This window comes from Paraburkholderia sp. RL17-347-BIC-D (genome assembly GCF_046027915.1).
Taxonomy (GTDB): domain Bacteria; phylum Pseudomonadota; class Gammaproteobacteria; order Burkholderiales; family Burkholderiaceae; genus Paraburkholderia.
This window is the reverse complement of sequence record NZ_JARESS010000065.1, coordinates 1-41,424: the sequence shown is the minus strand read 5'-3', so window position 1 is coordinate 41,424 and position 41,424 is coordinate 1. Positions and strand designations below refer to the sequence as shown.

41 protein-coding genes are annotated in these 41,424 nt (G+C 63.4%); 12 read left to right on the top strand and 29 right to left on the bottom strand.

The window, feature by feature from the left end:
• Window positions 1–50 precede the first annotated feature (50 nt).
• From P0D96_RS42235 to P0D96_RS42205, 7 genes are all read right to left on the bottom strand, one after another.
• Complete coding sequence (locus P0D96_RS42235; protein WP_132376770.1) at window positions 51–836, bottom strand: DODA-type extradiol aromatic ring-opening family dioxygenase; 786 nt, start codon at window positions 834–836, stop codon at window positions 51–53.
• A gap of 158 nt (window positions 837–994) precedes the next feature.
• Complete coding sequence (locus P0D96_RS42230) at window positions 995–1,594, bottom strand: UbiX family flavin prenyltransferase (RefSeq protein WP_408179088.1); 600 nt, start codon at window positions 1,592–1,594, stop codon at window positions 995–997.
• Window positions 1,595–1,638: 44 nt separating this feature from the next.
• Window positions 1,639–1,950 (bottom strand): Grx4 family monothiol glutaredoxin, encoded by a 312-nt coding sequence (grxD, locus tag P0D96_RS42225; protein WP_408286971.1) that lies wholly within the window; start codon window positions 1,948–1,950, stop codon window positions 1,639–1,641.
• Between the two features lie 118 nt (window positions 1,951–2,068).
• Complete coding sequence (gene prmC / locus P0D96_RS42220) at window positions 2,069–2,920, bottom strand: peptide chain release factor N(5)-glutamine methyltransferase (RefSeq protein ID WP_408179089.1); 852 nt, start codon at window positions 2,918–2,920, stop codon at window positions 2,069–2,071.
• 7 nt (window positions 2,921–2,927) lie between these two features.
• A complete protein-coding gene (prfA, locus tag P0D96_RS42215) occupies window positions 2,928–4,010 on the bottom strand; it encodes a peptide chain release factor 1 (protein ID WP_408179090.1) in 1,083 nt (360 codons plus the stop codon).
• 123 nt (window positions 4,011–4,133) lie between these two features.
• The gene (hemA, locus tag P0D96_RS42210; RefSeq protein WP_132376774.1) at window positions 4,134–5,420 is read right to left on the bottom strand and encodes a glutamyl-tRNA reductase; all 1,287 of its coding nucleotides are present in this window, start codon (window positions 5,418–5,420) and stop codon (window positions 4,134–4,136) included.
• Window positions 5,421–5,483: 63 nt separating this feature from the next.
• Window positions 5,484–6,194 (bottom strand): response regulator transcription factor, encoded by a 711-nt coding sequence (locus P0D96_RS42205; RefSeq protein ID WP_132376775.1) that lies wholly within the window; start codon window positions 6,192–6,194, stop codon window positions 5,484–5,486.
• 204 nt (window positions 6,195–6,398) lie between these two features.
• On the opposite strand from P0D96_RS42205, the gene P0D96_RS42200 reads away from it, so the two are divergent.
• Genes P0D96_RS42200 through P0D96_RS42190 form a run of 3 tightly spaced genes read left to right on the top strand, consistent with a single transcriptional unit; the run spans window position 6,399 to window position 9,142 of the window.
• Window positions 6,399–6,653, top strand: coding sequence for a hypothetical protein (locus tag P0D96_RS42200; protein WP_408179091.1), 255 nt, complete (start codon window positions 6,399–6,401; stop codon window positions 6,651–6,653).
• Window positions 6,654–6,672: 19 nt separating this feature from the next.
• Window positions 6,673–8,487 carry an aminopeptidase P family protein gene (locus P0D96_RS42195; protein ID WP_408319773.1) on the top strand — a complete coding sequence of 605 codons (1,815 nt, stop codon included), beginning with the start codon at window positions 6,673–6,675 and terminating at the stop codon, window positions 8,485–8,487.
• A gap of 31 nt (window positions 8,488–8,518) precedes the next feature.
• A complete protein-coding gene (locus P0D96_RS42190) occupies window positions 8,519–9,142 on the top strand; it encodes an HAD family hydrolase (protein WP_408286976.1) in 624 nt (207 codons plus the stop codon).
• A gap of 191 nt (window positions 9,143–9,333) precedes the next feature.
• On the opposite strand, the gene P0D96_RS42185 is transcribed toward P0D96_RS42190, so the two are convergent.
• From P0D96_RS42185 to ugpB, 7 genes are all read right to left on the bottom strand, one after another.
• Window positions 9,334–10,455 carry a DUF748 domain-containing protein gene (locus P0D96_RS42185; RefSeq protein ID WP_408286978.1) on the bottom strand — a complete coding sequence of 374 codons (1,122 nt, stop codon included), beginning with the start codon at window positions 10,453–10,455 and terminating at the stop codon, window positions 9,334–9,336.
• A 283-nt stretch (window positions 10,456–10,738) separates the two neighbouring features.
• Window positions 10,739–12,406: an energy-dependent translational throttle protein EttA gene (gene ettA, locus P0D96_RS42180; RefSeq protein WP_408179095.1), complete on the bottom strand. Its 1,668-nt coding sequence runs from the start codon at window positions 12,404–12,406 to the stop codon at window positions 10,739–10,741.
• Between the two features lie 234 nt (window positions 12,407–12,640).
• On the bottom strand, window positions 12,641–12,940 hold the full coding sequence (locus P0D96_RS42175; protein ID WP_408286980.1) for a DUF3761 domain-containing protein: 300 nt from the start codon (window positions 12,938–12,940) through the stop codon (window positions 12,641–12,643).
• Window positions 12,941–12,990: 50 nt separating this feature from the next.
• A complete protein-coding gene (locus P0D96_RS42170) occupies window positions 12,991–14,079 on the bottom strand; it encodes a sn-glycerol-3-phosphate import ATP-binding protein UgpC (protein ID WP_408286981.1) in 1,089 nt (362 codons plus the stop codon).
• Between the two features lie 85 nt (window positions 14,080–14,164).
• Entirely contained in the window at window positions 14,165–15,010 is an 846-nt protein-coding gene (gene ugpE, locus P0D96_RS42165; protein WP_007180267.1) for a sn-glycerol-3-phosphate ABC transporter permease UgpE, read from the bottom strand.
• Window positions 15,007–15,891 (bottom strand): sn-glycerol-3-phosphate ABC transporter permease UgpA, encoded by an 885-nt coding sequence (gene ugpA / locus P0D96_RS42160; RefSeq protein ID WP_408179098.1) that lies wholly within the window; start codon window positions 15,889–15,891, stop codon window positions 15,007–15,009. Before ugpA ends, ugpE begins: the two co-directional genes overlap by 4 nt.
• 71 nt (window positions 15,892–15,962) lie before the next feature.
• Window positions 15,963–17,288: a sn-glycerol-3-phosphate ABC transporter substrate-binding protein UgpB gene (gene ugpB, locus P0D96_RS42155; protein ID WP_132376782.1), complete on the bottom strand. Its 1,326-nt coding sequence runs from the start codon at window positions 17,286–17,288 to the stop codon at window positions 15,963–15,965.
• A gap of 270 nt (window positions 17,289–17,558) precedes the next feature.
• Here ugpB and P0D96_RS42150 point away from each other — a divergent pair, with 270 nt between their 5' ends.
• Window positions 17,559–18,527 carry a glycerophosphodiester phosphodiesterase family protein gene (locus P0D96_RS42150; protein ID WP_408179099.1) on the top strand — a complete coding sequence of 323 codons (969 nt, stop codon included), beginning with the start codon at window positions 17,559–17,561 and terminating at the stop codon, window positions 18,525–18,527.
• 121 nt (window positions 18,528–18,648) lie between these two features.
• On the opposite strand, the gene ychF is transcribed toward P0D96_RS42150, so the two are convergent.
• On the bottom strand, window positions 18,649–19,743 hold the full coding sequence (ychF, locus tag P0D96_RS42145) for a redox-regulated ATPase YchF (protein ID WP_408179100.1): 1,095 nt from the start codon (window positions 19,741–19,743) through the stop codon (window positions 18,649–18,651).
• Between the two features lie 315 nt (window positions 19,744–20,058).
• Here ychF and P0D96_RS42140 point away from each other — a divergent pair, with 315 nt between their 5' ends.
• The 5 genes from P0D96_RS42140 (at window position 20,059) to P0D96_RS42120 (ending at window position 25,168) form a co-directional block, all read left to right on the top strand.
• On the top strand, window positions 20,059–20,424 hold the full coding sequence (locus tag P0D96_RS42140) for a hypothetical protein (protein WP_408179101.1): 366 nt from the start codon (window positions 20,059–20,061) through the stop codon (window positions 20,422–20,424).
• Between the two features lie 78 nt (window positions 20,425–20,502).
• Window positions 20,503–21,675: a UbiH/UbiF family hydroxylase gene (locus P0D96_RS42135; RefSeq protein ID WP_408179102.1), complete on the top strand. Its 1,173-nt coding sequence runs from the start codon at window positions 20,503–20,505 to the stop codon at window positions 21,673–21,675.
• 132 nt (window positions 21,676–21,807) lie between these two features.
• The gene (locus P0D96_RS42130; RefSeq protein ID WP_408179103.1) at window positions 21,808–22,533 is read left to right on the top strand and encodes a DsbC family protein; all 726 of its coding nucleotides are present in this window, start codon (window positions 21,808–21,810) and stop codon (window positions 22,531–22,533) included.
• 94 nt (window positions 22,534–22,627) lie between these two features.
• Window positions 22,628–24,418, top strand: coding sequence for a M61 family metallopeptidase (locus P0D96_RS42125; protein WP_408179104.1), 1,791 nt, complete (start codon window positions 22,628–22,630; stop codon window positions 24,416–24,418).
• Window positions 24,419–24,571: 153 nt separating this feature from the next.
• Window positions 24,572–25,168, top strand: a complete 597-nt coding sequence (locus tag P0D96_RS42120) for an FMN-dependent NADH-azoreductase (RefSeq protein WP_408319769.1) — start codon at window positions 24,572–24,574, stop codon at window positions 25,166–25,168.
• Window positions 25,169–25,278: 110 nt separating this feature from the next.
• Here P0D96_RS42120 and P0D96_RS42115 read toward each other — a convergent pair whose 3' ends face one another.
• From P0D96_RS42115 to rpe, 8 genes are all read right to left on the bottom strand, one after another.
• Window positions 25,279–26,127, bottom strand: coding sequence for a uracil-DNA glycosylase (locus tag P0D96_RS42115; protein WP_408319767.1), 849 nt, complete (start codon window positions 26,125–26,127; stop codon window positions 25,279–25,281).
• Window positions 26,128–26,173: 46 nt separating this feature from the next.
• A complete protein-coding gene (locus tag P0D96_RS42110) occupies window positions 26,174–26,800 on the bottom strand; it encodes a CYTH domain-containing protein (protein WP_408319766.1) in 627 nt (208 codons plus the stop codon).
• Window positions 26,801–26,846: 46 nt separating this feature from the next.
• The gene (gene trpC / locus P0D96_RS42105) at window positions 26,847–27,632 is read right to left on the bottom strand and encodes an indole-3-glycerol phosphate synthase TrpC (RefSeq protein WP_408286991.1); all 786 of its coding nucleotides are present in this window, start codon (window positions 27,630–27,632) and stop codon (window positions 26,847–26,849) included.
• 18 nt (window positions 27,633–27,650) lie between these two features.
• A complete protein-coding gene (gene trpD, locus P0D96_RS42100; RefSeq protein ID WP_408319776.1) occupies window positions 27,651–28,682 on the bottom strand; it encodes an anthranilate phosphoribosyltransferase in 1,032 nt (343 codons plus the stop codon).
• 17 nt (window positions 28,683–28,699) lie between these two features.
• The gene (locus P0D96_RS42095; protein ID WP_132376792.1) at window positions 28,700–29,302 is read right to left on the bottom strand and encodes an aminodeoxychorismate/anthranilate synthase component II; all 603 of its coding nucleotides are present in this window, start codon (window positions 29,300–29,302) and stop codon (window positions 28,700–28,702) included.
• Between the two features lie 13 nt (window positions 29,303–29,315).
• Window positions 29,316–30,809, bottom strand: coding sequence for an anthranilate synthase component I (gene trpE / locus P0D96_RS42090; RefSeq protein ID WP_408319764.1), 1,494 nt, complete (start codon window positions 30,807–30,809; stop codon window positions 29,316–29,318).
• A gap of 370 nt (window positions 30,810–31,179) precedes the next feature.
• Window positions 31,180–31,896 carry a phosphoglycolate phosphatase gene (locus P0D96_RS42085; RefSeq protein ID WP_132376794.1) on the bottom strand — a complete coding sequence of 239 codons (717 nt, stop codon included), beginning with the start codon at window positions 31,894–31,896 and terminating at the stop codon, window positions 31,180–31,182.
• 15 nt (window positions 31,897–31,911) lie between these two features.
• Window positions 31,912–32,595: a ribulose-phosphate 3-epimerase gene (gene rpe, locus P0D96_RS42080; RefSeq protein WP_310813776.1), complete on the bottom strand. Its 684-nt coding sequence runs from the start codon at window positions 32,593–32,595 to the stop codon at window positions 31,912–31,914.
• Window positions 32,596–32,874: 279 nt separating this feature from the next.
• On the opposite strand from rpe, the gene apaG reads away from it, so the two are divergent.
• Window positions 32,875–33,249, top strand: coding sequence for a Co2+/Mg2+ efflux facilitator ApaG/CorD (gene apaG, locus P0D96_RS42075; RefSeq protein ID WP_132376796.1), 375 nt, complete (start codon window positions 32,875–32,877; stop codon window positions 33,247–33,249).
• Between the two features lie 57 nt (window positions 33,250–33,306).
• On the opposite strand, the gene P0D96_RS42070 is transcribed toward apaG, so the two are convergent.
• A complete protein-coding gene (locus P0D96_RS42070) occupies window positions 33,307–33,468 on the bottom strand; it encodes a hypothetical protein (protein ID WP_012434443.1) in 162 nt (53 codons plus the stop codon).
• Window positions 33,469–33,496: 28 nt separating this feature from the next.
• Between P0D96_RS42070 and mltA the strand changes: the two genes are divergently transcribed.
• Window positions 33,497–34,621: a murein transglycosylase A gene (gene mltA / locus P0D96_RS42065; RefSeq protein WP_408179110.1), complete on the top strand. Its 1,125-nt coding sequence runs from the start codon at window positions 33,497–33,499 to the stop codon at window positions 34,619–34,621.
• A 59-nt stretch (window positions 34,622–34,680) separates the two neighbouring features.
• Here the strand turns inward: mltA and paaK are convergent, their stop codons facing one another.
• The 5 genes from paaK to paaN all read right to left on the bottom strand — a co-directional run bounded on the left by paaK (window position 34,681) and on the right by paaN (window position 40,498).
• Window positions 34,681–35,985 (bottom strand): phenylacetate--CoA ligase PaaK, encoded by a 1,305-nt coding sequence (paaK, locus tag P0D96_RS42060; protein ID WP_408286996.1) that lies wholly within the window; start codon window positions 35,983–35,985, stop codon window positions 34,681–34,683.
• Window positions 35,986–36,165: 180 nt separating this feature from the next.
• The gene (gene paaI, locus P0D96_RS42055) at window positions 36,166–36,627 is read right to left on the bottom strand and encodes a hydroxyphenylacetyl-CoA thioesterase PaaI (protein ID WP_408286998.1); all 462 of its coding nucleotides are present in this window, start codon (window positions 36,625–36,627) and stop codon (window positions 36,166–36,168) included.
• A gap of 1 nt (window position 36,628) precedes the next feature.
• Window positions 36,629–37,420 (bottom strand): 2-(1,2-epoxy-1,2-dihydrophenyl)acetyl-CoA isomerase PaaG, encoded by a 792-nt coding sequence (gene paaG / locus P0D96_RS42050; protein ID WP_408287000.1) that lies wholly within the window; start codon window positions 37,418–37,420, stop codon window positions 36,629–36,631.
• A 50-nt stretch (window positions 37,421–37,470) separates the two neighbouring features.
• Window positions 37,471–38,673: a 3-oxoadipyl-CoA thiolase gene (gene pcaF / locus P0D96_RS42045; RefSeq protein ID WP_408179115.1), complete on the bottom strand. Its 1,203-nt coding sequence runs from the start codon at window positions 38,671–38,673 to the stop codon at window positions 37,471–37,473.
• Window positions 38,674–38,797: 124 nt separating this feature from the next.
• Entirely contained in the window at window positions 38,798–40,498 is a 1,701-nt protein-coding gene (gene paaN, locus P0D96_RS42040; RefSeq protein ID WP_408319762.1) for a phenylacetic acid degradation protein PaaN, read from the bottom strand.
• Window positions 40,499–40,634: 136 nt separating this feature from the next.
• On the opposite strand from paaN, the gene P0D96_RS42035 reads away from it, so the two are divergent.
• Entirely contained in the window at window positions 40,635–41,411 is a 777-nt protein-coding gene (locus tag P0D96_RS42035; RefSeq protein WP_408287003.1) for an enoyl-CoA hydratase, read from the top strand.
• Window positions 41,412–41,424: the final 13 nt, after the last annotated feature.

The window sequence follows — 41,424 nt, the reverse complement described above, 5'->3', positions numbered from 1 at the left end:
AGTTGCTCAGGCGGGGGTTTTTCTTTTCTGCCGCGCTTATTGACTCTGCGTCAGGCGGTGCCGAACACGTAGTTCGTCATGGCCAGCGAGCGCTGGTAGGTCCCAAGCGACTGGATGGCCAGCGAGTAATCGTCGTCCGCCGCGCCCAACGCGGCGAAGACCGGCAGCAGATGCTCGTCGGTGGGATGCATCAGCACGGCGTGCGGCGCCTGGCGGCGGTAGTCGAGCAGTGCGTCGATATCGTGCGCGGCGAGCTTTTCCTCGAACCAGTCGGTGAATTCGGCGACGCGCGGATCGGCGTCTTCAGGGCGCGCGGAAAAGTCGGCGGCGCGCAGGTTGTGCGTGATCTGGCCGGAGCCGATCACCATCACGCCGTCGTCTTTCAACGACCGCAGCGCCCGGCCGACGCGGAAGTGATGCGCCGCGTCCATGTGCGGCTGGATCGACAACTGGGCGACGGGTACGTCTGCATCCGGAAACATGAGCAGCATCGGCACCCATGCGCCGTGGTCGAGTCCGTGCGGCTGCGCGCCCGTGAGGATGCCGTTTTCGCCAAGCAGCACCGCCGCGCGGCGCGCCACATCGGGCGCGCCAGGAGCCGGATACTGAATTTCGTACAGCTGACGCGGAAAGCCGTAGAAATCGTGGATTGTCTCCGGCGCCGTGGACGTGCTCGCCACCGGCTGCGCCGTGCCCCAATGGGCCGACAGCATCAGCACGGCTTGCGGACGCGGTAACTGGGCGCTCAGCGCGCCGAATTCGGCGGACGGCAGCGACGGGTCGATCGGCAGCGTGGGCGCGCCGTGGGACAGGAAAAGCGACGGTAAGCGGTTCATGGCGGCAGCGCAGCCGCGAGAGCGCGGCGCAGAGATTGGGTTGCTACCAATATAGGGCTGCACCGCGATTTGATAAACGGGTGAAAACAGAATTGATTGTGTCGCAGATGTTGTGAATCCGTGCTTATGCACGGTCATCGCACGCTGCGGCTAAGGCGCTATTCCTGTACGCCGCGCAGTCCGGCCCACGCCGGCGACAAAGCCGGTCCGAGCGCGAATAGATCCAGCACGCGCGCCACGGTGTGATCGACCATTTCGTCGATGGAAGCGGGTTGGTTGTAGAAAGCAGGCAAGGGCGGGAAGATCACGCCGCCCATTTCAGTGACGGCCGTCATATTGCGCAGATGCGCAAGATTGAACGGCGTCTCGCGCACGAGCAGCACGAGGCGGCGGCGCTCCTTGAGGGTGACGTCGGCGGCGCGCGTGATCAGGTTGTCCGAGAAACCGTGCGCGACGCTGGCGAGCGTCTTCATCGAGCAAGGGGCGACGACCATGCCGTCGGTGGCGAACGAGCCGGACGCGATGCTCGCGCCGACGTCGCGCACCGAATGAACGACATCCGCGAGCGGATGCACGTCTTCTTTGCTCAACCGGAGTTCGTGCTGAATATTGAGCCAGCCCGCGCTCGAAATCAGCAGATGGCTCTCGACGCCGCCCAGCCTGCGCAGCGTTTCGAGTATCCGGATGCCGTAGATGGCACCCGTCGCGCCGGTAATCGCGACGATCAGCCGGCGTGGCGCCGCAGCGCGTGTTTCCATGGCTCGCGGCGCCTTGGGGATAGAAGCGTGTGGACCGTGGCCGCTCAGGCCGCGGCGAACAGTTGCTGCAGTTCGCCCGATTCGTACATTTCCATCATGATGTCCGAGCCGCCGACGAATTCGCCCTTCACGTAGAGCTGCGGAATAGTCGGCCAGTTCGAGAACTGCTTGATGCCCTGGCGGACTTCGTCGTCTTCCAGGACGTTGACGGTCTTGAGCTCGCCGACGCCGCACGCCTTCAGGATCTGGATGGCGCGGCCCGAGAAGCCGCACATCGGGAACTGAGCAGTGCCCTTCATGAAGAGGACGACGTTGTTCTCGTCGACGATTTGCTTGATGCGTTGTTGCGTATCCATGACTGACCTTGCGGTTCCGTTATGTGTAGGGAATAGGCTGAAATGATAGCGGATTTCGATACGGCCGGCCGAGCGCCGCTTTGTCCGTGCAGCGTTTGTGGATATTAGGCGATGCGCGTCAGCCGTCCAACCGCCCGCCGCTGATCCGCTCGATGCCGGCCAGGTCCCGCTCCGAGCGGACTTGCGCGAAACCTTGCGCCGTCAGCAGCGCGCGCACGGCTTCGGCCTGATCGTAGCCGTGCTCGATCCACAATACGCTATCGGCGGCGAGCCGTGTGGGCGCACCGGCGATGATGGCGCGGATCGCGCTGAGCCCGTCGGCTTCGTCGGTGAGCGCGCCGCGCGGTTCGAAGCGCAGATCGCCTTCGTCCAGATGCGGATCGCCGCTCGCGATATACGGTGGATTACTGACGATCAGGTCAAAGCGCAAGGTGGCGTCGAGCGAGTCGTACCAGTCGCTTTGCGTCAATGCCAAGGCGCCGCCGGGCCGTTTCGCGTCGAGCAGCCGGGCGGCGTTGCGTGTGGCGATCGCCAGCGCTTCGGCGGAACGGTCGAGTGCCCAGACTTGCGCGTCGGGTCGCATCGATGCGATCGCGACGGCAATGGCGCCGGTGCCCGTGCCGAGATCGAGCACGCGAGGCCGCGAGAGGTTTTCCAGCGCCGTCAGCGCAGTTTCGACCAGCAGTTCGGTTTCGGGGCGCGGAATCAGCACGTGTGGTGTGACTTCGAAATCCAGCCCGAAAAATTCCCGGGCGCCGACCAGTTGCGCTACCGGCTCGCCCGCTACGCGCCGTGCTTCCAGCGCCTGGTAACGCTCGACAAACTCGTCGCTGAGCGCTTCGTCGCTGCGCGTAATCAGCTGCGTGGGCCGCCAGTCGAGCACATGCGTGAGCAGGATGCGCGCTTCGAGCAGCGGCAGCGGCGAGGCGCGCAACAAAGCGGCGGGCGTGTTGGGCGTGGTCGAACTCATGCGCGCTTTAGTCCGCGTCGCCCAGCGAGGCCAGCAACTCGGCCTGATGCTCGCTGACGAGCGCCGCGATCAGTTCGTCGAGATCGCCGTCCATGATTGCGTCGAGGCGGTAGAGCGTCAGGTTGATGCGGTGATCCGTCAGACGCCCTTGCGGGAAGTTGTACGTGCGAATCCGCTCCGAGCGGTCGCCCGAGCCGATCAGGCTCTTGCGCGTGGCGGCTTCCTTCGCCTGCTGCTCGTGCGATTGCTTGTCCTTGATGCGCGCGGCCAGCACCTTCAGCGCGCGGTCCTTGTTCTTGTGCTGCGAACGGTCGTCCTGACATTCGACGACGATACCCGTCGGCAAGTGCGTGACGCGCACCGCGGAATCGGTCTTGTTGATGTGCTGCCCGCCCGCGCCGGACGCGCGGAACGTGTCGATCCGCAAATCGGCCGGATTGATCTCGACTTCACCGATTTCGTCCGCTTCCGGCATGACCGCGACCGTGCACGCCGACGTATGAATGCGGCCTTGGGTTTCAGTCGCCGGCACGCGCTGCACGCGATGGCCGCCGGACTCGAACTTGAGCTTCGAATAGGCGGCTTCGCCCGCGATCCGCACGATCACTTCCTTGTAGCCGCCCAGATCCGATTCGCTCGCCGACATCATCTCGACTTGCCAGCGGTTGCGCTCGGCAAAGCGCAGGTACATGCGCAGCAGGTCGCCCGCGAACAGCGCGGACTCGTCGCCGCCCGTTCCGGCACGGATTTCGAGAAAGATGTTGCGGTCGTCGTTCGGGTCTTTCGGCAGCAGCATTTTCTGCAACTCGGCGCCGAGTTTTTCCATGCGCTCGCGCGCCGCGCGAATTTCATCTTCGGCGAAGTCGCGCATCGACACATCGGCCAGCAATTCCTGCGCGGTGGCCGCGTCGTTCATGGCCTGGCGCCACAGCGCGTAGTGGTCGACCACCGGCCCGAGCTCGGCGTGTTCCCGCGTGAGCTTGCGGTATTGGTCGAGATTCGAGGTGATGTCCTCGCGGCTCAACAGATCATTCAGTTCGGCCAGCCGGGTAGTGAGCTGGTCGAGCTTGCGTTGCATGCTCGTTTTCATCGGACGGGTATCGGAGCGGGCTCCGGCAAGGACGACGACTAGGGGAGTGGGCGGATGCCCTGGTCAGAAGCATGTCGCGGGCCACTTGCGGGTAGCCCGGACAGCGCGGCGGTGGCTGCGCCGCTAACGCTCCGTGGAACCGGAGTGTTTGTAGAAACCGCTCATGAGTTCGATGAGCGTGTCACGGTTCTCGCTGCTCGCACGATTGAGCGCGTGCGTGGGACCGTGGATCAATTTATTGGTGAGCGATTGCGACAGCGCTTCGAGCACGGCAGCCGGATCGTCGCCGCGTGCGAGCATTTTCTGCGCGCGTTCGACTTCGGCACGGCGCAGCACGTCGGCTTGCGTGTGCATATGGCGGATGACCGGCACGATGCTGCGCGCGTCCAGCCATTGCATGAAATTCTGCACGCGCGTTTCGATGATCGCTTCGGCCTGCGCAACCGCGGCTTGCCGCGACGCATTGCCTTCGCGGACGATCGCGCCGAGGTCGTCGACGGTGTACAGGAACACGTCTTCGAGCTTGCCGACTTCGGGTTCGATATCGCGCGGAACGGCCAGATCGACCATGAAAATCGGCCGGTGGCGGCGCGCTTTGACCGCCCGCTCGACCGCGCCCAGGCCGATGATCGGCAAGGTGGACGCCGTGCACGACACGATAATGTCGAACTCATGCATGCGCGACGGCAGCTCCGACAGCGGAATGGCCCGGCCGTTGAAGCGCTCGGCGAGACGCGTGCCGCGCTCGGCCGTGCGGTTGGCGACTACGAGTTCCTTCGGCTGCTGCGCGGCGAAATGCGTGGCGCACAACTCGATCATTTCGCCCGCGCCGATGAACAGCACGCGCTGGTTCGAGACCTTGTCGAAAATCCGTTGGGCGAGGCGCACGGCGGCGGCTGCCATGGAAACCGACTGCGCGCCGATTTCAGTCGTGCTGCGCACTTCCTTCGCCACGGCGAAGGTTCGCTGAAACAGCTGGTTCAAATAGGTGCCGAGCGCGCCGGCTTCCGACGCGGTACGCACGGCATCCTTCATTTGTCCGACGATTTGCGTCTCACCCAGCACCATCGAATCCAGCCCGGACGCGACGCGGAACGCGTGACGCACGGCTTCCGATTGCGGCAGCGCGTAGACGTGCGGCGCGAGTTGGTCGATGGGCAGGTTGTGGTACTTGGACAGCCACTGGATCGCGGCTTCGCGCGCGGCCTGGTCGTCGGTCGCGCAGTAAAGTTCGGTGCGATTGCACGTGGACAGAATTGCCGCTTCCGGCGCCGTGCGGGCCGACGGCCCCAGCCAGACGCTCTTGAAGGTGTCCAATGCAGGCTTGATCTGTTCGAGCGGAAACGCCACGCGTTCGCGCAGGGCGACAGGCGCAGTGTGGTGATTGATTCCGATCGTTAGAAGCTGCATTTGGGGGAGCTATGGTTTAGCCCAATATTATAGCGTTTCCACGATTTTCACATTGTGCGTGGCTTATTCCGCGTTTACAACGGCTTCCGGCGGGATCGCGTCGAGTTGATAGCCGTAGCCGTACAGCGGCGTCAGGCAATAGCCATGTTCAGGATGAAGCTGCAATTTGCTGCGCACGCGCGACGCGTGCGTGTCGACCGTGCGCGACCTTACGTCGCGGCGGCGCGTCCAGACGTTTTCAAGAATATGCGCTCGCGACACCGGCCGCGAGAGATTGCTGAACAGCAGCAGCGCGAGGTGGAATTCCTTTGGCGTGAGCGTGACCGTTTGCTTACGGAATGTGACGGCAAATTGCGCCGCATCGAACGCATATTCGCCGATGACGTCGCGCCGCCGGTTGGGCAGCCGCCGCAAGCCGGCGCGGCGCAACAGCGCGTCCACGCGGGCCAGCATCTCCGGACCGCGGACCGGTTTGGTCAGGCAGTCGTCGGCGCCGGCGTGCAGCGCGGCGACAATCTGGCTTTCGCGTGGCGCCGACATCAGCACGATCACCGGCAAGCCCGGCAGGATGGCGCGGGCGCGCGCGATGACGTCTTCGGCGGAGTGGTCGCCGGCCCAGCTTTCGGTGATGAGAAGGTCGAAGAATTCTTCGCTGGCGCGCGTCAGAAACGGCACGCTCGCGATGAAGTGCTGACACAGATGACCGCCGGCGAAGACCAGCCGGCCGACAAGTTCAGCATGCCGCAAGTCCGGCTCGATAAGGGCGATTCGCATGACGCACTTTCAGCGTGGCAATGACCGGGGACCAGGCTTTTCCGTAAGGCTCACAGCTTGCCTAACATCACCCCGACCCCTAAACTCAACCGCTATGCGGAAAGCGCCGTGCTGAACTTCTATAGTTAATGAGACAAAAATGCTAGCTGTGTTGGCCCCTTGCGCCCATGAGACGAATCCGAAACTGCGCGAGGCCAGCCGTTAATGGGGTGGCCCGGCCTTGTAGTGTTGGGGGCGGCGATCGGCCTTGCGGGCTGGTGGTTGCATCCGCTGCGACGCGCGAGCCGCGCCCGGTGGTGGGTGGCGCTGCTGGCCGGCGTGCTGGGCGCGGCCGTCGCGCACATGGCCGGCAATGTGATTGGTCTCTTCCATGACGGTGATACGCTCGAATGGCCGGTTTGCACCGCCGTCGCGTTGATCGCCGTCGCCGTGACGGTCGGCTTGCTCTCCCGTCGATGAATATTTGCAGGTGACTCCGATGAATGCCCGACTCCCCGAAACTTCCTCCATTCCCGAACGTCTTGCCACCTTGCGCAACGCAATGGCGCGCGAAGGCGTCGCCGCCTACCTGGTGCCGTCCGCCGACCCGCATCTGTCCGAGTATCTGCCTGGGCGCTGGCAAGGCCGGCAGTGGCTGTCCGGCTTCACCGGCTCGGCCGGCACGCTGGTCGTGACCGCGGACTTCGCCGGCGTCTGGACAGACAGCCGTTATTGGGAACAGGCCAACGCGCAACTAGCCGGCACCGGCGTTCAGTTGATGAAGATGACCGGCGGCCAGCAGACCGTGCCGCATTTCGAATGGCTCGCTCAGAACGTGCCGGCAGGCGCCACGGTCGGCGTGGACGGCGCCGTGCTCGGCGTGGCGGCGGCGCGGGCCTTGAGCCAAGCGCTGAGCGCGCGCGGCGTGCAACTGCGCACCGACGTCGATCTGTTCGACGCGATCTGGCCGCAGCGTCCGTCGCTGCCGGCGGCCGCCGTGTTCGAGCACGCCGCGCCGCATGCGAGCGTCGCCCGGTCGGACAAGCTCGCGCAAATTCGCCGCGCCATGGCGGACAAAGGCGCGCAATGGCACTTCATCTCCACGCTCGACGACCTCGCGTGGCTGCTGAATCTGCGCGGCGCCGACGTCAGCTACAACCCGGTGTTCGTGGCCCACGCGCTGATCGGCGTCGACCACGCGTCGCTGTTCGTCGCCGACGGCAAGGTGCCGCAGGCGCTGGCCGATGCGCTGGCGAAAGACAACATCAGCGTCGAGCCGTATGCGAAGGCCGCGGACGCGCTGGCCGCGCTGCCCGCCGGCAGCACGCTGCTGATCGACCCGCGCCGCATCACGTTCGGCTCGCTGCAATCGGTGCCGTCAACGGTTACGGTGGTCGAGGCCGTCAATCCGTCCACCTTCTTCAAATCGCGCAAGACCGAGGCGGAAGCCGAGCATGTGCGCGAGACGATGGAACAGGACGGCGCGGCGCTGGCGGAATTTTTCGCGTGGTTCGAAGGCGCGCTGGGCCGCGAGACGATCACCGAACTCACCATCGACGAACGTTTGACGGCGGCTCGCGCGCGCCGTCCGGGTTTCGTGTCGCTGAGCTTTGCGACGATCGCCGGCTTCAACGCGAACGGCGCGATGCCGCACTACCGCGCCACCCAGGAATCGCATTCGGTGATCGAAGGCAACGGCCTGTTGCTGATCGATTCCGGCGCGCAGTATCTGAGCGGCACGACCGACATCACGCGCGTGGTACCGATCGGCACCGTCAGCGAAGCGCAGCGGCGCGATTTCACGATCGTGCTGAAGGGCACCATGGCGTTGTCGCGCGCGCAGTTCCCGCGCGGCATCCGTTCGCCGATGCTCGACGCGATCGCCCGCGCGCCGATTTGGGAAGCCGGCGCCGATTACGGTCACGGCACCGGCCACGGCGTGGGCTATTTCCTGAACGTGCACGAAGGCCCGCAGGTGATTTCGCACTACGCGCCAGCCGAACCGTGGACCGCAATGGAAGAGGGCATGATCACCTCGGTCGAACCGGGCATTTACCGTCCGGGCAAATGGGGCGTGCGGATCGAGAATCTCGTGCTGAATGTGCCGGCCGGTCAAACCGAGTTCGGCGATTTCCTCAAGTTCGAGACGTTGACGCTGTGCCCGATCGACACGCGCTGCCTCGATCTGCCGCTGCTGCGCGAGGACGAACGCGCGTGGCTGAACGCGTATCACGAGACCGTGCGTACGCGTCTGTCGCCGCACGTGTCCGGCGACGCCAAAGCGTGGTTGGAGTTGCGCACGCAACCCATTTGATTGCGATCAGAAATCAGCTTACGGAGAGTGCATGGCCATCAAGGCAGTGGTGTTCGATTTCGGCGGCGTGCTGATCGACTGGAGCCCGGAGTATCTGTATCGGGAACTGATCCCTGACGAGACCGAGCGCCGCTGGTTTCTGACTCACGTCTGCTCGATGGACTGGGTGATCCGTCAGGACGGCGGCCAGCCGATCGTCGAGGCCACCGAGGAACTCGTCGCAAAGTTTCCCGATCACGAAGCGCTGATCCGCGCGTTCTACGAACGCTGGCACGACATGGTGGCCGGTGTGCTGGAAGAGGGCGTGGCGATCATGGAAAAGCTCGAAGCGGCCGAGGTGCCGCTCTTCGGGCTGACCAACTGGTCGGCGGAGACCTTTCCGTATGCGTGGGAGCATTACCCGGTGCTGCGGCGGTTTCGCGACATCGTCGTCTCGGGGCGAGTGAAGATGGTGAAGCCAGATCCGGCCATTTTCGCGGCCATGCGCGAACGGATCGAGGCGCAAATGCCGGGCATCGAGCCCGGCGAACTCGTCTTCATCGACGACAACCTGAAGAACGCGGAGGCCGCAACCGCGCTCGGCTGGCACGGCGTGCATCACACCAGCGCCGCGCGAACCGAAGCGAAACTGCGCGAGTTGGGGCTGTCGGTTTAAGGCTGGGACGGTTCCGAAGAAATAGCGAGGCAGTTGCGTTCCAGTTTCAGCGCGCCTCGCAAATTGAAGGGAGACTGCGCGAGCTTGGGCCAGCAGTTCGAAGCTCGTGCGTTTCTGGCAGCAAAGCGGCGCGGCCGCGCTCCAACGGCGCTGCTTTAACTCTGCCCGCATCGACGCAGTTTTGCCCCGGCCTACTGCCCAAGCAGATTTTTCAACGCGTTCCCTAAGCCTTTCACAGTTTCCCCCGCGCCCTTTGCCACGTCCTCGACGCTCACTCCGAGCGCCTTCGCAAAGCCGGTGCCGATGCGCTTCATCAGGCCTTCCTGCACCGAGAATTTCGGGTCGCGCAAATTCCCATCCAGAACGAAATGCAACGTGATGTCGCCGTTGTGCGACTTGAGCGCGGCGACCGCAGCCTTGGTCGGAATCGACATGAAGGTGTCGAGCGGGTTGCCGGTGTCGGCGAGCTGCAGATTGTGGACCGTCAGCGAGCCGGGTGCGTGCAACTGATAGTTGCGTACCGTCGAGTCGACCGTCAGGTCGATCGTGCCGCCGGTCACTTGCGCCTTGGTGCCGGCCTTTTTGATCAGGTACGGGTCGAGCATCACGATGTCGACACCGCGCAGTTTGCTGGTGGTCTGCGAATCCTTGCTGGCGATCTTGATCCAGCCGGCAAACGACACGGTGCCCGTATGCGCCGGGCCTTTGATCGAGCCCGTGACATTGACGTTGGTCGGCTCAGTGAGGGCGGGCAGGTGCAGATTGTCGACGGTCGCGTTGGCATTGCTGACCGTCACTTTGAACGGCGGCGGCCCAACCGTCATGTCGTAGAAGTGGAAGTTGCCCTGCTCGAAGCTGATGTGATCGACCTGCTTTTCGCGGGGAGTGGACGCCGCCGCGCCGCTGGCTTCGATGTCGTACCGGTTCACCGATTCCCGCAGATTCGGCATCAAGCGAATCGTGCCGTCTTTGGTGCGCAACACGGCGATATCGAAGCCGCGCACCACGACGCTACGGATATGCATGCGCCGCGCGATCAGATCGCGAATATCGGGCGTGACGGTGATGTCGTCCGCCCGGAGCGGATCGCCGGCCGGCCAACCGGGCGGCGCTTTGAGAAGAACGTTGGTGAGATGAACCGAGGTGAGGCCGACGTCGATGGTTTCGGCGCTGCCCAAGGGACCGAGCGCCGCGATCACGCGCTCCTTGACCTCGCGTTGCGCGAACTGCAAGGCGCCAACCACGACGACGATCAGCACCAGCAGCACGCCGCCCACGGCGACGGCCCAGCGCTTGCCCTTCGACATCGCCATGCTTGCCTCCTCATCACCGCGTGGCGCGCGGCGTGGCAGTGATCGGCCTTGTGCGCTCATCGGGTGGGCGCGCCTAGAGGTGTTCGTCCGGGCGGAACGAGGAATGCGTACGTCTCGCCGCGATGACGTGTATCACGCCATGGCACGCAATGCGTGTGCCCTACCGCTCATACCGTCGACGCCAGGTGTTTGCGGCGCACGCCACGCTCGAGCGCCCGGAAAAACGGCCGTCGAGGCGGCCTGCGCGTCAGCCCAGCCAACGCGCAGGCCAGCCGGTCTCAGCTTATCGTGTGATCGGCTTGTAACGCAGACGCTTCGGACGCGCCGCTTCTTCACCCAGACGAGCGCGCTTGTCCGCTTCGTATTCCTGGTAGTTGCCGTCGAAGAACGTGATTTGCGAATCGCCTTCGAACGCGAGGATGTGCGTGGCGATCCGGTCGAGGAACCAGCGATCGTGCGAGATGACCATCACCGAGCCGGCGAACTCGAGCAACGCGTCTTCGAGCGCGCGCAGCGTTTCGACGTCCAGATCGTTCGACGGTTCGTCGAGCAGCAGCACGTTGCCGCCCGCGATCAGCGTCTTGGCCAGGTGCAGCCGGCCGCGCTCACCGCCCGACAGATTGCCGACCACCTTCTGCTGGTCGCCGCCCTTGAAGTTGAAGCGGCCGATGTACGCACGCGACGGCGTTTCGTACTTGCCGACCGTCAGCACGTCGGCGCCGCCGGAGATTTCCTCGAACACGGTCTTCGAACCGTCCAGCGCGTCGCGGCTTTGATCCACGTACGCGAGCTTGACGGTCGGGCCTTGCACGATCTCGCCCGAATCCGGCTGTTCGCGGCCGGTCAGCATGCGGAACAGCGTCGACTTACCCGCGCCGTTCGGCCCGATGATGCCGACGATCGCGCCCGCCGGAACCTTGAAGCTGACGCTGTCGAGCAGCAGACGGTCGCCATACGACTTGCTGACATTCTTGAACTCGATCACTTCATTGCCCAGACGATCGCCGACCGGAATGAAGATTTCCGAGGTTTCGTTGCGCTTCTGGTAGTCCTGGCTGTTCAGTTCCTCGAAGCGGGCGATACGCGCCTTCGACTTCGCCTGACGGCCCTTCGGGTTCTGGCGCACCCACTCCAGTTCTTTCTTGATCGCCTTCTGACGCGCCGACTCCGACGATTCTTCCTGCTTCAGGCGCTCTTCCTTCTGGTCGAGCCAGCTGCTGTAGTTGCCCTTCCACGGAATGCCGTGGCCGCGGTCGAGTTCGAGAATCCACTCGGCGGCGTTATCGAGGAAGTAGCGATCGTGGGTCACAGCGACCACGGTGCCCGGAAAGCGCGTGAGGAACTGTTCGAGCCAGTCGACCGATTCCGCATCCAGGTGGTTGGTCGGCTCGTCGAGCAGCAGCATGTCCGGCTTTTCGAGCAGTAGCTTGCACAGCGCGACGCGACGCTTTTCGCCGCCCGACAGATGTTCGATCTTCGCGTCCCAGGCCGGCAGGCGTAGCGCGTCGGCGGCGATTTCGATCTGCTGCTCGGCGTTGCCGCCGTCGGAGGTGGCGAGGATCGCTTCGTACTTCGCCTGTTCGGCGGCGAGCGCGTCGAAGTCGGCGTCCGGTTCGGCGTAGGCCGCGTAGATTTCGTCGAGCTTCTTTTGCGCGTTGAACACGTCGCCGAGACCTTCCTCGACCGCTTCACGCACCGTCTTGTTCGGATCGAGTTGCGGTTCCTGCGGCAGATAGCCGATGTTCAGGTTCGGCATCGGCGTGGCTTCGCCTTCGATGTCCTTGTCCACACCGGCCATGATGCGGATCAGCGTCGACTTGCCCGAGCCGTTCAGGCCGAGCAGGCCGATCTTCGCGCCGGGGAAAAACGACAGCGAGATGTCTTTCAGGATTTGACGCTTGGGCGGCACGATCTTGCCGACCCGGTTCATGGTGAAGACGTATTGGGCCATTTGCTTGCAATAGACGTTGACGACGCCGGCCGCGTAGGGGGCGGGCGATCGTGGGTGGATGGGTAATCGGTGTTATGGCCGGGCGGAGCGCCCGGCGCCGGCCGGCGCGGCGTGAAGCATGGCGTCGAACTTCGCGACGCCCCGCGCGCGGGCGGGTTCTTCAGGTGGCATTGTACTTCGGCAGGGGCGCCGGACGGCAGTGGGTGTCCGTCCGGTCCGGGCCCGCTCGGATGATCAGAGCCAATCCGCGACACCGCCATGCCGCGAACACGTGCCGCTGCGATGCCGGCTGAAGCTGTACGTGGCATCGCGGCAGCGCGCGGTCGCGCCTTCCGGCGCCTTGCCGGATAACGAGCGGGCTGGCGCGTGCACCGTGTTGCCGTCGCGATTCGTATAGGTGTTGTGATTGCTGAGGTTCGCTTCGTCGGGCGTGGCGCCCGGTGCGACATACGCGAACGCGGAGGACACGCTGAACAACAGCGCCGCGGCAGCTGCCGTGCAGGCGCGCAAGGTGTTACGAGTCATGCCTGTCATGGTCTTTCGAGTGCTTGTTATTCTGACCTCACGCGCGCTTTGCGAGCTCTTCAATTCGCGCGCCGTCCGCTCGCCGGATCGAAGAAATGCAGATGCCGCGCGGGCAGCGCCACTTGCAGCGCCTCGCCTGCCGCGGGCCGATGCGCGTGCGGCAAACGCACCGTCACGTCGTGCTTGCCCCAGCGGCCGTGCGCGAGATTGTCTGCGCCGAGCAATTCGCAGGAATCGACGGTGAGCGTCGCGTGCGGCGCATCCGCCTGACCCGGGCTCATGTGCTCCGGGCGAATGCCGAGCGTCCACTCGCGTCCTTTGGCGACTTCCCGGTCGATCGACGCGACGTCGGCCAACGGCAGCTTCGGACCGTTCCCAGCCACTTCGAAAACTGAGCCGTCGTCCGACACGCGGCCTTCCAGCAAATTCATCCCCGGCGAACCGATGAAGCTCGCGACGAACACCGTGGCGGGCCGTTCATAGACCTCGGTCGGCGCGCCGATCTGCTCGGCGTGGCCCTTGTTCATCACGATCACGCGCTGGGCCAACGTCATCGCTTCGATCTGATCGTGCGTCACGTACAGACTCGTCGTTGCAAGCCGCGCATGCAGGCGCTGGATTTCGAGCCGCATCTGCACGCGCAAGCGCGCGTCGAGATTCGACAACGGTTCGTCGAACAGGAACACGGCCGGCTCGCGCACGATCGCGCGCCCCATCGCGACACGTTGGCGTTGCCCGCCAGATAGCTCGCGCGGCTTGCGCTGCAACAGCGCTTCGAGTTCGAGAATCTGCGCGGCGGCCTGCACGCGCTTTTCGATCTGCGCACGCTCGACACCCGCGATCTTCAGCGCATAGCCCATGTTCTCGGCCACGCTCATATGCGGATACAGCGCGTAGTTCTGGAACACCATCGCGATGTTGCGATCCTTCGGCTCGAGCTGATTGACCACTTTGCCGGCGATCGAAATATTGCCATCGGAGATGCGCTCGAGTCCCGCCACCATCCGCAGCAAGGTCGATTTGCCGCAACCGGACGGGCCGACCATCACGACGAACTCGCCGTCGGCGACGTCCACGTCGATGCCGTGCAACACGAACTGTTTGCCGTCGTAGGTTTTTTTCACGCCTTGCAGAGTCAGTGCAGCCATGCCGTTTTAGCCTTTCGTTACGTGCCGCGGATCGCGCGGTGTTGTGATTTCAATGCCGGAAGAAGCTCGCTCAAACGGGCGCCGCTTACTTCTCCGCGTCCACGAGTCCGCGCACGAACCAGCGCTGCATCGTCAGCACGACTGCGAGCGGCGGCAGCATGGCGAGCAGCGTTGCGGTCATTACAAGATGCCATTCGGTAGCGGTGTCGCCCGACGCGATCATGCTTTTGATGCCGACCACGGCCGTGGTCAGCGATTGCTGGCTCGTGATCAGAATTGGCCACAGGTACTGATTCCAGCCGTAGATGAACGTGATCACGAACAGGGCAGCCATGTTCGTCTTCGACAGCGGCAAGACGACGTCCCAGAAGAACCGCATGGCGCCGGCGCCGTCGATGCGCGCGGCTTCCATCAATTCGTCCGGCAGCGTCATGAAGAACTGGCGGAACAGGAAGGTTGCGGTGGCCGAGGCGATCAGCGGCAACGTCAAACCGCTATACGTATTGCTCAGATGCATCGACGAGACGACTTGCACGGTCGGAAAGATCCGCACTTCGACCGGCAGCATCAGCGTAATGAAGATCAGCCAGAACGCGAGGTTGCGAAACGGGAAACGGAAGAACACGATCGCGTACGCGGAGATCATCGAGACGGCGATCTTGCCGATCGAAATCACCAGCGCCATCACGAGGCTGTTGAACAGCATGCGGCCGAACGGCGCCGCCGCGTTGCCGCTGCCTTGCGACCAGACGGTCGCGATGTTCTCGAACAGATGCGTGCTCGGCACCAGCGAAAGCGGCACGCTGAACACTTCGTGCTCGCTCATGGTCGCCGCGCAGAACGCGACGTACACCGGAAACACCACCAGCACGACGCCCAGAATCAGCACCGCGTGGCAGAAGAGGTCGAAACCGCGGCGGTTCTCGATCATGAGTATTGAACCCTGCGTTCGATGAAGCGAAATTGCACGACCGTCAACGCGACGACGATCACCATCAGGATGACCGACTGCGCGCCGGAACTGCCGATGTCGAGCCCCTGAAAACCTTCGGCGAAGATCTTGTAGATCAGCGTGCGGGTGGCTTGCGCGGGACCGCCGCCGGTGGCGGCGTCGATCACCGGGAAGGTGTCGAAGAATGCATAGGTGATGTTGATCACCAGCAGGAAGAAACTGGTCGGTGAGAGGAGCGGTAGTGCGATGCCGAAAAAGCGCCGCACCGGACCGGCGCCGTCGATCGCCGCCGCTTCGATGAGCGAGCGCGGAATCGCCTGCAAGCCCGCATAGAAGAACAGAAAGTTATAGCTGACCTGCTTCCAGACGGACGCGAGCACCACGAGGAACATCGCCTGGCCCGCGTTCAGCGCGTGATTCCACACGATGCCGTACTTGGCCAGCGCGTAGGTGACGAGGCCGATGCTCGGGTTGAACAGGAACGACCACAGCACGGCGGCGATCGCGGGCGCGACCGCGTACGGCCAGATCAACAGCGTTTGATAAGTCTTGGCGCCGCGCGTCACGCGATCGGCGCAGACCGCGAGCAGCAGCGAGATCACGAGCCCCGACACCGTGACGAGCGCGCAGAAGATCAGCGTCGTATAGAACGACGAAAGATAGAGCGGATCGGCGAAGAGTTGCTTGAAGTTGGCGAGCCCGACGAACTCGCTCGATGTTCCGAACGCGTCCTGGCTTTGCGTGGATTGCCAGAGCGCCTCACCGGCCGGCCACAGAAAGAACAGCAGCGTGATCGCCAGTTGCGGCGCGACGAGCAGGTAGGGCAGCAGGCTGGTGCCGAAGCTGGAGCGCTTATCCATCGATGATTTCCAAGGTTCTGCTGCAAGCACGGGTTCCGGTGCGGGCGCACCGAAACCCTGCCGACGACCGCTTAGTTGCCGGCTTTCTCGAAGCGGCGCAGCAGTTCATCGCCACGCGACACGGAGGCGTCGAGCGCCTGTTGCGGCGTCTTCTTTTGTGCCCAGACCTGTTCGAGTTCTTCGTCGATGATCGTGCGGATCTGCGGCATGTTGCCCAGACGCAAGCCCTTCGTGTACGGCAGCGGCGGCTTGTTGAGCATCTGCTTGATGGCGGTGTCGCTGCCCGGGTTCTTTTCGTAGAAGCCTTGTTGCTGCGTCAGTTGATAGGCGGCGGTGGTGACCGGCAGATAGCCGGTGTCCTGATGCCACTTGGCGGCAACCGGCGCCGATGACAGATACGAGAGGAATTTCGCCACGCCCTTATAGACCGCCGGATCCTTGCCCGACAGCACCCACAGGCTTGCTCCGCCGATGATCGCGTTCTGCGGCGCGCCCTTCACGCTCGCGTCGTACGGCATCATGCCGGTGCCGAAGTTGAACTTCGCGTACTTCTTGATCGTGGCGAGCGACCCCGACGAGTTGGTGATGATCCCGCAGTCGCCGCTATAGAACTTCGACACCGGTTCGTCCTTGCGGCCGACGTACGTGAAGGTGCCATCCTTCTGCATGTTCTGCAGGAACTGGATATGCGCGACTTGCAGCGGCTTGTTGAATTCCAGTTGCGCGTCGGGGCCGTCGAAGCCGTTGTTCTTCGTCGCGAACGGCGCGCCGTGCCAGGCGCTGTAGTTCTCGAGTTGAATCCAGCTCTGCCAGCCCGATGAATAACCGCACGCCATGCCCGACGCTTTCAGCTTTTGTGCGTCGGCCTGCAGTTCGGCCCAGGTTTTCGGTGGCTGGTTCGGGTCGAGGCCGGCTTTCTTGAAAGCGTCCTTGTTGTAGTACAGCACCGGGGTCGAACTGTTGAACGGCATTGAGATCAGCTCGCCGGTTTTGGCGTCGCTGTAATAGCTGGCGATGGTCGGCACGAAGGCCTTTTCATCGAGCGGCACGCCGGCTTGCTTGAACACTTCCGAGACCGGGATCACGGCCTTCTTCGCCTGCATCATGGTGGCGGTGCCGACTTCGTAAACCTGCAGGATGGCCGGCGCATTGCCGCTGCGATACGCGGCGATGCCGGCGGCGAGAGTCTGGTCGTAGGTGCCTTTGAAGACCGGCACGATCTTGTAGTCGCTTTGCGATGCGTTGAACGCGTTGGCGATGTCGTTCAGCCGTTCGCCCAATGCGGCTTCCATGCCGTGCCAGAACTGGATTTCAGTCGCGGCGTGGGCCGCCTGGCTGAGGCCGACACTCAATACGGCGGCAACGGAAAGCGAACGGATTAGCGGCTTCAAACTCATCGATTTGTCTCCAGATTGGAACGGGCGCGGATGCGAATCGCGCGATTCTATTTGTGTTCGATGACAGTCCGGCGACGGTGGCCGGGCGGCGTGCACCATTTTTGACGGGCGCCGAATGCCGCAATTTAACACCGGTGTCACAAAACGGAAACAGTCGGTGGTTGAAGGCGACGGTCCGCGCGAGGCCTTAGTCTGCTCGGCGCCTACGAGTTTGAGTTGCTCGCGTGGATTCGTGTACGTTACGTCACGGTGCGTTAATCAGGATTGCAGATGCTGGGTTCTTCATTGCGATTGGTAGCAGGTAGCTGGGTGGCGGGCCTGGCGTTGGCCGGTTGTTCGCTCGCGCCAGTGAGGAGCAACGATGCCGTCACTCAGGTGAGTTCATTGCCGGCGATCATCGCCCACCGAGGCGGCACGGGCGATGCGCCGGAGAACACGCTCGAAGCGATCCGCCTGTCGATCGAACATCATGCCGACGCGATGTGGCTCACCGTGCAGTTGAGCAAGGACGGCGTGCCGGTCTTGTATCGACCAGCGGACCTGTCGGCGTTGACCTACGCGAAAGGACCGGTGTCCGCCTATACCGCGGCTGAACTCGCCCGCGTGAATGCCGGGTGGAGTTTCCGCCGCGGACAGGCGTATCCATACCGTGATCATCCTTCGGGCATTCCGACGCTACGCGAGGCACTGCGCGCGATGCCGGCGGACATGCCGGTCATCCTCGACATGAAGGCGCTGCCTGCCGGGCCGCAGACGCAAGCCGTCGCGCGCGTGCTCGACGAAGAAAACGCGTGGCAGCGTGTATCGATCTATTCGACCGAAGCCGATTATCAACAGAGCTTTGCCGCGTATCCGCAAGCCAGACTGTTCGAATCGCGCGATGCAACGCGTGAGCGGCTCGTGCGCGTCTTGCTGAATCAAGGCTGTGTGGATGCGCCGGCCGGACACGCAATGACCGCGTTCGAGTTGCATCGCGCGCTGACGGTAGTCGAGAAGTTCACGCTGGGACAAGGGCGGTCGGATGTGCAGGCTACGCTGTGGACGGCGGCAACGGTCGCGTGCTTCCGGCAGAAGCCCGACGTGCGCATCGTCGCGATTGCCGTGAACGATGCGGACGATTACCGCATGGCGGCGTGCCTCGGCATCGATGCGGTGCTCACGGATTCACCGGCAAGAATGGCGGTGATCAGGGACGGTATCGCGTTGCCGCTGCGCTGCGCGCGCTCCAAGGCAAACTAGCGGCCAATAAAAAAAGCCCGCTTTGAAAAGCGGGCTCTCTTGAAGTCACTTGCTGCGGGCGACAACGCTCAGGTTTTCACCCGTGGCCGTCTCATGCCGAAGCCGAAGCCCAGGCAGAAACTCAGACGTTGAACAAGAAGTTCATCACGTCGCCATCATGCACGACGTATTCCTTCCCTTCCGCACGCATCTTGCCGGCTTCCTTCGCGCCTTGCTCACCCTTGTAAGTGATGTAGTCGTTGAACGCGATCGTCTGCGCGCGAATGAAGCCGCGCTCGAAGTCCGTGTGAATCGCGCCCGCGGCCTGCGGCGCCGTATCGCCGACGTGGATCGTCCACGCGCGCACTTCCTTCACGCCAGCCGTGAAGTAGGTTTGCAGGCCCAGCAGCTTGAAGCCGGCGCGGATCACGCGGTTCAGACCCGGCTCTTCCATGCCCATGTCGGCGAGGAACACTTCCATGTCGGCTTCGTCGAGGTCGGCGATTTCCGCTTCGATCGCGGCGCACACGGCGACGACCGGCGCGCCTTCGGCCGCTGCGAACTTCGCGACCGCGTCCAGATGCGGGTTGTTCGCGAAGCCGTCTTCCTTCACGTTGGCCACGTACATAGTCGGCTTGGCAGTGATCAGGCAGAACGGCTTGAGCGTGACCTTTTCTTCGTCCGACAGGTCGAGCGCGCGGACCGGCTTGGCCTGGTCGAGTTGCGCACGCACCTTTTCCAGCACCGCAGCGTTCTTGATGGCTTCCTTGTCGTTACCCGACTTGGCGGCCTTCGAATAGCGCGCCAGCGCCTTTTCGACGGTTGCGAGGTCGGCCAGCGCCAGTTCGGTGTTGATCACTTCGATATCCGACAGCGGATCGATCTTGTTCGCGACGTGAATCACGTTCTCGTCTTCGAAGCAGCGCACCACGTGCGTGATCGCGTCGGTTTCGCGGATGTTGGCGAGGAACTGGTTGCCCAAACCTTCGCCCTTGCTCGCACCGGCCACCAGACCGGCGATGTCGACGAATTCCACCACGGCCGGCAGGATGCGCTCCGGCTTGACGATCTCAGCGAGCGCCTTCAGACGCGCGTCCGGCACCTCGACGATGCCGACGTTCGGCTCAATCGTGCAGAACGGATAGTTTTCGGCGGCAATGCCCGCCTTGGTCAGCGCGTTGAACAGGGTGGACTTGCCGACGTTAGGCAAGCCGACGATGCCGCATTTGAGGCTCATGGAAATCCTTCAGTGAATCAGTAAGTTGCGTGATGCGCTCGACGCTGTGTGCAGGATTCGAGAAGCCTTCGCGTGTGGCGTGGCGGACCAATGCAGCGGAGCGGGACAAGACACCGGATCGGGGCGTTGCTCGACGACCGGGCGCAAGTTTTCACGGAAAGCGCAATTGTAACCCGTTCGGATCGGCGCACCGACGCGGCAGCGGGAAAGCGGCGCCCATCGCTCGATCGGCGATTGCAAGGTTCAGGTAAGAATTTCTCGAACGCATTGTAGAATCGCCGGTTCAGGGCCGCTAGAGCCCAATCCGAGGAAAAAATGAGAACAATACGATGGGTCATCACGGGCGTGGCTGTCGTCGCGCTGGGCAGCGCGATCGCGTCATGGGTATCGCCGAACTTCGACGACGCCCAGGCGAACTCGGACCGGCAGACGGTCAACTGCCTCGCCAGCCGTTTGACGTTGGACGATAAAAAGCAGATCGCCCAATACGCCGATGCCAACGACTTCGATTCACTGTGGCACGTGTATGACCGCATTTTCCCGGACTGCGCCGTGCGCGGCGATCAGCGGGAGCGCAAGGGCGACCTCGAGGCGAGCGCCTGGCGGCTCCTGTCTTCCGACCGCGAATTCACGCGGCTGCGCGAAGCGAACGCGGCACACGCGGCCGCCGGTCGCCTGTGAGCATCGGCGCGATTGTTTGGGCTCAAACGCCGTGTGCATCGATCCGTCCCCCGCAACCCCCGCGGCTATAATGCGCGGATGAACGCACACCACCAGACCTTTGATGCCGCCGTGATCGGCGGCGGGCTCGTCGGCAAGACCGCGGCGCTCGCGCTGACTCAAGGCGGGTTGCGCGTGGCGCTGCTCGCGCAACCCTGCGCGGCACTGCCCGCCGGCGTCGCCTTCGACTCGCGGGTCTACGCGCTGTCGTCGAGTTCACAGGCTTTGCTGGAGCGTTTGCGGGTCTGGCAGGCGCTCGATCTGGCGCGGCTCGGGCCCGTCTACGACATGCGCGTCTACGGCGACGCGCACGCCGAACTGCATTTCTCCGCGTTCCAGGCTTCGGTGCCGCAACTGGCCTGGATCGTCGAGTCGTCGGTGATCGAACGTGCGCTGGATGCGGCGTTGCGCTTCCAGCCGAATCTCACCTGGATCGACACGCGCGCTCAGGCGCTGGATTTCACCGCGGATAGCGCGAGCGTCGGGCTAGCCAACGGCAATGTGCTCGACGCCGATCTGGTGGTCGGCGCGGACGGTGCACATTCGTGGGTGCGTGCTCAGATCGGCTCGAAGATGGACCGGCGCGACTACAAGCAAACCGGCGTGGTCGCCAATTTCAAGGCCGAAAAGCCGCACGGCGAAACCGCTTACCAATGGTTCAAGGACGGCGAGATCATCGCGCTCCTGCCCATGCCGGACGGCCACGTTTCGCTGGTCTGGTCGGCGCGCACCGAGCACGCGGAGCAACTGATCGCGCTCGATCCGGCGCAACTCGCCGCTGAAGTGGAACGCGTGACCGGCGGCCAGTTCGGCGTGCTCGATTGCGTGACGCCGGCGCAAGGTTTCCCGCTCGCGCTGCAAACGGTCGACCGGCTGGTGGCGCCACGCGTCGCGCTGGTCGGCGACGCCGCGCATCTGATTCATCCGCTGGCCGGGCAGGGCATGAACCTCGGCCTGCGCGACGTCGCGGCGCTCGCCGACGCGGTCGCCGGCAAGGAATCGTTCCGCGATCTCGGCGACATGGTGCTGCTGCGCCGCTACGAACGCGCCCGCCGCGAAGACATCCGCGCGCTGATGATCGCCACCGACGGGCTGCAAAAACTCTTCTCGGTTCCCGGTCCGTTTGCCAAGGTGTTGCGTAATACCGGCATGGCGTTCGTGGGCGCGCAGCCGTTCATCAAGCGCTTGCTGGTGTCGGCTGCGCTGGGTTGAAGCACCCGGCCGGGCATGCCGCGGCCGGCGACACAGGTATCATGAGCGGATGGACGCCGTTCCGGTCAGACAGGAAACGTCAGGAAACGAGCAATGCGTGCGCATGGCGCGCGATTGAACCAGGAATTCAGGATGAAAAAAACTTTCCGCATGGCCGCCGCCGTGCTTGCCATCGCCGCCGTCACGATCGGCTGCTCCGCGCAGGCCGACCAGACCACCGACAAGCTCAAAGCCACGCTGCAGACGCGTCTTTCCGACGTGTCGATCAAGAGCGTGACGAAGTCGCCGATTGCCGGCCTGTACGAAGTGAACCTCGGCACGCAGATCGTCTATAGCGACGCGAACGGCGATTACCTGATGCTCGGCGACATGGTCGACGCCAAGACCCGCAAGAATCTGACCGAAACACGCCTCGCTGAAACCAACCGCATCGATTTCGCGAGCCTGCCGTTCGGGAACGCGGTGAAGGTCGTGAAGGGCAACGGCGCGCGCAAGATCGCCGTGTTCTCCGATCCGAACTGCCCGTACTGCAAGCAGCTCGAAACGTCGCTCAAGTCGATCGACAACGTGACGGTCTACACGTTCCTGTACCCGGTGCTGTCGCCGGATTCGACCGCCAAATCGAAATCGATCTGGTGCTCGACGGATCGCGCGAAGGCCTGGGAATCGTGGATGCAGGATCATCAGGCGCCTACCGCCGCCGGCACCTGCGACACCGCCGCGATCGACAAGAACCTGGCGCTCGGCCACGCAATGAACGTCGACGGCACGCCCACGGTGTTCCTCGCCGACGGCCGCCGTCTGCCCGGCGCCGTGCCGGCCGACCGTCTGGACAAGGAAATGTCCGCAGTGCACTGAGCACGCGGAACACAACGAACAAAGGAGGCGCGACGTGCGCCTCCTTTCGCATCGAGCCCGAACATCCCCGCCTCACCTCTTCTAATCGCCGCCGATGAAGCCGATCCGCTACACCATCGTTCCCAAGCAACCCGCCGCTCACCTGTTCGAAGTCACCGTGACCGTCGCCGATCCCGATCCGGCCGGCCAGCGTTTCATGCTGCCGGTGTGGATTCCGGGCAGCTACATGGTGCGCGAGTTCGCTCGCAACATCGTGACGTTGCGCGCCTTCAACGACGCGGGCCGCAAAGTGCGCGTCGAGAAGACCGACAAGCACACGTGGCAGGCTGCGCCGGTCAAGGGCGCGCTGACGTTGCGCTATGAGGTCTACGCGTGGGATCTATCGGTGCGCGCGGCGCATCTCGACGATACGACGGGCTTTTTCAACGGCACGAGCGTGTTCCTCTCGCCGCACGGTCATGAGGAAGCGCAGTGCGTGGTCAATATTCAGAAACCCGAAGGCGCGGCGTATCGCAACTGGCGTGTCGCGACCGCGCTGCCGGAGGCGCGCGGCACGAAGCGTTACGGTTTCGGCGAGTATCGCGCGCAGAACTACGACGAACTGATCGATCATCCCGTCACGCTGGGCGAATTCGCGCTGGCGACGTTCAAGGCGCATGGCGTGCCCCACGACATCGTGATCGCCGGACGCGTGATCGGGCTCGACATGGCGCGCCTGTCCGCCGACCTGAAGCGTATTTGCGAAGCGCAGATCGCGTTGTTCGAGCCGAAGTCGAAGAAAGCGCCGATGGATCGCTACGTATTCATGACCCAGGCCGTCACCGATGGTTATGGCGGCCTCGAACACCGCGCTTCAACCGCGTTGATCTGCAATCGCGGCGATCTGCCGGTGGCAGGGCGCGAGGCGCTCACCGAAGGTTACCGGACCTACCTCGGCCTGTGCAGTCACGAATACTTCCACACCTGGAACGTGAAGCGCATCAAGCCGGCCGTGTTCGCGCCGTACGATCTGAGCGTCGAAAACTATACGTCGCTGCTGTGGCTGTTCGAGGGCTTCACCTCTTACTACGACGACCTGATCCTCGTGCGCAGCGGCCTGATCTCGCAGGACGACTACTTCGGCATGCTCGGCAAGGTGATCGGCGGCGTGCAGCGCGGCAGCGGACGTCTCAAGCAGACCGTCGCCGAAAGCTCGTTCGACGCGTGGGTCAAGTACTACCGTCAGGACGAGAACGCGCCGAACGCGATCGTCAGCTACTACACCAAGGGCTCGCTCGTCGCGCTCGCGTTCGATCTGACGATCCGCGCGCAGACCAACAACCGCAAATCGCTCGACGACGTGATGCGTCTGCTGTGGCAGCGCTTCGGCCGTGACTTCTATCGCGGCAAGCCGGTCGGTGTCGACGAAAGCGAGATCGAAGCGATTTTTGCGGAAGCGACCGGCGCGAAATTGGCCGAGTTGTTCGCCGAAGCCGTCCACGGCACGCGCGATCTGCCCCTCGACACGCTGCTCGCACCGTTCGGCGTCGAAATCGCGCCCGAAGTGGACAAAAACGCCAAGCCGTCGCTCGGCGCGCGCATGCGCGGCGGCGCGGATTGCACGCTGGCAGCGGTTCATGACGGCAGCGCCGCACAAAAGGCAGGGCTCTCGGCCGGCGACGTGCTGATCGCGCTCGACGGCCTGCGCGTGACGGGCTCGAATCTTGACGGGCTGCTCGCGCGCTACCAGCCGGGCGCGAAAGTCGAGATTCACGCCTTCCGCCGCGACGAGTTGCGCATCGCGCAAGTCAAGCTGGACGGGCCTGAGGTAGCGCGCTACAAGCTTAGCGCCAGCGACAAGCGCCCCGCCGCGCGCAAGGCTCGCGAGCGCTGGCTGGCTAGCTGATCGTCATCCGGGCCGTCCCAACGGACGGCCCGTGGTGGCGGATTGTTCTACCAGTGCAACGATCCGTCGCCGCCGGATGGCTTTTTCCCGAGGCGGTAAAAAAACACAATGGCTCCATTCGCGCAACACTGCGCGCCCCAACTGGAGTCAACCATGACCACGATCCTGCAAATCAACTCGGCAGCCCGCTCGCAAGGCGCAAACTCGACGTTGCTCGTCAACGAGCTGACCGCAAAACTGCAACAATCGAATCCGGGCGCGCAAGTCGTCGTCCGCAATCTGCAAGCTGAACCGCTGCCGCACCTGGACGACGCCGTCCTCGGCGCGTTCTTCACGCCGGCTGAGCAACGCACGGCCGAGCAAGCCGCGATCGCAGCGCGCAGCGAAGCGCTGATCGCCGAACTGCAAGCCGCCGACATCGTCGTGATCGGCGCACCGATGTACAACTTCGGCATCTCGTCGCAACTGAAGACGTACTTCGACTTCATCGCCCGTGCCGGCATCACGTTCCAGTACACGGCGAACGGTCCGGAAGGTCTCGTGAAGGGCAAGAAGGTTCACGTCGTGTCGGCACGCGGCGGCAAGTATCTGGGCACGCCGAACGACAGCCAGACGCCGTACCTGACGAGCTTCCTGGGCTTCCTCGGTATGACCGAAGTCAACTTCATCTACGCCGAAGGCCTGAACATGGGCCCGGACGCTGCCGGCGCCGCGCTGGCTTCCGCGCGCGAAGCGATCGCTGCTGCGTAAATCTGGCTGCGCCGCTTCGATGCGGTCGATAGCACCGGAATGAAAAACGCCACGAACCTTGGGTCCGTGGCGTTTTTTCTTTGTGGCGCGATGCCGGATGCCGGCGGTTTTTACGCGAGCATTTGCGCTTCGTCGGGCAGGCGCCAGTCGATGGGTTCGCGGCCGTGCTGCGCGAGATAGTCGTTGGCCTTCGCAAAATGCCCGCAGCCGAGAAAACCGCGATGCGCCGACAGCGGCGACGGATGCGGCGCCTCCAGGACGTAATGCGACTTGCCGCCGAGCAGCGCGCGCTTGGCTTGCGCATGCGCGCCCCACAGCATGAACACGAGGCCGTCATGGCGCATCGCCAGTTCATGGATCAGCGTGTCGGTGCATTTTTCCCAGCCACGTTTCGCGTGGCTGGCGGCGGAATCACGCTCCACGGTCAGCACCGTGTTCAACAGCAGCACGCCTTGCTTCGCCCATGTGTCCAGACAACCGTGACGGGGCGTCTCGTGACCGAGGCTTGCGGCGATTTCCTTGAAGATATTGCGCAGCGACGGCGGCGTGCGCACGTCCGGCGCCACGGAAAACGCGAGGCCGTGCGCTTGCGGCGTGCCGCGGTCTTCGCCGTGGTACGGGTCCTGGCCGAGGATGACGACTTTCACTTCGTCAGGACTGGTCAGACGCAGCGCGCGGAACACGTCGGCGGGATAGACGGTTTTGCCGGCGGCGCGCTCACCGTCGACGAAACGGCAGAGCGGCGCGTAGGCGTCGCTTTCGATGAACGGTTTGAGATGTGCGCGCCATGTGGGCGGCAGGGCGTCGAACTGGGCCTCGAGTGTTGGCGGCCGCATGGCGGCGCTGGCGCTGGTTTGCCGCGGCTGCGCGTGCGTCATGTCAGTGGCCGGTGCGGACGCGGCGTCGCCGAACAGCGATGCCTGCGACGGATTGGAGCGGGTACGGGAAGCGGAGGTCATGGCGGGGAAGTGTCGCAGCAAACGCGGCGTTGCTCAAGGTGTCGCCTCAACCAGCCCGCAACTTATAACCGCGCTGCGCCTTGCTGATATTGTCCGGTGCGAGACCGGCTATGTGCTTGCCGAGTTCCGCGGCGAGTGTGTGAAGCGCGGCTTCGTCGCCGGACTTCAGTTCGAGCTCGACTTCCGAGATCGACGCGCGACGCGTTTCGCTATCGACCTCGGCGAACACGTCGCCCTGATCGATCGCCGCTTCGATGTCCGAGCCGTCCACTTCGACACGCCACAGCGTCCGGGTGAAATTCGTGCGGAACAATTCGACGAGTTCGGGCGCTGCCTGACGCAAAGCATCCGCGGCGGACGGTTCGTCGCACTCGCGTAACAACGCATCGATCTCCAGCTTTTCGCCCGCCACCGGCATTTCCCATTCATGCCGGCTGTGCAAACCTTCTTTGGCGTTGCCCACCGTCTTGAAGGTCTGCAGCCAGCCGTCCGGCGTTTGACGCAGACGCAACGCGCTCTTCGAACTCGCCAGCGTCAGCTCGGGCGTGTCGAAGTAAATATTCACCAGCTTGATCGGACGGCCTTTCCCACCCGCGCGCGCGACGAACCATTGCGTCGCCGCTTGCACCTGCGCGGGCGGCAGCGCCAGTTTGATTTCGCGTTCCATGCCCATGATCTGCTCCGCTATGTGCGCCGCGTGCCGTGTGTCGACACCGTGCTCAGAAAAACATCCGAGCAAGCTCCACGCCCGGCTCGTCCGCGCGCATGAACGCCTCGCCGACGAGGAACGTGTGCACGTCCATCGCGCGCAGGCGTTCCACATCGGCGCGCGACAGAATGCCCGACTCCGTGACGACGATGCGGTCCTCCGGAATCGCTTCGAGCATGCCGATCGTCGTTTCGATCGACGTCTCGAAGGTGCGCAGATTGCGGTTGTTGATGCCGATCAACGGCGTTTTCAGCGTGAGCGATTCCATCAGCTCATGCTGGTCGTGCACTTCGACCAGCACGGCGAGACCGAGCGAATGCGCGAGCGCTTCGAGATCCTGCATCTGCGAGGTTTCGAGCGCGGCGGCGATCAGCAGGATCGCGTCCGCGCCCATCGCGCGGGCTTCGACGATCTGGTACGGATCGACGATGAAGTCTTTGCGCAGCACCGGCAAATTGCAGGCCGCGCGCGCTTCCTGCAGATACGCGACGCTGCCTTGAAAGAACTGCACGTCGGTGAGCACGGACAGGCAGGCCGCGCCGTGCTTTTCATACGATCGCGCGATCTCGGCCGGCACGAAGTGCTCGCGCAACACGCCTTTGGACGGGCTCGCTTTTTTGACTTCGGAGATCACCGCGGCGAGACCCGCCGCGTGTTTCGCGCGCAATGCGCCGACGAAATCGCGCAGGTCGCGTGACGACGCTTCGAGGCGCAGCTCTTCGAGCGGCGCGCTCTGTTCGGCCGCGCGGACTTCTTCGCGTTTGACCGCGATGATACGGTCGAGGATGTCGCTCATAAATGTCTCGCTACGTGATTACTGCTTGAATTGCTGGGTGAAACGGACCAGCTCGTCGACTTTCGCGCGGGCCTTGCCGCTCGCGATCGCTTCGCGCGCCAACTGGATGCCGTCCGCGATCGACGAAGCCACGTTCGCCGAATACAGGGCAGTGCCCGCATTCAGCGTGACGATCTCGCGGGCGACGCCCGGCTTGTTGTCGAGCGCTTCGAGCAGCATTGCTTTCGATTCGGTGGCGTCGGCCACTTTCAGCGTGCGGTTCGACACCATCTGCATGCCGAAGTCTTCCGGGTGAATTTCGTACTCGTGGATCTGGCCGTCGCGCAGTTCGCCGACTTGCGTTGCCGCGCCGAGCGAGACCTCGTCCATGCCGTCCATACCGTACACCACCAGCACGTGCTTCGCGCCGAGGCGCTGCATCACGCGCACCTGAATGCCGACGAGGTCCCCGTGGAACACGCCCATCAGTTGATTGGGCGCGCCGGCCGGATTGGTCAGTGGCCCGAGAATATTGAAGATGGTCCGCACGCCGAGTTCGCGGCGCACCGGCGCGATGTTCTTCATGGCCGGATGATGGTTCGGCGCGAACATGAAGCCCATGCCGGTTTCGGCAATCGACGCCGCCACGTGTTCCGGCTGCAGATCGATATTCACGCCGAGCGCTTCGAGCACGTCTGCGCTGCCCGACTTGCTCGACACGCCGCGGCCACCGTGCTTCGCGACCTTCGCGCCGGCCGCGGCGGAGACGAACATGGTCGCCGTGGAAATGTTGAAGGTATGCGAGCCGTCGCCGCCGGTACCGACGATATCGACGAAGTTCGAGTTGTCCGGCACGTCGACGTGCCGGGCGAATTCACGCATCACCGTGGCGGCGGCGGTGATTTCGCCGATGGTCTCTTTTTTGACGCGCAAACCGGTGATGATCGCGGCCGCCATCACCGGCGAAAGTTCGCCGCGCATGATGAGCCGCATCAGGTGCAGCATTTCGTCGTGGAAAATCTCGCGGTGCTCGATGGTCCGTTGCAGCGCTTCCTGTGGCGTAATCGACATGATGTCGTCTCTCTTCATCAAGCGTTGCGGTTGGACGTTTGCGCGCTCGCGAGCTTCGACTGCTTCACGAAGTTTTCGAGCAGCGCGTGGCCGTGTTCGGACAGGATCGATTCCGGATGGAACTGCACGCCTTCCACGGCCAGTTCCTTGTGGCGCACACCCATGATCTCGCCGTCTTCGGTCCATGCCGATACTTCGAGGCAGTCGGGCAGCGATTCGCGTTCGATCGCGAGCGAGTGGTAGCGGGTCACGACGAAATGCTTCGGCAGGTCGGCGAACACGCCTTTGCAGTCGGTTTCGATCGTGCTGACCTTGCCGTGCATGATGGTTTGCGCGCGCACCACGCGCCCGCCGAAAGCCTCGCCGATCGCCTGATGGCCGAGACAGACACCGAGAATCGGCGTCTTGCCGGCGAATTCACGCAGCACGTCGAGCGTGATGCCGGCATGTTGCGGATTGCTCGGACCGGGCGACAGGCAGATGCGCTCGGGGTTGAGCTTCGCGATTTCGTCCAGCGTGATTTCGTCGTTCCGATAGGTGCGCACGTCTTCGCCGAGTTCGCCGAAGTATTGCACCAGGTTGTAGGTGAACGAGTCGTAGTTGTCGATCATTAGCAGCATGGTGTGTCTCCGGTCAGAAGTCGCTATCGAGGCCGTCTTGAACCTGTTCGGCGGCGCGCAACACGGCGCGCGCCTTGTTCTCGGTCTCTTGCCATTCGGATTCCGGCACCGAATCCGCGACTACACCCGCTGCCGCCTGCACATACAGATTGCCGTTCGCGATCACGCCGGTGCGGATCGTGATGGCCAGATCCATTTCGCCGGTGAACGACAGATAGCCGACCGCACCACCGTACAGGCCGCGCTTCACGGGCTCCAGTTCGTCGATCAATTCCATCGCGCGGACCTTCGGCGCGCCCGACAGCGTGCCGGCCGGGAAGGTGGCGCGCAGCACGTCGAAATTGGTGGTGCCGGGTTTCAGCTTGCCTTCGACCGAACTCACGATGTGCTGCACGTGCGAGTACTTTTCGATCACCATCTTGTCGGTGACGACCACCGAGCCGATTTGCGCGATGCGGCCTACGTCGTTACGCGCGAGGTCGATCAGCATGACGTGTTCGGCGATTTCCTTCGGGTCGTTCAGCAGCTCGGTGGCGAGTTCCGCATCGCGTTCCGGCGTATTGCCGCGCGGACGCGTGCCGGCGAGCGGCCGGATCGTGACGATGCGATCCTCGCTGCGCTTTTCCTGGCGCACCAGGATTTCCGGCGATGCGCCTACCACGTGGAAGTCGCCGAAGTTGTAGTAATACATATACGGCGACGGATTCAGCGAGCGCAGCGCGCGGTACAGCGAGAGCGGATTGTCGCGGTACGGCTTGATCAGGCGCTGGCCGACCTGCACCTGCATCAGTTCGCCAGCGGCGATGTATTCCTTCGCCTTGCGCACGGCCGCCAGGTAATCGTCTTTGGCGAATTCGCGGTAGGTCTCGGTGCGCACGCTCGCCGACGTGACCGGCGGTTGCACGGTGGTGCGCAAACGCTGGCGCAGTTCGCGCAGCCGCTGTTTGGCTTTCGTGTACGCCTCGGGCTGCGTCGGATCGGAGTAGACCACCAGATAGAGCTTGCCCGCGAGGTTGTCGATCACCGCGACTTCCTCAGTCAGCAGCAACTGGATGTCGGGCAGATTCAGATCGTCTTTCGGTGCCGTGTGCGCGAGCTTTTTCTCGATGTAGCGCACCGCGTCGTAACCGAAATAACCGGCCAGACCGCCCGCGAAACGCGGCAAGCCGGGGCGCTGCGCCACTTTGAAGCGGCCCTGGAATTGCTGGATGAATTCGAGCGGGTCGCCCTCGTGTGTTTCGACGACCTTGCCGTCACGCACCACTTCCGACACGCCGTTACGAGTGCGCAGCAGCGTGCGCGCCGGCAGGCCGATGAACGAATAGCGGCCGAAACGTTCGCCGCCCACCACCGACTCCAGCAGGAACGAGTTCGCGCCGTTGCGCTCGCTTTGCGCGAGCTTCAGGTACAGAGAGAGCGGCGTTTCGAGGTCGGCGAGCGCTTCGGCGATCAGCGGAATGCGGTTGAAGCCCTCATTGGCGAGGGACTGGAATTCGAGTTCGGTCATGTTCCGATCCTGTACGGTGGTCCGGCGGCAGTGTGCGTCGGACAAAGCGGGTCATTGCGCGGCCGGTCAGGCGTTGGTTCGACGTATCGACACGATGATACCGACCGGCGCGAGTTTCCCATCGACGCGTGCAAGGGATTTCAGCGCACAGATGTACTTTGCGGGTACACGCAGGCCGAATCAACCGATGCAGCGAAACAAGATGATGGAAAAAACGCGTGAGCGCAGCGAAGTAAAAAACGGTTGCCGAAGACGAGCTTCAGCGTACCTCAGGCGAGGTTAGCGCGACCAGCGACGCCAGGGCCAGGCTCCCCGGTCGATGCTAATCAGACTCCGTTTTTTATTCAGAAACATGAGGATGAAGGACTTTTCAAGTCGTGGAATGGTGCGCTGCGATCGCCTTGGCGGCGCCGAGCAGCGAGTCAACTATACCATCGGATTTTATTGTTTGTATAGCTTGGCCGTGGTTGTAGCCGTACGGCACCGTGAGCGTCGCCATGCCCGCCGCGCGGCCCGCCAGCGCGTCGTTTTCCGAATCGCCGATGGCCACCGTGGCTCGCGGTTCGACGCCCAGTTGTGCCGCGGCGGTCAGCATGGGCAGCGGATCCGGCTTCTTTTTCGCCAGGCTGTCGCCGCCGATCACGACGCTGAAATACTGCGCGAGCCCATACTGCTGCAGCAACTCCACTGCGAACCGGTGCGGCTTGTTGGTCACGCAGGCGAGTTTGAGACCGGCCTCGCGCATGGCGATCAGGCCGGCTTCGACATCGGGATAAAGCCGCGTGTGCGTGCCGTTGATCTTCGCGTACTCCTCCTGATAGATCGCGAGCGCTTCGTCGAAGCGGTCTTGCGCATGCTCCGTTTCGAAGCGCGGCGCCAGCACGCTGCGGATCAGATGCTCTGAACCCTTGCCCACATAACCGACCACCTCCTCGCGCGACGTTTCTTCTGCGTCGAGTTGCGCGAGCATGCCGTTCAGGCCGGCGGTGAAGTCGTCGGCGGTATCGATCATCGTGCCGTCCAGGTCGATGATCGCGGCTTGCAGGCGTGGGCTGGTGAAGGTCGGAGCGGGGAACGGAGTAGTCATGTTGCTTACAAGTGCTCAGTGCTGAATGTTGGCGAGCGCCGCGCGCATCTTTTCGATCACGACCTTGTGGTCGGGCTGGCCGAAAATTGCCGAACCGGCGACGAAGGTGTCCGCGCCGGCCGCCGCGATTTCAGCGATGTTGTCGACCTTCACGCCGCCGTCTACTTCCAGGAAGATCTGCCGGCCGGTGCGTTCCTTGTAGGCGTCGATCCGCTTGCGCGCTTCGCGCAGCTTGTTGAGCGCTTCCGGAATGAACGACTGCCCGCCGAAGCCCGGATTCACCGACATGATCAGCACAAGATCGAGCTTATCCATCACGTGATCCAGATAATTCAGCGACGTGGCCGGGTTGAACACCAGGCCGGCCTTGCAGCCGTGGTCGCGGATCAGCGACAGCGTGCGGTCGATATGGTCCGAGCCTTCCGGGTGAAAGCTGATCAGGTTCGCGCCGGCCTTGGCGAAGTCCGGGACGATGCGGTCGACCGGACGCACCATCAGATGCACGTCGATCGGCACGTCGACATGCGGGCGGATCGCTTCGCAGACGAGCGGCCCGATAGTAAGGTTCGGCACGTAATGGTTGTCCATCACGTCGAAGTGAATCCAGTCGGCGCCAGCGGCGACGACGTTGCGGACTTCCTCGCCAAGGCGGGCGAAGTCGGCTGACAGAATGCTTGGAGCGATGCGGAATTGCGTCATGGCGGGGGCGGAGGCAAGCGGGAAAGCGCCATTTTACCGTTTTGTGCGCGGGCGTTCCGGTTCACGGGTGCATTCGGGGGCGGCTCGTCGTTTGAGCGGCGAATGCGACAAAACGCCTTACTCGCTCTTGTCCAAAGGGATTTGTCCGGTTGCGGGCGTGCCGCGCATCAAGCAGAATGCCAAAACCATCAGCGCCGCTTCGCCAATGCGCCCGCAAACCATTGGCGTTCGGGCTTTCCCGCGATTTTTCACACCCCGTTTCAGCAGACCGGAATCAGGATGAGCCAGTACGAATTCAGCGTCTCGGCGCAGGTGCAATATCTGCCCGAAGAGTCGGACCCGGAGCGCCGCCAGTATGCGTTCGCATACACGCTGACTATCCGTAACACCGGCCAGGTGCCCGCGCAATTGATCGCGCGCCATTGGGTGATCACCGACAGCGACAAGAACGTGCAGGAAGTGAAGGGCCTGGGCGTGGTCGGGCACCAGCCGTTGCTCAAACCGGGCGAGCATTTCGAGTACACGAGTTGGGCGGTGATTGCCACGCCGGTCGGCACCATGCGCGGGGAATACTTCTGCGTGGCCGAGGACGGCGAGCGTTTCGAAGCGCCAGTGCCGGAGTTCATCTTGCGCATGCCGCGCACCTTGCATTGAACCGAGGGCGTGGCCCGCGGTCTTTAAGAAGCTCAATGCGCGGTTAAGCGCGCAGCATTACTGCGATTTTTGCTGCTTTTGCTGTTCACTCGCGTTGGCGCGCGCCGCTTTCTTCTTGCCGGACGACGTCCACACAACGATAAAGACGAGCAGGAAGAGCGCGAGGAGCGATTCCAGCGCGAAGATGAGCATCGGGTATTCGTCGAACAGATCAGACATGGCGGTTTCCATCAAGAACGAACATTGTATGCGTTTTGTCCGCACGGCCGGAGCATGGCTCGGAGCGCTTTCGGTTGCGGTGATGCTGGCGTCCTGCGGTGGCGGCGGAGCGATCCGGCCTTCGGTTTCGCCCCCCACGGGTGCCGCGATCATACCCGGACAGATCGCCGCGACACGACTGACCGCCGTTGCGTGGCAGCAAGTGCCGGGTTGGCAGGACGACTCGTTGATAGGCGCAACGGCCGCGTTGCGGCAAAACTGCGTGAGGCTCGCACGTCAACCGAACTGGGCGCGCGCATGTGCCGCAGCCTCGCAAATCGACGACCTCGACGTCACCAGTGCGCGGGCTTTTTTTGAAGCCTATTTCACGCCATTCCAGTTAGCGAATACCGACGGCACCCTCGACGGTCTCGTCACGGGCTACTACGAGCCCTTGCTGCGTGGTTCGCGTACGCGGCACGGTGTGTATCAGACCGCGTTGTATCGCTGGCCGGCGAGTTATCGCGCGGGCGCGCCGCTGCCGGCGCGTGCGCAACTCGAACGCGCAGGTGTGCTCAACGGTAACGAACTCGTGTGGGTCGATGATCCGATCGAAGCTTTCTTCCTGCAGGTGCAGGGGTCCGGGCGCATCGTGATGGAAGACGGCAGCGTCATGCGTCTGGGCTTCGGCGGTACCAACAATCAGCCGTACAAGTCGATCGGACGTTGGCTGCTGGATCGCGGCGAACTGACGCCCGCGCAGGCGACCATGCAGGGCATCAAGGCGTGGGCACGCGCGAACCCGACGCGCGTCGATGCGTTGCTCGATACGAATCCGCGCTTCGTTTTTTTCCGCGAGATGCCTTCCGGCGAAAGCGTGCCGAGCGGCGGCGCGGACGGCCCAATCGGCGCGCTGGGTGTGCCGCTAACGCCGGAGCGGTCGATTGCAGTCGATCCGACGTCGATTCCACTTGGTACGCCGGTGTTTTTGCAGACCACGCGTCCGTTGACGAACTCGCCGATGAATCGCCTCGTCTTCGCGCAAGACACGGGTTCCGCGATCAAGGGCGGCGTGCGCGCCGATTATTTCTGGGGCCTCGGCGACGACGCCGGCGATCTGGCCGGCAAGATGAAGCAGGGCGGCCGGATGTGGCTGTTGCTGCCGAATTCTTGAGGGTTGAGTAGCGCGTGGCGCGGTGCGGGTCCGCCGCGCCGCGCGTTACTTCCTGCTTGTTACAGCCCCGACTTGCGCTTGTCCACCACGCGCCGCGCCTTGCCGACCGAACGCTCGATCCCGTTCACACCCAGCACGTTCACCACCGCGCTCACGCCGATCAGCGCCTTGATGTCATAGGTCAACGCCTGCTTGGCCGTGTTCAACGCGGCCGTATCCGGCGCCGATTCCGGGCAAGGTTCGACGTTCAACGTCAACACGTCGAGCGGGCCTTCCTTGGTCAGCACGATCTGATAGTGCGGCGCGAGCGCGTGCTGCTTGAGCAGCAGTTCCTCGATCTGCGTCGGGAACACGTTCACGCCGCGCACGATCATCATGTCGTCCGAGCGGCCGGTGATCTTTTCCATCCGACGCATGGTGCGGGCGCTGCCCGGCAATAGGCGCGTCAGGTCGCGCGTCCGGTAACGGATGATCGGCAGCGCCTCTTTGGTCAGCGACGTGAACACCAATTCGCCGAGTTCGCCGTCCGGCAGCACCTCGCCGGTTTCGGGATCGATGATCTCGGGATAGAAATGATCTTCCCAGATGGTCGGGCCGTCTTTCGTTTCCACGCACTCAGACGCCACACCCGGGCCCATCACTTCGGACAGGCCATAGATGTCGACAGCATCGATGCCCATGCGCTTTTCGATTGCCTGACGCATGTCGTTGGTCCACGGTTCCGCGCCGAAGATGCCGAGGCGCAGCGAACAATTGGCCGGGTCGATGCCTTGACGCTCGAGTTCGTCGGCAATGGAGAGCATGTAGCTCGGCGTCACCATGATGATGTCCGGCCGGAAGTCCTGGATCAGTTGCACCTGCTTTTCGGTCTGGCCACCACCGAACGGGATCACAGTGAGCCCCGCGCGTTCGGCGCCGTAGTGCGCGCCGAGACCGCCCGTGAACAGGCCGTAGCCATAGCTCACGTGAACCTTGTCGCCACGCTTCGCACCGGCGGCGCGGATCGAACGCGCGACGAGATTCGCCCACGTGTCGATGTCGCGCGCGGTGTAGCCCACGACGGTCGGCTTACCCGTGGTACCGGACGATGCGTGAATCCGTGAAATCTGTTCCTGAGGCACGGCGAACATACCGAACGGGTAGCTGTCGCGCAGATCCTTCTTGGTGGTGAAGGGGAACCGCGCCAGGTCCGCGAGGGTTTTCACTTCGCTCGGATGAACCCCGGCTTCGTCGAATTTGTGTCGATAAACCGGCGAGTTTTCATAAGCGTGGTTCAACGACCATTTAAGCCGTTCAAGTTGAAGCGCGGCAAGTTCGTCGCGGCTGGCGGTCTCGATCGGATCGAGCGGAAGGGCGGTGGTCATCGAATGTCTCCTTGCTGCCTCAATGCTTGGGTCTGAAATACGCGCGCTTGCGCGCAAAAACCTGGGGCTGGCTGCTGTTTAGCGGTGTGGCGGCGAAGAGCCGCTACTGGGCCGCGAATCTGTCATTGGTTTGCTGCGTGGTGTCTCGGAGTTATAGCGTTTGCTGCGAGGTTGCTGTTATCACTCGCCTGTCGGAATCAGATTGCCTTTGATTTGCGCCGATTTGCCGCGGAACATTGCAACGGTTTCTTCGGCACGGTTCGTCACGCGAATGTCGTAGATGCCGGTTCGGCCACTCAGCGTCTGCTCGACGGCTTCCGCTGTCAGCACGTCGCCCCCTCGCACGGGCCGCAGAAACTCGATCGAGCATCCGGCGGCAACCGTGTTGATGTTGTACGTGTTGCAGGCGAACGCAAAGGTCGAATCTGCGAGCGTGAAAATCAGGCCGCCGTGGCAAATCTGATGGCCGTTCAGAAAGTCCTCACGTACGGCCATGCGCAGGCGCGCGTATCCGGGGCGTACTTCGACGATTTCGAGGCCGAGCGCGCGGCTGCACGCGTCGTTCTCGTACATTGCAGCAGCAGTCGCGCGGGCGAGTTCGTCGGGTGTCATCTGATTGGGATGGTTGGCTTGAGCGGACATGTCAGCGGCCCTCGAAGCGCGGCGCGCGCTTTTCAACAAAGGCTTGCACGCCTTCTGCGTAGTCGTGGGAAGCACCCAGTTGACGTTGCAAATCGCGTTCGAGATCGAGTTGCTGGTCGAGCGTTTGCGTCGCGCCCTTCCGCATGGCCTGCTTGATTGCGGCGATGGCGCGCGTGGGTTGTTGCGCAAGTTGAGTCGCAAGTTTCGCCGCAATGGCGGCGAGTTCCGCGTCGTCGACTGCTTGCCAGATCAAGCCCCAGCTTTCGGCTTTTTCCGCGCTGAGTTTGTCGCCGGTGATGGCGAGCCCTAACGCGCGAGCCATGCCGACGCGCTGCGGCAGGAACCATGTGCCGCCCGAGTCCGGCACGAGGCCGATCTTCACGAACGCCTGAATGAAGCTGGCGGAGCGAGCCGCGAGGACGAGGTCGCACGCGAGCGCGAGATTGGCGCCCGCGCCGGCGGCCGTGCCGTTCACCGCAGCGATGACCGGCAGCGGCAAAGCTTGCAGGCGGCGAATCAGCGGATTGAAATGTTGCTCGATCAGTTCGCCCAGATCGGTCATGGCGCCTGGCGTGAAGTCGAGGTCGGCGAGATCCTGGCCGGCGCAAAAGCCGCGGCCCGCGCCGGTGAGCACAAGCGCGCGGGCGCCGGACGTTTCGACCTCGTCGAGCGCGGCGCTCAATTCCTGATGCATCGCGCGCGTGAAGCTGTTGAGTTTGTCCGGCCGGTTCAGCGTGATGGTTGCGACATGGCTCGACGCGTCGATGTCCAGTCGAATCGCTTCATATGACATTGGGTGTCTCCTCAAAGTCTCTTTGACCGATGCGCGCTGTGGCGTCGACCTCAGATTCGCTCGATGACCAGCGCGATGCCCTGGCCTACGCCGATGCACATTGTGCAAAGCGCAAAGCGGCCATTGGTCCGTTCCAACTGGTACAACGCGGTCGTGATCAAACGCGCGCCTGATGCGCCCAGCGGATGACCAAGCGCAATGGCTCCGCCGTTCGGGTTGACGCGCGGGTCGTTGTCGCGCAGACCGAGCGTGCGCAGAACAGCCAGGCCTTGCGATGCGAAGGCTTCGTTCAACTCGATCACATCGAGCTGTTCGAGCGTCATGCCGAGTTGCTTCAACAGCTTTTGCGTGGCCGGCGCCGGACCGATACCCATGATGCGCGGCTCGACGCCTGCTGTTGCCATGCCCACCACGCGGGCGCGGCGACGCAGTCCGTATTGATCGGCGGCCTGCTGGTTTGCGAGCAACAGTGCGCACGCGCCGTCGTTCACGCCCGACGCATTGCCGGCCGTCACGCTGCCGTCCGGACGGACCACGCCCTTGAGCTTGCCCAAACTTTCGAGCGAAGTTTCGCGCGGGTGTTCATCGAGCAGCACGCGTACGGGGTCACCCTTCTTCTGCGCGATGTCGACGCCGACAATTTCTTGGGCCAGCGTGCCGTCCTGCTGGGCCCGAGCGGCTTTTTGCTGGCTCGCCAGCGCAAACGCGTCCTGATCAGCACGGCTCACGCTGAATTCGACGGCAACGTTTTCCGCGGTCTCAGGCATTGAATCGACGCCGTACTGACGTTTCATCAGCGGATTGATGAAGCGCCAGCCGATGGTCGTGTCGTAAATGTCGGCCTGACGCGAGAACGCGCTAGTCGCCTTGCCCATGACGAACGGCGCACGCGTCATGCTTTCGACGCCGCCGGCGATCATCAGGCGTGCTTCCCCCGCCTTGATGGCGCGCGCCGCGGTGCCGACCGCGTCCATACCCGATCCGCACAAGCGGTTGATGGTTGCGCCGGGTGCTTCGGTGGGCAAGCCGGCCAGCAACGCGGACATACGGGCGACGTTGCGATTGTCTTCGCCGGCCTGGTTCGCGCAGCCATAAATGACGTCGTCGAGAGCGCGCCAGTCGACGCCGGGATTGCGTTCGATCAGCGCCTTGATCGGCACCGCGCCGAGGTCGTCGGCGCGGACATCTTTCAGGGCGCCGCCGTAGCGGCCGATTGGAGTGCGAATCGCATCGCAAATGAAGGCGTCGTTCATATGGATTCCTGCTGGGGCGGATCGGCGTGAGGTGCCGATCCGATGTCTCATGTTAGTTTGGGTGCACAGCCAGGTCCATTCGGCCAAACGGCATAGGACGAAGCCGTGTTTTGTCTTATGCCATTCAGCCAGCTACCGCCGGCGCCGCTTTCGGTTCAACATGAACCCGGCTTTGAACTACGCGGAAGCGATTCGATACGAAGGCGGCGTCCGCCAGCGCGGCATTGGCCGCCGGGTTCGCGCCCGTGCCGTGGAAGTCGGAAAAGGCTGCCGACTGATTGACGAACACACCGCCGGTCAAATTGATCGACAAGGCCACACCACCGCGGATCGATGCTTCGTGCGCTTCTTCCAGCACCGCGTCGTCCGTGCTGTACACCGACAGCGTCAGCGCACCGTGCTCGGCGGCGATCGCGCCGGCGAGATCGAGCGACTGCGCAGTCGAGTCCGTCGCGATCACGAACGAGATCGGGCCGAACCATTCTTTGGTGAACTGTGCTTGGTCGGTGGCGGCATCCAGTTGAAGCACGAGCGGCGTGCGCACGCGGGCCGCGGCAAATGCGGGATGTTCGAGCGTCAGGCTCTCGACGAGCACGCGGCCGAGTTTTGCGGCATCGTCGATGCGTTGAGTCACGCCTTCGTTCTGAATCGCGCCGAGTAGTTCGACAGCGCGAGCCGGGTCGGCCACGAGTTTTTGCACGGCGCCGGCAATGGCTTGAGCGACTTCGTCAAAACCGAGCGTGCCTTCCGCAGTGCGGATGCCGCCGCGCGGCACATAGATGTTTTGCGGCGCGGTGCACATCTGGCCCGAGTACAGCGCGAGCGAGAAGGCGATGTTGCGGGCGGCGGCCTTGATGTCGTCGACCGAGTCGATCACGATCTGGTTCACGCCGGCTTTTTCGGTGTAGACCTGCGCCTGATGCGCATTGCGCTCGAGCCACGTGCCGTTTTGCGTGCTGCCCGTGAAGTCGATGAGTTTGATTTCCGGGCGCAGGGCCAAGTCTTGGACGAGTGCACCGTCGTTCGGTTCGGTGGCCAGCAAGGTAACGACGTTCGGATCGAATCCCGCTTCGCGCAAAACGTCACGCGCAATTCGCACGGTCAGCGCGAGCGGCAGAATTGCGCCCGGGTGCGGTTTGACGATGACCGTGTTGCCGGTGGCCAGATCGGCGAAGAGGCCCGGATAGCCGTTCCACGTCGGGAAGGTGCAGCAGCCGAGCACGAGGCCGGTGCCGCGCGGCACAACGGTGTAACGCTTGTGCATGGCGAGCGGCGGGTTCTTGCCTTGCGGCTTTTCCCAATGGGCGTCGCCGGGAATGCGGCGCAATTGGTCCCATGCGTACACGACGGCTTCAAGCGCGCGGTCTTGCGCGTGCGGGCCGCCGGCTTGGAAGGCCATCATGAACGCCTGACCGGTCGTGTGCATCACGCTGTAGCCGATTTCGAAGCTGGCGCGATTCACGCGGGCAAGGATTTCGAGGCACACGCCGATCCATGCCCGCGGGCCCGCCGCGCGCCAGTCGCGCTGGGCGGCGGCGGCGGCCGCGATCAGAGCGGCGGGGTCGGCCTTCGGATAGCGCACGCCGAGCGGGAATCCGAACGGTGAGACTTCGGCGCCGACGGTTTCGCCCGTCGACGGTTGGTCCAGCTGGAACGTTGCGTTGAGGTGCGCTTTGAATGCGGCTTCGCCGTCCGCGTTGGCCGTTTCCCCGTACACTTTCGGACTGGGCATTTCGACGAACGGGCTCCAGTAGCCGCGCGTTTCAACCGCGGTGAGTGCCTTTTGCAGCGTGTCTTCGTGCTTGGTGAATAGCGGATGTGTCATGGCAGAGGGGCTTGGCTGTACGTTGGGAAAAGCCTGTCGAATAATTGACCGACCGGTTGGTTGGTGAATGGTAGCATTATTAAGATGGCCGCGCGAAGTGTTTTCGCGCGCAATTTTTCTACCCTTGGGAGGCGGCATGGCTTACGAGAACATTCTGGTTGAGACGCGGGGACGAGTCGGCTTGATCATGTTGAATCGTCCGAAGGCGTTGAACGCTCTGAATGACGCGTTGATGGACGAGTTGGGGACGGCGCTGCGCGAGTTCGATGCGGACGACGCGATCGGCGCGATCGTGGTCACGGGCAGTGAAAAAGCGTTCGCGGCCGGTGCCGACATCGGCATGATGTCCACCTATACCTATATGGATGTCTATAAGGGTGACTACATCACCCGCAACTGGGAAACTGTTCGCTCCATTCGCAAGCCGATCATTGCCGCAGTGGCCGGGTTCGCGCTCGGCGGCGGCTGCGAGTTGGCGATGATGTGCGACATCATTTTCGCCGCCGACACGGCAAAGTTCGGCCAGCCGGAAATCAAGCTCGGCATCATGCCGGGCGCTGGCGGTACGCAGCGCTTGCCGCGCGCCGTCTCCAAGGCGAAGGCGATGGACCTCTGCCTGACCGCGCGGTTCATGGATGCCGCCGAAGCTGAGCGCGCCGGATTGGTGTCGCGTGTGATTCCGGCTGCTTCTTTGGTGGACGAGGCGGTGGCTGCTGCTGCGACGATCGCGGAATTCCCTCTGCCGGCGGTAATGATGGTGAAGGAATCGGTCAATCGCGCCTACGAAACGACGCTCGCGGAAGGCGTGCATTTCGAGCGGCGCCTGTTCCATTCGCTCTTCGCTACCGAAGATCAGAAGGAAGGTATGGCCGCGTTCGTGGAGAAGCGCAAACCGGTGTTCAAGCATCGTTAATACGCTTGTCAAA

Bases quoted from the DNA above. Each gene is read 5' to 3' on its own strand.
- ugpE (WP_007180267.1), bottom strand. From the start codon at position 15,010: ATGATCGAGAACCGCCGCGGTTTCGACCTCTTCTGCCACGCGGTGCTG.
- P0D96_RS42070 (WP_012434443.1), bottom strand. From the start codon at position 33,468: ATGTCTGATCTGTTCGACGAATACCCGATGCTCATCTTCGCGCTGGAA.
- P0D96_RS42110 (WP_408319766.1), bottom strand. From the start codon at position 26,800: ATGGGCATGGAACGCGAAATCAAACTGGCGCTGCCGCCCGCGCAGGTG.
- grxD (WP_408286971.1), bottom strand. From the start codon at position 1,950: ATGGATACGCAACAACGCATCAAGCAAATCGTCGACGAGAACAACGTC.
- P0D96_RS42170 (WP_408286981.1), bottom strand. From the start codon at position 14,079: ATGGCTGCACTGACTCTGCAAGGCGTGAAAAAAACCTACGACGGCAAA.
- apaG (WP_132376796.1), top strand. From the start codon at position 32,875: ATGAGCCAGTACGAATTCAGCGTCTCGGCGCAGGTGCAATATCTGCCC.
- P0D96_RS42120 (WP_408319769.1), top strand. From the start codon at position 24,572: ATGACCACGATCCTGCAAATCAACTCGGCAGCCCGCTCGCAAGGCGCA.
- ugpA (WP_408179098.1), bottom strand. From the start codon at position 15,891: ATGGATAAGCGCTCCAGCTTCGGCACCAGCCTGCTGCCCTACCTGCTC.
- ugpB (WP_132376782.1), bottom strand. From the start codon at position 17,288: ATGAGTTTGAAGCCGCTAATCCGTTCGCTTTCCGTTGCCGCCGTATTG.
- paaK (WP_408286996.1), bottom strand. From the start codon at position 35,985: ATGACCACCGCCCTTCCGCTCGATCCGATCGAGACCGCCAGCCGCGAC.
- hemA (WP_132376774.1), bottom strand. From the start codon at position 5,420: ATGCAGCTTCTAACGATCGGAATCAATCACCACACTGCGCCTGTCGCC.
- P0D96_RS42035 (WP_408287003.1), top strand. From the start codon at position 40,635: ATGGCTTACGAGAACATTCTGGTTGAGACGCGGGGACGAGTCGGCTTG.
- P0D96_RS42130 (WP_408179103.1), top strand. From the start codon at position 21,808: ATGAAAAAAACTTTCCGCATGGCCGCCGCCGTGCTTGCCATCGCCGCC.
- P0D96_RS42135 (WP_408179102.1), top strand. From the start codon at position 20,503: ATGAACGCACACCACCAGACCTTTGATGCCGCCGTGATCGGCGGCGGG.
- trpE (WP_408319764.1), bottom strand. From the start codon at position 30,809: ATGACCGAACTCGAATTCCAGTCCCTCGCCAATGAGGGCTTCAACCGC.
- P0D96_RS42200 (WP_408179091.1), top strand. From the start codon at position 6,399: ATGGGGTGGCCCGGCCTTGTAGTGTTGGGGGCGGCGATCGGCCTTGCG.
- paaG (WP_408287000.1), bottom strand. From the start codon at position 37,420: ATGTCATATGAAGCGATTCGACTGGACATCGACGCGTCGAGCCATGTC.
- P0D96_RS42140 (WP_408179101.1), top strand. From the start codon at position 20,059: ATGAGAACAATACGATGGGTCATCACGGGCGTGGCTGTCGTCGCGCTG.
- P0D96_RS42190 (WP_408286976.1), top strand. From the start codon at position 8,519: ATGGCCATCAAGGCAGTGGTGTTCGATTTCGGCGGCGTGCTGATCGAC.
- rpe (WP_310813776.1), bottom strand. From the start codon at position 32,595: ATGACGCAATTCCGCATCGCTCCAAGCATTCTGTCAGCCGACTTCGCC.
- mltA (WP_408179110.1), top strand. From the start codon at position 33,497: ATGCGTTTTGTCCGCACGGCCGGAGCATGGCTCGGAGCGCTTTCGGTT.
- P0D96_RS42205 (WP_132376775.1), bottom strand. From the start codon at position 6,194: ATGCGAATCGCCCTTATCGAGCCGGACTTGCGGCATGCTGAACTTGTC.
- P0D96_RS42230 (WP_408179088.1), bottom strand. From the start codon at position 1,594: ATGGAAACACGCGCTGCGGCGCCACGCCGGCTGATCGTCGCGATTACC.
- P0D96_RS42150 (WP_408179099.1), top strand. From the start codon at position 17,559: ATGCTGGGTTCTTCATTGCGATTGGTAGCAGGTAGCTGGGTGGCGGGC.
- ettA (WP_408179095.1), bottom strand. From the start codon at position 12,406: ATGGCCCAATACGTCTTCACCATGAACCGGGTCGGCAAGATCGTGCCG.
- P0D96_RS42235 (WP_132376770.1), bottom strand. From the start codon at position 836: ATGAACCGCTTACCGTCGCTTTTCCTGTCCCACGGCGCGCCCACGCTG.
- P0D96_RS42115 (WP_408319767.1), bottom strand. From the start codon at position 26,127: ATGACCTCCGCTTCCCGTACCCGCTCCAATCCGTCGCAGGCATCGCTG.
- trpC (WP_408286991.1), bottom strand. From the start codon at position 27,632: ATGAGCGACATCCTCGACCGTATCATCGCGGTCAAACGCGAAGAAGTC.
- P0D96_RS42125 (WP_408179104.1), top strand. From the start codon at position 22,628: ATGAAGCCGATCCGCTACACCATCGTTCCCAAGCAACCCGCCGCTCAC.
- pcaF (WP_408179115.1), bottom strand. From the start codon at position 38,673: ATGAACGACGCCTTCATTTGCGATGCGATTCGCACTCCAATCGGCCGC.
- trpD (WP_408319776.1), bottom strand. From the start codon at position 28,682: ATGTCGATTACGCCACAGGAAGCGCTGCAACGGACCATCGAGCACCGC.
- prmC (WP_408179089.1), bottom strand. From the start codon at position 2,920: ATGAGTTCGACCACGCCCAACACGCCCGCCGCTTTGTTGCGCGCCTCG.
- prfA (WP_408179090.1), bottom strand. From the start codon at position 4,010: ATGAAAACGAGCATGCAACGCAAGCTCGACCAGCTCACTACCCGGCTG.
- P0D96_RS42085 (WP_132376794.1), bottom strand. From the start codon at position 31,896: ATGACTACTCCGTTCCCCGCTCCGACCTTCACCAGCCCACGCCTGCAA.
- P0D96_RS42095 (WP_132376792.1), bottom strand. From the start codon at position 29,302: ATGCTGCTAATGATCGACAACTACGACTCGTTCACCTACAACCTGGTG.
- P0D96_RS42185 (WP_408286978.1), bottom strand. From the start codon at position 10,455: ATGGCGATGTCGAAGGGCAAGCGCTGGGCCGTCGCCGTGGGCGGCGTG.
- P0D96_RS42195 (WP_408319773.1), top strand. From the start codon at position 6,673: ATGAATGCCCGACTCCCCGAAACTTCCTCCATTCCCGAACGTCTTGCC.
- paaN (WP_408319762.1), bottom strand. From the start codon at position 40,498: ATGACACATCCGCTATTCACCAAGCACGAAGACACGCTGCAAAAGGCA.
- ychF (WP_408179100.1), bottom strand. From the start codon at position 19,743: ATGAGCCTCAAATGCGGCATCGTCGGCTTGCCTAACGTCGGCAAGTCC.
- paaI (WP_408286998.1), bottom strand. From the start codon at position 36,627: ATGTCCGCTCAAGCCAACCATCCCAATCAGATGACACCCGACGAACTC.
- P0D96_RS42175 (WP_408286980.1), bottom strand. From the start codon at position 12,940: ATGACAGGCATGACTCGTAACACCTTGCGCGCCTGCACGGCAGCTGCC.